The following is a 56,665-nucleotide window of genomic DNA, read 5'->3' as shown; positions in this document are numbered from 1 at the left end:
GGTGTGTTATCGTGCAGGTCGTCGAAACCCTGTGCCACATTTGCGGGTTAGTCGAAGGCCAAGCCCGCAATTTGCAACGAAAAGAGGCAATACACAGATGATTTCGGGCGGATGTATCTGGAGAGTTGGACCATGACACGCGCAATGGTTTTGAACGAGGCCGGCCGCGCGCTGAGACTGGAAGACATCGAACTTCCGACGCCGGGCCCTCATGATATCGAGATCCAGATCGAGGCTTGTGGTGTTTGCCGAACGGATCTTCACATCGTCGATGGTGACCTCGAACATCCTGAACTTCCACTGGTTCCGGGCCACGAAATCGTTGGGCGGATCGTGCGAAAGGGGGATGCCGTTACAGGGCTGGATGCCGGTCAGCGCGTGGGTGTGCCATGGCTTGGATCCACATGTGGGAAATGTCCGTATTGCCATCGCGCACAGGAAAACCTGTGTGACGCGCCGGTGTTCACGGGATACACGCGAAACGGAGGATTTGCCGAAGCCTGCCTTGCGGATGCACGGTATGTTTTTGCCCTGCCAGAGATTGCCGATCCGGTTGCACTGGCGCCGTTGTTATGTGCCGGGCTTATCGGGTTTCGCTGTCTGCGAATGGCCCAGGATGCCAAGGAAATCGGCTTTTATGGCTTCGGAGCTGCCGCGCATATCCTTGCACAACTGGCCGTCTGGCAGGGCCGGAATGTATATGCGCTGTCCCGGCCCGGCGATATCGAGGCACAGGAGTTTGCGCGTGATCTTGGTGCGGTTTGGTCTGGTGGGTCTGACGAGCGACCACCGGTGGAACTGGATGCTGCAATCATATTCGCACCTGTCGGGGCCCTTGTGCCCAAAGCGCTGCAAGCTGTCCGCAAGGGCGGCCGCGTGGTTTGCGGCGGAATTCACATGAGCGACATTCCGTCCTTTCCCTACAGCGATCTTTGGGGGGAACGCCAAATCCTGTCTGTCGCAAACCTGACGCGCCAGGATGGTGAGGCGTTTTTTGCAATGGCCCAAGCCGCTGGCATCCAGACACGGACCCAAAGATATTCACTGAAGGACGCCAACACAGCCCTCGCGGATCTGAGCGCCGGACGATTGCAAGGGGCAGCGGTTTTGGTTCCCTGACCAATGGTCTGTCGCGCCCCGCACCGGCTTGACAAGTCACAGCGGACGTCAGCATCCGAAATTAGGGTGGTGCCTTAGGCAAACGGATCCTGATCGTGGAATGGACGAAACACCGGAACACGAAAGACCGCTCAGCGTACTGGGATGTCGCCCACGCGTGCAGGATATGATCATACCGGCGGACTCGTGGACGATCATGCGCCAACAATCAAACTGGACCGTCAGATGAGCGAAGAGCTTGTTTCCATTCAGTGTGTTGAAAATGCTGGCTTTGTATTGCAAATCGGCTTTTGGTGCCGCAGAGAACGAATATTGGTGTCATCCCTGACAACCGTGTCATTGATATTTACATTTAAATATATGAAAAATGTGTATTTAAATTAAATCAAACAAAAAAGTTTTTCAAACGATCTTGGTTTTCGTCAAGACGTTTACAAAATTTTGTTTCAAATCCAGTAATTTGTTGTGAAATTTTCCACCGCCTTTCCATTATTGAAATGCACATAAGTGCGCTTTCGTCTGCTGGAAGAGGAGCCAGACGACGAGAGAAAGGGAAATGGGAGGAATTAATGACCAATAAATCTGTCACACGCCGCGGCGTGTTGAAGTCTGGTGCCGTTGCAGGCACCGGTCTGGCCCTGCCTACGATCTTCACGGCTTCGTCGGCGGCCGCTTACACCAACGAACCAACCGGAGGGTCCGTGACCCTGGGCTTCAATGTTCCCCAGACCGGGCCGTATGCGGAAGAGGGCAATGACGAGCTGCTGGCGCAACAGCTGGCGGTGGAACACCTGAACGGAGAGGGTGACGGCGGTTGCCTGAACACCTTCACGTCGAAGGCGCTGAAGGGCAATGGCATCCTCGGCAAGAAGGTCGAGTTTGTCACAGGTGACACCCAGACCAAGTCAGACGCCGCACGTGCGTCCGCAAAGTCGATGATCGAAAAAGACGGTGCGATCATGATCAACGGCGGGTCGTCCTCGGGCGTGGCCGTTGCGGTTCAGGGCCTGTGTCAAGAAGCGGGTGTGATCTTTATGGCGGGTCTGACCCACGCCAACGACACGACCGGCAAGGACAAGAAGGCCAATGGTTTCCGCCATTTCTTCAACGCCTACATGTCGGGCGCTGCGCTTGCGCCGGTGCTGGCGGCCGAGATGGGCAACGACCGCCGCGCCTATCACCTGACGGCGGACTACAACTGGGGCTGGACCCAGGAAGAGTCGATCGTCGCCTCGACCGAAGCCCTGGGATGGGAAACGGTCAACACCGTCAAAACGCCGCTCGCGTCAACAGACTTCTCGTCCTACATCACTCCGGTTCTGAACTCGGGCGCGGATGTTCTGGTTCTGAACCACTATGGCGGCAATATGGTGAATTCGCTGACCAACGCGATTCAGTTCGGCCTGCTCGACAAAGTTGCCAACGGCAAGGACTTCAAGATCGTCGTGCCGCTGTATTCGGAGCTGATGGCCGCCGGTGCGGGCGAGAACATCAAGGGCGTGCTGGGTTCAATGAACTGGAACTGGCAGTTGCAGGATGAAGGCACAAAAGCCTTCGTGAAATCCTTCGGCGAGAAATACGGCAAGCCGCCGTCCAACTCGGCCCAGACCTGCTATGCCCAGGTTCTGTTGTACGCGGATGCGTGCGAACGCGCCGGCACCTTCAACCCATGCGGCGTCGTCGAGGCCCTGGAAGGCTTCGAGTTCGACGGGCTGGGTAACGGTCCGACCCTGTACCGCGCCGATGACCACCAGTGCTTCAAAGACGTGCTGGTCGTGCGTGGCAACATGAACCCGACCAACGCCTATGACACGCTGGAGATCGTCGAGATCACCCCACGCGCGCAGGTCGAATACGATCCGGAGCATCCGATGTTCGCCGGTGGCGCACTGGGTGAGTGTAACCCGGGCGCATAAGACCGCGTATCAAAGTCTGGCTGCCAAAAATGGTGGCCAGACATCTACAGCAGGGTTGATCCTGTTGTGCCACTCAATTCACACTGACCAACCCTGAGGTGGGCCAATGGACGCCATCCTATTGCAAATTCTGAACGGTCTGGACAAAGGGTCGGCTTATGCGCTGATTGCGCTGGGGCTGACGCTTATTTTTGGGACGCTCGGCGTTGTGAACTTTGCCCATGGGGCCCTGTTCATGATCGGTGCGTTCTGTGCCGTCACTTTGCAAAAGCTCATGAACCTGAGCTTTGTAACCATCGACGAGAGCCAAACCGACTTTCTTGGCAACCCGCTGAAAGTGGAAACACCCTATGTCGAGGCGTGGTTCGGCCCGGAGTTTGGGGCGACGATTATCGACTGGTCCGTTCCATTGGCCATCCTGTTTGCGATCCCGATCATGCTGGCGGTTGGCTATGTGATGGAACGCGGGCTTATCAAGCATTTCTACAAGCGCCCCCACGCGGACCAGATCCTTGTCACGTTCGGCCTGGCGATCGTGTTGCAGGAAATCGTAAAGTACTTCTTCGGTGCCAACCCCATTCAGACGCCGCCGCCCGACGCGCTGAGTGGCTCTATCGACCTCGGCACGATGATCGGGTTTGATCCCAACGCGATCATCTACCCGATCTGGCGCCTGGTCTATTTTGGCTTTGCGGTTGCCATTATCGGTGCCGTCTTCTCATTCCTGCAATTCACCACCTTCGGCATGGTTGTGCGCGCCGGCATGGCGGATCGCGAAACTGTGGGTTTGCTGGGGATCAATATCGACCGGCGTTTTACGATCATGTTCGGTATCGCTGCCGCGGTGGCCGGTTTGGCGGGCGTCATGTACGGGCCGCTCAACCCACCAAACTATCACATGGGGATGGATTTTCTGGTCCTCAGCTTCGTTGTGGTTGTCGTTGGTGGCATGGGGTCTCTTCCCGGCGCGGTGCTGGCTGGCTTTCTGCTGGGCATTCTCGAAAGCTTCGCCTCTACGACCTGGGCCACAACGACGATCCCGGGCATCAACCAAATCATCATCTACCTTGTTGCCATTATTGTGCTGCTCACACGCCCGCGCGGTTTGATGGGACGCAAAGGCGTGATGGAGGAATAATCGATGTTGGGACTGAACAAAAAAGACACCAGCCTGCTGATCATCGTCGGCATCCTGACGATGCTGGCACCCTTCATCTTGAATCCGTTCCCGGAAGGCAGCGCCATGGCGCAGTTCAACGCGGGCTATCCGGATCTGATGCAGCGTTTTGTGATTTTCGGCATCTTTGCCATCGGCTTCAACATCCTGTTCGGCCTTACCGGATACCTGTCATTCGGACACGCGGCCTTTCTGGGCGTTGGATCCTATTCCGCCGTATGGATGTTTAAGCTGCTGAGTTACAACATCATCCCGGCCATCGCACTCAGCGTTGTGGTCGCCGGGGTATTCTCATTGCTGATCGGATTTGTCAGCCTGCGCCGGTCGGGCATCTATTTTTCGATCCTCACGCTGGCCTTCGCCCAGATGAGCTTTGCGTTGGCTTACTCGGTGTTGTCCAACCCCAAGTTCAACTTGACGAACGGGGAAACGGGATTGCAGGTTTACGCGGATGATCCACAGATTCTGCAAGGGGCGAACTCGCCGGACCTGCCGCATCTGTTCGGGTTGCCGATGCGCGCAACCTACACGCTGGACGTGGGCGCATGGAGTTTTGATTTCAACGCGGGATACTATCTGTGTGCGGTGATCATGATGGTGGTATTCTATCTGTCCATCCGAATTTTTCGTTCACCTTTCGGGATGATGCTGCGGGCCGTCAAATCAAACCAGCAGCGGATGAACTACACTGGCCTGAACTCGAAACCGTACACGCTGGCAGCTTTTGTCATCTCGGGCATGTATGCCGGCCTGGCTGGTGGGCTGATGGCCGCAATGGACCCGCTAGCAGGTGCCGAACGCATGCAGTGGACCGCATCGGGCGAGGTCGTTCTGATGACGATCCTGGGCGGCACCGGCACACTGATCGGGCCGGTGCTGGGTGCAGGCTTCATCAAGTACTTCGAAAATATTTTCTCGAAGATCAACGACAACGTGTTGCACAGCTGGTTTGCATTCCTGCCTGACGGGCTGGAGGACGCTGTGGTTTTCTTGATCCATCCGTTCATCGGCAAGGGATGGCATCTGACGCTGGGCATTCTTTTCATGCTTGTCGTTATCTACTTGCCGGGTGGTCTTGTCGAAGGTGGTCAGCGTTTGCTGAACCGGCTCAAGCGCAAGAAATCAAAATCCGACGACGCGACGTCGGGCAAAACGGAACCGGCGGAATAAGGGGCGAGCCATGGCAATTCTAAGAGTCAAAGACGTCAGCAAGCGCTTCGGCGGCCTCAAGGCGCTCACGGATGTGAATCTCAGCGTCGAGGAGAATTCGGTTCACGCAATCATCGGGCCCAATGGTGCGGGCAAGTCGACCTTGCTGAATTGTCTGGTTGGCAAGCTCATGCCAGATACCGGGTCCGTATTGTTCGACAACGCATCGGTCTTGGGGCTTGAACCCTTCCAGATCAACCAGATGGGCATAAGCCGCGTGTTTCAAACACCAGAGATTTTTGGTGAATTGACGGTGATGGAGAACATGTTGATTCCGATCTTCGCCATGCGGGATGGCGCGTTCCGGATGCATGCATACGAGACCATCGCCAACGAAAAAGCTGTTGTTGAACAGGCCGAAGCCATGCTGGAAGAGATGAACATGGCCGACAAGCGTGAGATGCATGCGGCCTCGCTGTCGCGCGGCGACAAGCGCCGGCTCGAGATTGGCATGTGCCTCAGCCAGAATCCGAGGCTGTTGCTGCTGGACGAACCGACGGCGGGGATGGCGAGGGCGGATACCAACAACACGATCGACCTGCTGAAACAGATCAAGGAAGAACGCGACATCACCATCGCGATCATCGAGCATGACATGCATGTTGTCTTCAGCCTTGCCGAACGCATCACTGTTCTGGCCCAGGGGACACCCCTGGTTGAAGATACTCCTGAAAACATCCGCGGAAACCCAAAGGTTCGCGAAGCCTATCTGGGCGAGGCTGCGTAAGGAAAAGCTATGAACGAGAAACCTGACTTTTCGAAAAACGCCAATCTGGCCAGCACCGCCCCTGCGTTTCTTTCCGTTTGGGATATGCACTCCTATTACGGAGAAAGCTATATCGTGCAGGGTGTCAGCTTCAATGTGCATGAAGGCGAGATTCTTGCTCTTCTTGGGCGAAACGGTGCGGGCAAAACCTCGACACTGCGCTCGATTGCAAGGGTCGCAGAACCCGAAGTAAGACATGGCGAAATCTGGTTGGACCACAAACCGCTGCACAACATGACAAGCTATGAAGCAGCAGCGGCTGGCCTTGGCCTTGTACCGGAAGACAGGCGCATTATTCCCGGCTTGACAGTCGAAGAAAATCTGCAACTTGCACAGATTGCTCCTCCGATCGGATGGTCCCTTGAACGGCTTTACGAGCTGTTTCCGCGTCTCGGTGAGCGCAGGAAGCAGGAAGGGATTACATTGTCAGGTGGCGAACAGCAGATGCTGTCAATCGCCAGAGCGCTTGCCAGGGACATCAAGGTACTGCTTTTGGATGAGCCGTATGAAGGTTTGGCGCCTGTTATCGTCGACGAAATCGAAAAAACCCTCATACATGTCAAGCAGCAGGGTATGACCACGATCATCGTTGAACAGAACGCCGTGCGCGCTTTGGAGTTGGCGGACCGCGCGATCATTCTTGACACCGGTACCATCGTGTTCGACGGAACGGCAAAAGAAGTGCTTGAGGACACCAGTCTTCGTGAGGAGTATCTGGCGATCTGAGCGTTGTTCTGATTGGCAAACAGACCCGATGGGTATCACCAGTTCGTGGCTCACCATGACCCGCGTTCAGGGCAGATACTGCCCATTCGCGCGATCAAAGGTGTTTCACCCCAAAAAATGATGATCGTCGGCTCAAACCCGAATGCGGGTTTGCGGCATTAGGTTCTGTCGGGCCTGCGCTGAATGCGCGCCTCATGCAACGCGCCCCAAAGGACGAGGGGCAAGTTTGCAATGCTTCGCGACATCCGCCACTGCGCCGACCAGAAGATTGCGCCGCGGTGTTCCAGGTCGTTGTGCAATGGATAAGAAAGTCAGGCTCTGCCCCTGGGCTGCCAGTGCCTTCGCCGCAGGGGCCTGCAAGCCGAACCTTCCCCAAATCATTTCGGGCAACCGTTTGATCGTGTGCCCATGGTTTCGATCGATCTGCAAACGCGCCGACGAAATCTGTGCCCGGAGTTGGGCAGTGGGTCTCGCTTTACTTCCGGCTTGTACTATCCGGCTGGCCCATTTCGGCTTCCGGTTCCCAGCACCTTCACTTCCAGCCAGTGGAACATCAGGGCAATAATACCGGCAACGAGAATGTAGAATACGGCCAGCAGGATGAGCGGCTCGTAGATGATGAACGTGTCGGACCGCACCCGCGATGACACGGCATAGATATCAACCACCGTAATCGTGGCGACCAAGGGCGTCGCCTTCAACTGGAGGATGGTTTCACCGCCCAGGGTTGGCAGAACGTTGCGGATTGCCTGCGGCAGCCAGATGCGGCGGAACATTGTCAGCCTGGGCATGCCAAACGCCTTTGCCGCCTCCAGCTGACCTTTGGCGACGCCTTTGAAGGCTCCGCGCATTACCTCACCTTCGTAGCCGGCATAAGAAAGCGTTAGTGCCAGCACCGCATAAGGCCAGGCCTGACGCAGATACGGCCAAAGCTCGGACGATCGTATCCAGGGGAATTGAGGGAACAATGAGCCGAGGCCATAATACAGCAACCAAAGCTGCAAAAGCAGGGGTGTGCCCCGAATGATGGTGCAAAACGCCTTGGCGGGGGCCGCAAGGTACCAGGGTCCAACGGCCTGGGCCAACCCGAGTGGTACGGCCAGCAGAAATCCGAGAACGACGGTGACAACAAGCAGCCAGAGCGTGGTCCAGATTCCCTGCAAGGCAAGCGGGGCGTATTTTGGCAACCAGTCCCATCGCAAAGACATGGCACACCAGATCACGATCCCGGCAAAGATCAGCATCATCACGATGCGATGGGGTTGCATCAAAGACCTGAGATCGATCATCTGCCACCTCCTTTCAGAGAAGGTTGACCGCGACGCGCCCATTTTTCGATCCGCGCGAAGATGGCGCCCGAAAACAGGGTGACCATGAGATAGAGAAAACCCGCCGCCAGAAAGAAGGTGAAATAGGCGCGTGTGCTGCTGGCGGCCTGCCGGGTTTCCAGTGTCAGTTCGTTGAATCCCACGACCGCGAGCAGGGCGGTGTCCTTGGTGGCGATCAGCCACAAGTTGGCCAGGCCGGGTACGGCAAAGCTCATCATGGCGGGGATCGTCACGCGGCGCATGGTCATGAAGGCGGGCATCCCGTAGGATTTGGCGGCCTCGATCTGTCCGGGTGGAACCGCCTGTATGGCTCCGCGCAGGATCTCGGTTGCATATGCGCCCTGTACAACGCCCAGAACCCAAATGCCCGCAGCGACGCCATTGACCTCGACCCGACCTCCACCCATTGCAGCAGAGATTTTGTTGATGATGTCAGATCCCACGTAATACAGGATCAGGATCAGGACCAGTTCCGGCACGGCCCGGATCACGGTCGTGTAGATGGCAAGAAGATCGCGCGTGACCTTCCCGCCATAAAGCTTGCCATAGGCTCCGAACAATCCGATCACGAGGCCGAGCGCATATGCACCAAAAGCGATCTGCAATGAGTGGGACAATCCGCGCAGCAGATTGCCCCCCCAACCCGGTGGCGACAGCGACAGAAGCTCTGCGCTCTGCGCCAATCCAAGCGATTCCAACAGTCCGGTCACGGCAGCCGCTTAGTAGATGCTGGCCGAGAAATAGTTCGAAGTGATCTTCTCGTGCGTTCCATCGGCAAGAATTGCCGCGATGCCCTTGTTCAGCGCTGCAAGCAGGTCATCGTCGCCCTTGCGAACACCCGCACCAACACCCCGGCCCAGGATGGCCGGATCATCTGCGACGGCGCCTTTGATTTCACAGCATACCCCGGCATCCGAGTTCACGAAGTCCGCCATGGCAATACTGTCGGCCTGAGTGGCGTCAATACGACCTGCGAACAGGTCCTGGTTGGCCTCATCCTGAGTTTGATAAACCTTCAGTTCGGAATCCTTGAAATATTCCTGCGCATAAGCCTGGTGGATGGTCGACGCCTGAACGCCGACAACCTTACCGGCCAGCGACTCGGGGGTCGCTTCGATATCCATCGATTTGTCCGCGACGATGACGGCAGGTGTGTTGTAGTAAGGATCGCTGAAATCAATGGTTTTCAGCCGCTCTTCGGTGATCGACATAGATGCCATGATGGCGTCGATCTGCTGTCCGGTCAGCGACGGGATGATACCATCCCAGGCGACCGGCGTGATGACACAGTCAAGTTCCGCAGCGGCGCAGACCGCATTGATGACATCGATTTCCCAGCCGACCCAATTGCCTGAACTGTCCAGCGACGCGAATGGCGGGTAAGGTTCGGCTGCGATGCCGATCTTGACCTCTTCTGCACTGGCGATACCAGCCGAAAGGACAGCGGCGGCAAGGCCGGACGCGAGCAGTTTCTTGACGTTCATTTTGATACTCCCTTTTGGTTCATTTTGTTTTTTAGGTTCAGGCGACCGAGCTGAGGAACTGCTTAAGGCGCTCTGATTTTGGGTTTCCGAAGACTTCGGCAGGTGGGCCCTGCTCTTCGATGCGGCCCTCGAAGAGATAGACAACGTGGTCTGCGACTTCGCGTGCGAATTTCATTTCATGGGTGACAAGCAGCATTGTGCGCCCTTCGGCGGCAAGATCGCGGATCACGGTCAGAACTTCGCCAACAAGCTCGGGATCAAGCGCCGACGTCGGTTCATCGAAAAGCATCACCGAAGGATCGACCGCAAGCGCCCGGGCAATGGCGGCGCGCTGTTGCTGACCACCCGAAAGATAGGCCGGATAGGTGTCAGCCTTGTCGCCAAGGCCCACCCGCGTCAGCAATTCATGCGCCCGTGCGATCGCCTGGGCCTTTGGCACCCTGAGCACATGCACTGGCACTTCGATCACGTTTTCCAGAAGCGTGCGGTGTGTCCACAGATTGAACTGCTGGAAAACCATGGCCAGACGCGTGCGGATACGTTCGATCTGGCGGCGGTTGGAGGGGCTGCCATCGGTGTGCATTTCAACGGGTTCCCCGCCGATGGTTATCTTTCCGGAACTCGGCGTTTCCAGAAAGTTGATGCAGCGCAGCATGGTGGATTTTCCAGAGCCTGACCCCCCGATAATGGCAACAACATCCCCCTTGTTTGCGGTCAGGGATACGCCTTTCAAAACCTCCAGCGTGCCAAAGGATTTGTGCAGATCCTCAACCTTGATCGCTTCGTCGGGCGTGGTTGTTTCGGGTGCGGGTGAAACTGCTTTGGCTGTGTCCATATCCAAGAATCTTCTGATTTCAGCTTGCAGTAAGCCCCGAATCTCGCAATTATGCAAGTGTATAATAACTCCGTGCCATGGATGACACTGACGTGCAGGACGAAAGCCGCAAATTCAAACGTGAGTCTGCCGAGGTTCGCCGCGAGGCGCTGATTCTGGCGACTTTGGACCTGATCGCCGAGATGGGCGTTCGGGGTGCCACGGTGCGCGAGATCGCAGCCCGTGCGAATGTGACCCAAGGTTTGATCCGGCACTATTTCTCATCCAAGGACGAACTGGTTCAGGCGGCATATGAGCACCACATGAATACGCTGACGGACCAGACAGCGGCGTCATCAGGAACCGGAAGCGCGGTTTCTCAGTTGACCAACTTCGTCGACGCGTCACTGCGACAGCCGATCGTCGATCCAAGCGCCGTGGCGTTGTGGGCGGGTTTCCTGAACAAGGTGCAGCATGACCCGAAAATGCAGCGCATTCACCAGCGAACCTATGACTATTTCCGGGATCACCTCGAGAAGCTGATCGTCGCGGCATTGCAGGAAGCCGGGCGTTCGGTTGACGCGTCAGAGGCAATGCAACTGGCCATCGCCTGCAACGCGGTGATCGACGGCCTGTGGCTGGAAGGGGGCGCGCTTCCGGATGCGTTTTCCGAAGGCCAGCTGGCGCGGATCGGTTTGGATTCCGTCAGCGCCATCGTCGGGATTCCATTGACCAAAGGGGTGGAGCAGTCATGAAGACCACATCGGTGACAGAACGGTTGGCGGGCTTGGGTGGCGCCAAATGGGGCGTACATCTGAAAGCCCGCGACCTTATCAAGGCCGGAGCGGACATCGTCGAAATGACGATAGGAGAACCGGACGTTCCGGTGCCGGACGTGCTGGTCGAAGCCACCGTTGCATCATTGCGGGCGCAGCGGACAGGGTACTCCAACGGGCGCGGTGAAGCAGGGCTGCTTGACGCTCTGGCTGCGCGCTATTCTGCCTCTCGCGGGCGGGCTTTCGAGCCCGGGAATTTTCTGTGCTTTCCCGGCACGCAAACCGCCCTTTTCGCAGCCATGGCCGGGGTCGCCGAGGCGGGCGACGAAGTTCTGGTCGGCGATCCGATGTACGCGACCTATGAAGGTGTCATTCGTGCATCCGGGGCCGAGATGGTACCCGTACCGCTGCGGCCCGAGAAAGGGTTTCGCATGCAGGCCGCAGATATCGCGGCCCGCATCACTCCGCGCAGCCGCGCCATTCTTCTGACAACACCGCATAACCCGACTGGCGCGATCCTGACCGCCGCGGACATTGCCGAGATCGGGCAGCTGGCGATTGCGCGTGATTTGTGGATCATCTCGGACGAGGTCTATGAAGAACTGATCTTTGACGGTGCACGATTTGTTTCACCATTGGCAGATCCGGAACTGGCGGATCGTGTCATTGGCGTATCATCCATCTCGAAGTCTCATGCCGCTCCGGGGTTCCGCAGTGGCTGGTGTGTCGGGCCCGCCGCGTTCTGCGAAGCGCTGCTGCCCTATTCCGAGGCCATGCTTTTTGGCAATCAGCCGTTCATCGCGGACATGACCGAAAAAGCGATCCGTGACGGGTCCGAGGTTGCCCCCGGGATGGCCGCCCGCTTTTCTGGCCGCGCCACCCTGTTGGCCGATCGTCTTGAAGCTGAAACGGATCTGATTGTTCACCGGCCCGAAGCGGGAATGTTCGCACTCATCAATGTCTCTGCCACCGGGCTGGATGGCGAAGCCTATGCCTGGGATCTGCTACAGGCCGGGGTGGCCGTCATGCCGGGATCCGCCTTTGGTGACAGCCTGAAGGACTGGGTGCGGGTCGCTTTGACTATCAATGACACGGATTTTGGTACTGCGGTTTCCCGTATCATCGATCACGCCAACAGCAAATCACGCGAGGTCGCATGAGCAGTATGACAGTTGGCGAAGCTCTGGTTGCCGGGCTGCGCCAGCGGGATGTGACCTGCGTCTTCGGAATTCCGGGCGTTCACACGGTGGAACTGTACCGAGGGCTTGCGGCTTCGGGCATACGACATGTGACGCCCAGACACGAACAGGGGGCGGGTTTCATGGCCGATGGCTATGCCCGTGTGTCGGGCAAACCGGGTGTTGCCTTTGTGATCACCGGCCCCGGATTGACCAATACGCTGACGCCGATGGCGCAGGCGCGGGCCGATTCAATACCGATGCTGGTGGTGTCCGGCGTCAACAAAACCGGATCGCTTGGCAAGGGCTTGGGGCATCTGCACGAATTGCCGGACCAAATCGGGCTGGCGAAAACGGTTGCGTTGGTGTCCGAACAGGTCACCGGCCCCAGCGCTCTGGCCCCGGTTTTGGACCGCGTTTTTCACGGCCTCAGCAATGGTCGCCGCGGGCCGACGCATATCGAGGTTCCGTTGGATGTCGCAGCGGCGGACTATCAGGAAACAGCAGTCGAGACGCCTGACCCTGATCCTCCGGTCAGCCCGGCATTGATTAGACAGGCCGCAGGGCAACTGGCTGAGGCAAAGAAAGTCGTCATTCTGGCGGGCGGCGGCGCGAAACGTGCCGAGGCGGGATTGCAAGCACTGGCCGAAGCTCTGGGTGCCCCTGTTGTGCAAACCGTCAACGCGCGCGGCTTGATGCACGGACATGCCCTGACCGTTCCGGCCAGCCCCAGCCTGAACGCGGTGCGCGCATTGCTGGAAAGCGCCGATTGCGTTCTGGCCTTGGGAACCGAGCTGGGGCCAACTGATTATGACATGTATGCCACCGGCCAGTTTGCGAAACTGCCAAAACTGATACGGGTTGATCGGTGCAGCGATCAGCTTTCGCGGCATGATGCAGCGATTGCCATTCAAGGTGACGTAGGCTTGGTTGTGCCAGCGCTGTGTGAGGCCCTGCCGCAGAGGGCACGGCAAAGCGACGGTGCGGACCGTGCCAGAAAAACGCGCGATGCGGCCTGGCAGGAGATTGGTCCGGATTATCGCAAACAGGTGGAGATACTGAATGCGATGCGCTCGGCGTCTCCGGATGCTCTGATGGTCGGGGATTCCACCCAGCCAATTTATGCCGGCAATCTTTACTATGACCACGACCGGGCTGGCGGCTGGTTCAATGCGGCAACGGGCTATGGTGCGCTTGGTTATGGCATACCCGCAGCCATCGGTGCGTCGATTGCCGATCCAACGGCGCGGGTAATATGCATCGTCGGCGATGGCGGGGCGCAGTTTTCTATGCCGGAAGCAATGGCCGCAGTAGACGAAAACCTGCCGGTCACGTTCGTGATCTGGAACAATCACGGGTACCGGGAAATCGCCACATCGATGCAGGATGCAGGCGTGACGGTCATTGGATGTGACCCCACACCCCCCGATTTTGCAGCAACGGCCAGATCCTTTGGCATTCCACACACCAGGGTTCCCGAAAAGCCCCAGTCCATCGCGCAAGCGTTACGCGAAACGGCGTCCATGGGCGGGCCCGCGATGATCGAAGTCACCGCCCGAAAATTCGAACCTCAGAGAGATTGAAGCATGTCAGACCCAACTTTTGAGTTTTCCCGCGCCATCACCCGGCGCCCGGCACCGACCATCGCTGACGGATTGCGCGCAGAAGATATCGGAAACCCGGATTTCGATGGGATGACGGCCGCGCATGGGGCATACGTGGCAGCACTGAAAAGCACCGGGGCCGAGGTGATCGAGCTTGATCCCCTGGATGCGTTCCCTGACGCGCAGTTTGTGGAAGATACGGCCCTGTGCCTGCCGCAGGGTGCTGTGCTGATGCGGCCGGGCGCGCCTTCGCGGATGGGGGAAGTGGCCGAGATCGCCCCGGCACTGCGGACCTGCTATGAAACGGTCACACAGATCAATGGTCCCGGCCATATCGAGGGTGGAGACATCCTTGTAACCGGCCGCGAAATTCTTGTGGGCCGGTCAGACCGCACTGACGCGGAAGGTGTTGAAGAACTGGCGAAAATCACCTCGGAATGGGGTCACAAACTGCGGGAAGTGTTCACACCCGAGGGCGTTTTGCACTTCAAAACGGATTGTTCGCTGATGGATGCCGAGACGATCCTTGCGACCCGGCGATTGGACGCTTCGGGCTGTTTTGAAGGCTACCGGGTGCTGCATGTAGCTGACGGCGAGGAGGCGGCGGCAAACGCGATTAGGTTCAACAATCTGGTGCTGATGGCCGCTGGGTTTCCGCGCACCGCAGAGATGCTGGACCGCGAAGGCTATGAGGTCGTTGAAATTGACAATACCGATTGTGCAAAGCTTGATGGTGGCATGTCCTGTCTTTCATTAAGGTTCTGAGGGGCAGCTGCAGGGTTCAGACCCCAGTGAATTCGGCAGGTCGCGTGTTGATGGTTCGAAAGACAGGCGGTGAGCAAGCTTGATTTCTTACGGTTGACCGGCGGGCAGGTGGCACTGTTTGAACCCTGTTTGCCAAAGCCCAATGGCTAGGCCCCGCGGCAAGGGTCGGCGGGCCCTGAGTGGGATTGTCTTCCTTGTTCGCATCGGATCGTGCACCGCCGCTGCCGTTGCTGCACACTGCGCGCGCACCGGTGTCTGGCCCGCTCTAATGGCCCGAATTCGGAAGCGCCAGAACACTCGTGAGTGTTGCCGTTGTTGCCAGCACCACCAACACCATCAATGCCTCAACCTGGATGGAGCGGGCGAGGCGTTGCGCTGCCTTGACCTCTCCACCTTGCATGGCCGGAACAAATCGGAGCTTGTTTGCGGCGGCAAGAAACAACAGCAGCGCCACAAAAAACACTTTGAGCAACAACGCCTGCCCGTAGCCAGTGAACAGCAGCTCTTGGAGATTGCCGACAAGCAACCAGGCCATCCAAAGGCCCGCCACGATCAACGCCGGCACAAGCCAAGTGGCAGCTTGCCCAAAGACATGACCGAGTTCAGCAGCATCCTTCAGGTGTTCAGGAGCAAGGGCCAGATTCCGCAGCGGGCTGAAGATGCCCACCCAGAAAGCTACACACAACAGGTGCAGCAGGAGCAGGAGCTGGATACCAAAGCTCTCCAGTTCCGGCACGTGCCCGATCTGCGCAAACGACCACAGAGCGATCGTGCCACCCAACAGCGCGATCCACTGACCAAAGCGAGGAACGGACAGCCCCACAAGGATCAACGATGCGCCAGAAAGGCGATAAACAAGTGCGTCGCCCACGGATGTCTGCCACAGCAGGCCAAGCATCTTCGGATCGACCATGCCGTCAACCCCGCCTGTCAAGGCGGCCCCACGAAGCAAGAAGCCAACTGCTGTCGCGACAAGAGCAAGCCATGCCAAGGCCCTGGCATGGCGCGTCATCGCAAGGTTCACCGGCGCGACAAGGCCGGAATAGAGGCATCCAACAATCACAAGCCCGGCGGAGCCCGCAAAGCCGATGTAGAGCACCAGCTTTGCAAGGATCGCGCCAATCGCCCAGATGTCAGGCATGCTCAATCCACGGTAAAGGAAAACGCGCCCTGCATCGCATGGCCGTCTTCACCCAAACCGCGCCATTCGATGACATAGGTGCCCGTTCCATTGCTCGGCAGTGGGATCGTGAACGCCTGACCAAAATTTGTCTGGTCACCCAAATCCAAGCTTACTGCCGAGTGTTCTTCATGGGCCATCTCTATCCGTGTCAGCCGGATGTTTTTTGAGAAGTTGAGGCCAATTTCAGCAGGTACATCCGTTATCCTGGAGCCGTTGGCAGGGGTTGTTTCTTCGACCTTGGAATGCGCCAGTGCGCCGTTGGCAAGCGCAACCATAAGCGCAAATGTCATGATCTTCTTCATTGGGTTACCCTCAGTTTATTCCGTTGGCACGCTGGATTTCGCGAATGTAGGCGATCACCATGGCAACGTCACCTCGTGTCAGCCCCTCCACGGGCGGCATGTCGCCAAATTGCCAATGGTGGCTTCTTACACCTTGTGAAACCGCCCTCTGAAAGGCTTCATCCGCATGGTGACTGGGTTCGTATATTTTGTGGATCAGGGGCGGCCCCGCACCCTCTACACCGACCGCGTTGGCGCCGTGGCATGACGCGCAGGAGACCTCAAAAACACGCTGGCCGATTGCGGCATTGCCTTCGATGGTCGGCATCCGAATTGCGACCATGGCGTCGCCTATGCGTGTTTCATGCGGTGTGGCTTCTTCGATTCCGCCGGGGCGAAGAGTTATGAAAGCGGCGACCGCAGCGACAGTGCATGCGCCGATTAGAAAGTGACTTTTATTCATGGATTGGTCCTGACATTTTGGAAGCTGGTAACGCTGCGGCACATCGCGAACAGCCGCACGTGCTGGTCGCGTACATCCGCAGGGATTCGTGCTGCTTCAAAGGTCAGGGGGCCTGTAGATTGCGCCCGGTTCACTCAGCTTGACTTGGGTTCCAGCATGGAGCTCCGGGTCAGTATCACGCCGACCCTTGGCATCTTCACTGACTTGGAACGGCAATGCAACGGCTTGGCAGATAAAGGGATTGCACTCTCCGGTTTCGGAACTCTCCGGATCATGATGATGACCTGAAGCCAAGACGTCTTCGCTCGTTGCCAATGCAGAGTGTTCGGAAGGTTGCGTATGGTGCTCACAGTGAAGGCCCACGCAGCCCTTCGACAGCGCGTGCGCAACACCGCCAATGCCGGTCAGGATGACCAGAACGCCAACCAATAGAACAAGTGAATATCGCCGGATGACCATGGTGCAGGACGCTAATGCACGGGAGCGCCCGTGACAACGCCATACAGTTCATCCCCCCCGGAACAAGATCGCTTACTGGTGGTCTGAGATGCAAAAAAGCAAACCGTGTCTGCGATGCGGTTTTGTGCGCTGCATTCTCACCTTAGTCTTCATGGCCCAATTCGCAGTATCGAATGGTATCAATCATGCGCTCCCTCTGAGACTCATTGAAAAGGCTGAATTTATCCCACGCGCCTTTGTCCTTGCCAAAGCACTCTTGAGTTCCCGGGCATTATTGTGCGTAGTTCATGCCCGACTGTTATTTGTGCTTTTTGTCTGACGTCAGCGCCAATGGGACAGTTTAGGTCGATTTGATAAGAGAGGGTTTCTGGCACATTGTAACCACCAAGGAGTGGAGATGAGACAGAAACCCGGAACCAAGCAAAGCCACGGTGAGAAGGTCGTCAAAGACATCCGTCGCGCCACACGCAAACAGTATTCAGCGGAGGAGAAGATCAGGATCGTGCTGGACGGCCTGAAGGGCGAGGATAGCATTGCTGAGCTGTGCCGCCGCGAAGGCATTGCCCAGAGCCTGTATTGCAGTTGGTCCAAGGAATTCCTTGAGGCTGGAAAGAAGCGTCTGGCTGGCGACACGGCCCGTGCAGCTACTTCGACCGAAGTCAAAGACCTGCGTCGGGAATCCCGCGATTTGAAAGAGGCCGTCGCTGAGCAGGCCTTGGAACTTCGACTGCTCAAAAAAAGGCATGATTGCGCCCTCTCGGCAGCATACTTTGCATGCGCCTGTCAGGTGACAGATGGGGGCGACGACGAATGAGGTACCCCGCATCTGAGAAACTGGAGATCATCCGCCTCGTCGAAGGCTCGCACCTGCCGACAGGGCGCACGTTGGACAAGCTCAGTATTCCTAGAACGACCTTCTATCGCTGGTACGACCGGTATCTGGCCGGTGGCCCCGAAGCGCTTGAGGATCGCAGTCCCAAGCCATCGCGGGTCTGGAACCGCATTCCCGAGCCGGTTCGTGAGAAGGTCAAGGACCTGGCCCTGAAGGAAAGCGATCTGTCGCCACGTGAGCTGGCCGTGCGCTTCACCGACGTGGAAAAGTATTTTGTGTCAGAGGCTTCGGTCTATCGCATCCTCAAGTCCTACGACCTGATCACCAGCCCAGCCTATGTGGTTCTTTCCGCCGCTGACAAGTTCCACGACAAGACCACACGGACGAACCAGCTCTGGCAGACCGACTTCACCTACCTGAAAGTGATCGGCTGGGGCTGGTTCTACCTATCGACGATCCTCGACGACTACAGCCGTTACATCATCGCGTGGAAGCTCTGCACGACGATGAAGGCCTGCGACGTAACCGACACGTTGGACCTGGCGCTGCAAGCCTCAGGGGCGATCAGGCGACGGTCCTGTACAAACCAAGGCTGCTCAGTGACAACGGGTCCAGTTACATCCCCAGCGAGTTGGCCGATTGGCTGGAAGATCGGCAGATGGATCATGTTCGAGGTGCCCCGTATCACCCGCAAACTCAGGGGTAGATCGAGCGATGGCATCAGACTTTGAAAAACCGCATCCTGCTGGAAAACTACTACCTGCCCGGTGATCTTCGGCAAAAGATCGATGCCTTCGTCGATCACTATACAGTGACCGTTGTGAAAGGCAGCTTTGACGGGCCGCATTGCAGCATTACCCAAGCGAATCCAAAGTATGCTATGGGCCGGCCACAGAACTTTGCGGAGCCCGTTAGACGCCCGGCGGATCGGCGTCGCGAGAGTGAGGTAACGATAAACAGTGATCCCCTGACCACATGTGAAGCCATCCAGATGGCAACCTGTGTCGAATTCAGAATTTCACTGTCGCAATTCACCGGCGCCGGTCGGACAAGGGATGTGACTGTTCAACGCCTTCTCCCGGCCCGGATGATCAGGGCGCGAACAAACACGAGCCTACCAGAGATTCCAATGGCGTCTGGCTTCACTCTCTCGGGTGGAGGTGGGTGGCGAAATCGGTCAGATCGGCATTGCCACGGTGCCCGAGTAGTTGGCTATCGAGAAGGAATTGATTTAACTGATTTCGATCTGCGTCATTCGCTTGCACAATTTGACCGATCGGCGTTGAATTTCACACATTGAGGTGAGTGGATTAAAAGCCTTGTCCTGGTGACTCTTTCGACTCGGGACTGGTCGCATCCGCAGAATACGGCCTCGGTGTTGTCTGGTTCAACGGGAACAGGCCCGATGGATTGTGGGCCGGCGTTTAGTGTGTAGCGATTTGCCACATCGTTAGAGTTCACTAAGCAATCAGGAAACCTTTTCATGAAAACGTCAAGAAGCTGCTCTGGTTCAACTCCGTCGGTTTTGAAATCCGAACAAAACAACAATGCAGTAGGTTTCCCAGACTCCCAGTCGACCGCTACTCCCTCGGAACGCATCAATGCCAACATATCGTTCGCATACGCATAACCGGGCCCGCCTTCTGAAACATCTCGGAATCGTGGATCGTATTGGGGCGGTTCCGATGGAAGAAGCAGTGCAAGTAATCCAGCTACTGAAGACCCCCCATAGAGAAAGAACTTTATAACTTCTTTGACGGCGTCATCTCTAATGTCCTGAAATATTTTGACTATGTACCAAATAAGGCGCTTGAACGGATTGCTCCAACTTGGGGGGGGATCGGGTGCGTGGTCTCCATCCCCGCCACCGTTACCATTGTCGCCACCCCCACCGTCGCCGCCGTGGCTAACTTCGTCTCGATCTCCTGTATCGCCGTTACCGCCTGTTTCACGGTCGGCTAATTTGGGGTTTTGTTCGATCGCATTGGGTTTCGACTTTTTTTCGTCTTCATCAGTCATCGGGAATTCTCTACCGGCAGGAAAAGGATTTCGACTGAACTTCCGCGCTCATTCACAAATACCAGTTGAGGTAGGAATAACTCTTCAACGGTCACATTGCCTTTCAAAAAACTGTTTAAGCTCTCCAAAGCATCCGGGGGAGACGCCACCCACGCACATCGTGCACCGAAAAAAGACAAGTCCGCATCATGGGCGTCTCCAAAGAAGATGGCTTGACCTTCCTTTAACGCAGTCATGCGAATGCAGGCTTCTATACCTTCTTGGGCTTCGCTCGTTAGTAGCTCGTCGTCAGGCGTATCCTCTGGTGATGCGGCAGCCAGCAACAGCGCGATGCTTTTTGCAATGTCTTCGGAGTTCGTTGAACTCCCACTCGAAATAGCGTTTCTAGCTAAATCGAGAGCATTGAATACCTCCGATTGGGGAGGGCTCCCTGCCGTCACACCTTCTACCGAGAAGCGACATATCTTACTGCTGGTATCGACGGCTATAGTCATGGAAAGACTGTCCGGCCATCCGATCCTTGCTTCACTGTCCACAGCATTGCACACGTCTCGGGCGGCATAAGCCTGGTCAAAGAAGATCGTAGAAAAAATAATTGTTAAGAGTCCAAAACAATATCGATACATTTAATCACCTAAAAAACAAAAAATTCTTAATTGCCTGAAATTACCACAAAACTCGGTAATTTGACACTTTCATCAGAGGACACCGTTCGTGACTGGCATCGTTTAAGGTTAACCTTGATAAAAGGAGTCCTGCCGATTCATAACTTGGCACAATAGAGAGGTGCACCCTACAAGATGTAGTGGCGCATTTTACGTTTCAGGGAGGCAGTTATGCACCCGCGCCGGGGAAAGCCCGACAATCCGAAATTCTCAGATTTCCATGGGGACGCGCCTCGGACAGTCCGTGGTCACAGATTCTCCGGGCGCGCAGGTAGAGTGGGCGACGGCCCTAGGTGCCAGAGGGGACGTGAAACAGGTCAGTAGGCACAGGTTGCTGGTTCAAGTCCTGCTCGCCATGGCGGTAGCTTAAGGGGATAGAGCGGTGCTGAATACCTGCCCATGAATTCCACCCCAACTAACTTGTTTGGGGTAGCCCGTCAGCCCTGGTTGGCGGGTTTTACTATTCAAAGCCAACCCTCCGGATTCTTCCCCTAGGTCACTGAGAACTGGCTTTGACTAACACAGTTGCGGGTCGCATGCAGCGCCCGAAAGGTCGCGTTGGCCAGAAAATGGAAGAAACACGCGAGTTAATGGAAGAACTATGGAGAGTTTTTCAAGTGCGGGATGGTGGAGTATACGGGAGCAAATACGAACTCCAACTTCGAGCTCCTTAGGGCACTTGAAGAATGTGAGAACTATCTTCAGAATTTGGATCAAGAACGGGATTAACCAAGGAACGTCCCGAAGAACTTAGTGTGATCGTGGCGAGCGTTAAGTCGCGCATTGTCCTTTTCTCCGGCTATCCAAAAAACTACGCTCCAGAATTTTCGCTTTAAGGAATAGCAGTAGTCTTAGATGGAAAAGCGGATGGTCAACCGCGTCAAAGAATAGGATGCTTTCAGAGCTAAATCTTGCGCGGGCGTCCAAAGAAAAGGAGAGTGACAACTGAACACGCTGCCGCTGCCTACGGTGAAGCGAACGTCGCCTTATGAAAGCCCAGCTCGTCAAGCTTGGAAAACACAGCGGCTGTGTCTGCTTCACGGGCCGCTGCTTTCACTGTCGCCAATACATCTTCGATCAAAGTCGGTTCTGCTCTCATTTACCACCTTGTTCTTCAATCCACGCTTGCGCCTCGGCCATTGTTTTGAACGCACGGTCGAAGTTTCGGTGCGCACGCTCTTCACCGTCTACGTCGAAAACGTCCCAAACCTCGAAGAAGACTGACTCGGCGCCGTCAGGGGCAGTAATGTTCACCATGCGTTTGATGCTGTATTTCTGAGCCATGCTTAATCCTGCATTCTTCCCGGGCGGTCGTATTGCTTCCTAAAGCGCCATTGACGTTCAGACCGGGACCACACCACATCATCGCCTTTTGTGAGATTGTTAAACGCAGCTAAGACAGGCTTGCCAATCGCCAAATTTCCATTGTCATTTTGGTACGTCAATGACTTGTCTTGCCGGGAAAGTTGCCAAGCTGCACGTTCTTGATCAAGCACCTTGAGCTTGGTCAATTCATCCAGCATCCATTGAGCGGCTTCTTGCGGTGTCATTCGTTGTCTTCCGAATACTCTTGAAGAGCTTCTTCGGAGAAGCCGTGCTTGTTGTGCTTTGCTCCAGAAAACCAAGTGCAAAAATAGGTCGTACTATCTCCCAGCAACCCGCTAGAAGCTTTTTCAACCGTCATCTTGGGGCCTCCAGACTTAAGTTGCACTAAATCGCCGGGGCTAAACCGGTCTCCAGACATTCCGCTTCTCCAAATCCATAAATTTTGTGTATCGCGAAAAGCGATTGCGCGAAATATGGTGCCAATACAAAACGATTTCAACATTAGGTTGTGAGGAAAGTTATGAATGATCGTATTCCGTCACCAGTCATAGGCGTCATCAGCGAGGTCTTCGATCAGTTCTACTCACACTCGGATATTGATAGGCATTTCGCCTATGCAGATGCGCCCGGCGAACCACCAGACGCCAATAAGGTCAAAAAGACTATGGAATGGCTTCGCCGAACGAACAAGCAGTCTGAAAGACCACTAGAGGTGCTCGGAAGTCTTCTAGAAGACATAATGGAACGGGAGCTTCCTAAGCACGGGTCGGGGTGGCAAACTGGACCGGAATGGGGCGAAAAACACCACAATTTCAAGGATCGGATTACTGCATCTTTGGGGAAAGCGGGACTTTCTTACTCCCCTGGTGGCCATATCAGCACGGCTTCCGCGACACCAACAGCATCGCTAAGGGAAATAATTGAACGTGGAGGATTGTCTGCGGTTGAGTTGGAAATGGAACGCGCACTGAAACAGGTTGAAGTTGATCCTAACGCTGCCGCACATTGCGCCGGGAATGTTCTGGAGGCCGCTCTTAAGGCTTACCTGACCAAGAAACGGATCACTTTTAATGACCAGAATGATGGTCTGAACAAGCTCTGGCAATTGGTGCGCGACGACTTGGGTATCAACCCCAAGGACCTTGAGGAAAAGGACCTCAAGAAAATCGCTTCTGGTCTGGGAAATGTCGTCGAAGGCACGATGTACCTTCGGAACAAGAAGAGCGGAGCGCATGGACGTACAGATGAACAGTTAAGGGCGTCAGCCTTGCGACCTCGGCACGCTCGCTTAGTAATCCATTCGGCTCATACGCTGGCTGCTTACGTGCTTGAATGCCTTTCAGAGGTCTAGCCGCCAAGGTGTTTTCTTGTAGGTTTGCGCATAGCAGTTCGCACACCCCATAAGTTTGCGTAGTTTAAGCACGGGCATTCAGAGCCCGCGTACAGTGTGGAAAAACCTGAGTTTGATCTGCCCAGCAAACTGCCAAGTTTTGTCTCTAAAGGAGGATGTCCGCAATGACAGAGCGAGTGTTTGAAGTTCTGAACCGGACAATTGAACATCCGAGCTATATGGTTGCCAAAGACCAATTGGTTGAAGCCGTCTCCATCTCTCGCAAGTAACCCGAATACGATGTGTTTAAAGATGCAGTAGCTCACGTGATTGAAAGAGAATTCAATGGCTTCCATCCGGGTCAATTGGCTTCTAATTCATCGAGAGAATGGTTGCCCGCAACCGAAGCCGCGCGGCAACTCGGGATTTCTGCACAGCGTCTCGTTGCGTCAGTCCAGAAAAAAGAGATCGCCGGTAAGATCAGTCAACGTGGATTTGGGCATAGTCAAACAGTCGTTCCAAAATTCGAAGTTATTAACATTGCGGCAGATCGACGGCGCTTCTGGAGCGCGGCAGAAACATGTGACTACCTGGGAGTTGGACGTACGCAATTTCAATTTCTCAAAGAACTTGGTGTGTTTGGTGAAATTTCAGCCTCAGAGCGGCCACCGCTCGTTGATGGCCGGTTTCATTCGAATTCTGTGGAGGATTTTGTCCGAAAGATTAGAGCGACGGCCACCGATAAGACGGGAGAGGCAGTTTTGTTCAAAGAGCTTACGCTTAAACGAACAACCGACAAGATGGCGCTAGGGAAACTCATTCATCTGATCTGTGACGGTACTGTTGCTGCTGCATTGGAAGATCAGGATGTCAAATTCGGTGATTTCAGGTTCCAGAAATCAGACGTCGAAAATATTCTGCGCTCTGAACGGCACTCGTTGGACTGGACTGCAAATGATGTCGCAAAGTTGACGGGCTGGAAGGCCCAGGCTGTAACTCACTGGTGCAAGCTGGGCTTACTCGGATCTCGCACCGTTCCGCATGGTCCAAGCGAGTCTTTCTTGGTCAAGCCGCAGCAGCTTGCGGTCTTTCAAAGCGAGTACATGCCCGTTGCAACACTGGCTAGGTCAAGAGGAACAACGTCCCGAAAGCTCCTGTCTGATTTTGAGAGCAAAGGGATTGAGACCCATGGTGCGCAAATGGAAGGTAAGACGACGCGAGGACATTTGGTGAAATTGAGTGATCTGGCTTCGCTGTTGTCTGAGGCCGCCTAGTGCTCACCTGCACCATCCGAAAAGAACACCACTGAAATGCGCTGTCCAATTGCGGGTTCGTGGTCGCGTGAAACCTGCTCAGCTTCCTCGATGACCCGAACCATCTTTTCATGGATCTCATCGGACGCCTGATGATCGCTTTCGAGCTTTTCCAGGATAACCTGAAGCGCGATGTACCCCTTGGGAAGATTCTCATAGGCGAAGCTGTCACGCACTTCGTGTTTCGCTTGTTCCCAGAAGGGATCAAGCTCACGACTCCACGCCTCGCACACCATTTCCACGGCCGGCAGTGACAGATGGCCAAACCATTCTTGATCACTTAGTTCGACACCACCTTTGCGTCCCATGAACTCGGCGCAGGCTTTCATGAGGCTCTCAACACGCGCCGGGCGCAAGTCCCACTCGGTCAGCTTGCCGATCTGCTCTGAAATCGTCTCCAGCGCTTCAGAGAGATCTTCCAGTGACATGTGGGCGTGTTCCATGCCCAGGCTTCTGGTCCGTTCGTATGCAGTCTCCAGAGTTTGGACACAGGCCAGCTGGTCGCGTTCCAATATCGGGCCTGGCGCAGTATCCTTAAGAAGCAGCAGGCGAGGCGGAAAGAAGCTATTGCTCTTGCTAAATCCTTTGAGATGTAGCGCCGTGAATTTCTCACGGGCCGACAAGAGCGCCAACTCGGCGCCCCAGGTGCCCTGGATTTTGGCCTTGTCGATAAGTTTGTAGCGGTCTTCGGGGATTGTTTGCTTGGTGCGTTCCAGCACGTCGTGAAAGTTGTTGTCGCGGAGCCGCCGCGGGGATCGCAAATATTCAACGACACTCTCGAGGATCAGTTCTGCGTCTTCGGTGCTTTCTTCCAAGACGGCGTCGATTGGCGCCTCCCCAGCCAAAGTTTTGTAGTTTTCTATGCGCTGGGCGATTTTTTCGTCAGATGCAAACTGACCTACTGGCACATCAATAAGGTGGTAATTGACGACCCCGAACTCACTATCGATCCTGTCGATCCTACCCAGACCTTGGATGAGCTCTTTCAAGTTCGAGGTCAGACCAAGCAACACCAGCGTGTCTGACGACTGAAGGTTGATACCTTCAGCCATTTTGTAAGTCAGAAAAACCGATGCAGATCCTTTTGGTTCGTTCTTTCCTCCAGGTCGGAAGTAAGACTCCACGGACTTGCCCTGTTTGATACGTTTGAAACTGTCGGGGCCATCTCCAAAGATCGCCTTCACGGCGCGATCTTCACCCTTGGTTTGGTTTCCCACGACATAGTTGGTGTGGTGGCCTCTGCGCGACAGCGCTTCTGCAAAAATCTCCAGTGTGTCCGTCCGTTCTGCGAGAAAGACGACCCTGTCTTTTTCATTTTGTATTCTCAGGCACGCCTCATACCGCTTCTCATCAAGCTCCTTGAGAACACCGAGACCCAGTTTTTGATTTAGTGCTTCGCATTTCTTTGTGGGTTCAGGCGCTTCTATCCCCAGTGCTGCGAACATGTCGGACTGGTCGCGGTGGGATACCTTTTTCTTCGATTTTCCACCACGCTCGAAGTCGCGAAGCGATTTGCCAATAGCTCCATGAGACATCTCCCAATGGGCTTGGGCGGCACTCACGCGCAGAATGTTCAAAAGGTTTCGGATGTAGAGCTGATCCTGCGTGCTTTGTTGCGTGCTGACGTGTCCGAAGCGGCTTTTCTCGACTGCGGTCACTCTACCGCCAGGCGCAAGTTCTTTGCAGAGAGCAACAATCTCATCCAGGCGCGTTTGCTGAGGCTTTGCCACCTTAAGTTTCTTCGGGCGCCCGTGGTTTTCTAGTCTTGGGTAACTGTGCTTAGTCGGATTTTCGTCCTCGCCAATGCATTTCCGTTGTCGGCGTGTCAAAAACGGCGAAACCAACTGAGAGAGTTCGTTGCGAGCCTCTCGCGTGAGCGTCGTGTCAGGTTCTGACAGGACGGCCAGTTGCGCATCCTGGTTGAAGATATCCTTAGGAACTTGGGTTTCGCGCTCGAACAATTCACCCATGGCCTGAATGAAATGCGGAGTCATGAAAATGGACGCTCGCTTTTCCTGCATATGGGTCAACCAGTCGACATCGCGGTTCCCGAGCAGCGTCGCCGACAGACAGACGTTCCAGCTTGGCGGGGCAAGCTCAATAGCTGAGGCCATTTGAGATGCTTGTTCAAAGCCAGGTGTTACAGTGTGGCTCTCATCGATTATCAGAATGCCAAACTGATCGAGCCTGAGCCCAGATTTTTCTTCGTCGCCAGCGCCGCGGAGGTGTTGTTTGGCAAGTTTGCTATTTGCGACAGGTTGGAGCGAGTTTGTCGAGTACTTGCGCCAACTGGGAATGACTTTGGGTGGGGCAATTACAGCTGCATTTTTTCGCGCAACGCCATGGACCGGGGAGCGAGGCACAACTTCTGAGAATGTTTCTGACAGTGCTTCAGCCAGGTGACAGCCGATCTCTGTCTTTCCTGAACCGGTTGGCGCTTCTACGAAAGCGATCCCATGGTCATAGACGATGGAACACGCCTCATAGGTCAGCTCCTGTTGATACCCAAACAGCGTATGGCTCGTGATATCTCTTCGGTCTCCGGTGAGCCAAGGTTCGAACCCCTTTTGCTCGGAGATCGTACGCGCCATCGCATCTTCAGCGGTCACCGGTTTGATGAGCTTTTCGAGTATCTCCAGCGCTTCGGTATTCCAATCGACAGAAACATCCCAAGCCTGCTCAGCGGCTTCTGTGCGTTCGACCTGAAGTTCATGAGTGCCCGCATCCAGGTCATCGGCATACTCGATGTTTCTGTAGAGCCCTGAGTAGGAAAAGTTTGCGGATCCGGCGACGGCCCCTTTTGGTGAGCTGACGATTTTTGAGTGGAGCCGCCGATCCCCAGATATCCCCAACTTGCGTTTGGCGAGCTCCGGATCGAAGACGCGCAAATCTATTTTCCCGGTTTTAATGGCGTGTTTTGCCAGCACCGCGATAAGATCATGATCCTCTTCCACTTGAAGCCCGGAGCGCTCCAGCCAGTAGAGTTTCATTTCTTCGGTGACTGGTTTGGGGTTGGTCAGCCTTTTGGTATTAGCCGTGTCGATCCCGAACGATATCCGGATCCGGATATCGCTGTCGTTTTCCAGATCCCTCAGCTCAGGCAATTCCTTCATCAATATCGACAGTGAAGACAAGAAGTCCTGATACCCGGTGACAATCAGACAATCCCCAGAGGTGATATGGGGTCGATAAAGATTGATGACCGGCCGGTCGATATTGGTGCCGACCTTCGCAACCGGTTCGGCACCAAGCTCGTCTTCGGGCTTTTGATTTGCTTCGGTGAGCTGCTTTGGCTTGGAACGCAGCCAATCAGGGAGTGAAAACAATGAACAAGACTTGGTTTTAGGACGCTTAGTCTAATAGTGATACTGCGGGCATCGTCCTTCAAGACATCACAGGAAGAAACATTCGTTTTTCTGAAACTGTCGAAAACGCGCACCGGTTTTGTGGCAGAAAGCCAGGATTTCGAGATTTAACATAAGTCGCAATTATACAGCGTTTGCAGCCCTTGCGCCTTTGTCAGCCAACCGCCGGCTAATCCGAACTTCGGACACTCGTGAACATCCCTTCAGCGGTAATCGTGAGAACAAAGTTCAAAGAGCTTCCTCGAACTCAAAGGTCAGCGATGCGCAGAATGCTGACTTTGCAAATTTACGAGAACGGCTCAAATGAAATTGCCTTTAACCAAGCAGCAACAAGTTGGGGGTGTCGTCTGGCAAACTTACCGTTCGCAGTATCCCAACAGAATCTCTGAGCGGAACCCGAAATTGCTTTAAGGTTGCGTAAACAACGTTGGTTCCTCACTTTGAGAAAACGTAATCCATAGCAAGATTGAAAGAGAATTAAATGAAACGCCTGTTTCCATCTCTGCCGGAGAACGCGACACTTGGAAGTGTCTATCAAGCCTTTCCAGATAAACTCTCTCCGCTTTGTGCGTACGAAAGCCTTGTGATGAGGGGCGAGAGCGACCTCTCGGTTGCTGAACGTGAACTAATCGCAGCCTATGTCTCTGGCTTGAATGCTTGTGCGTATTGTCATGGCGCGCACATCGTTTTCGCCAAAGCCTACGGTATTGAAGTCGAGACAATCGAGGCACTGATGGAAGACCGCGATACGGCGCCCGTCGAGGATCACCTCAAACCGTTACTGGCATACATTGAAAAGCTCACCATCTCGCCATCACGAATGACGGAAGCCGACGCAAATGCGGTCTACGCGGCAGGCTGGTCAGAGAGCGCGCTGTTCGATGCTATCCAGGTCTGTGGTGTCTTTAATCTCGTGAATCGCTTCATAGAAGGAACAGGTGTCCAAAGCCCTGGCACCGACCCAAGAGAAGCGGACGAAGCCACTTTAAACCGATGCCGCAGTGACAGCTTCTATACCGATTTCGGAAGAGAGAACGGTCTCGACATCCCTTGAATTGATGTTGTTCTTTCGTTGGAACGACGACAAAAAGATGGTCCGATAAAACGCCAGCTGCGTCCTTCGCTCTCGAGGTTAAATCATTCGTCGGATCAAGTCGGCGCAATCATTTATTGTTGGTGGATCCATGCTCAAGACTCAACGATCCGTCCTGCTTTTCGTAGATAACCCATTTTCTGATAAGGTTTGTAGACTTGTGGTCTTTGTAAGGGGAGCGAGTTGCTTAAGTTTGACGCTGAAACAACGAGATTACTTGAAATCGCCTATCAAGGAGCTGAATTGACGCGGCGAAGACAGGCTTCATTTGATGCGCTGCGCCCTGCTCCCGGTGAGACCATTTTGGACGTCGGTTGTGGCAACGGGATGTTAACAGCAGAGTTGGCGCGCGCAGTTGGCTCGGATGGCTATGTCATCGGGATCGACCCAAGCGAGGATATGACAGCAGCAGCAAGAGAACGGTGCAGTGACTACGCAAACGTGGAGTTTCGTGCTGGTGCCGCAAATAGTTTGCCCATTGAGGATGAGAGTGCTGACAAGGCCGTCTCGGTACAGGTCTTTGAGTACATCGAAGACGTAGACGGTGCACTGTCCGACACGCTGCGGTGCGTCAAACCCGGCGGGCGCCTCGTCATCAGCGATCTACACTTTGGGAGCTTGATTTGGTTCAGCGACGAGCCCGACAGAATGCAAAAGATGCTGACGTCCTGGAACCAGCACTTTGTGAGTGGCTCCGTCCCGGAAAGACTGCCTGCACTAATAAAGGCTCGCGGCGACCATGTGGAAGATGTCTTGTCGTTCACAATGACAGATCACCAGCTAAAGCCTGATGGCCTCGCAATCATGATGATGCACCTCATGAAGCAATACACTGTCGCAAATGACCATGTTGATCCCGCAGTTGCGCAATCGTGGTTTGATGAGCAGCTCAGCCTTGCAAGGACTGGACGCTTCTTCTTTTCGATGACCCAATTTGTCGTCGTGGTGCGCAAAAAGGGGTGATTGAGCTAAGTAAATCGGCCTAGGTTCTTTCGCGGGCTTCATGAAAGTCGCGGTTCAAGAGACCCCCATTGGTGTCACAGGCGCCCCAACAGGTGCTGCAAATCTTTTGTCCATACTTAATTGTCGTCGGTGAAGTCCCAAGGAAGTGCCAGACGTGCAGGCATTGATCAGACGTTCGAACGACCGCAGCGATAGGCGTAATGACAGAAGGTCTCGTATTGGTACTTACTCAATGGCGACAACACAGGTGCGTGGCTGTCACTTCCAGCTTGCAGCTGTATTTGGCGTGATCTAATCGCCCTGTTCGGCCGATTGTCACCAAGTGTTTTCAGAACCTTTCTGGATACAGACTCATCATGTTCTGAACGTCCAACTCACTCGAAAACGCGTCCGGATTATTCCAGATCACCTCATTTATATAGTCGCGTTCCGAGTGAAGATCATTGTCCGTAAGTCGCGATTTCTGGTTTTCAGGGAAGCCTCTCTTGGTCCTACCGAACAGTCCACCAAATACGGTCCAGATGCTGGGTGACATTGTATGAGAAGCCATCTCGTGGTCCTTTCCGAGTTACTTGCGCTGTCGCAACAACGGTAGCTGTTCACTCGTTTTTCTGGTATCCGGCACAAAATTGTGCTGTTCTACAAAAATGAAGAGCGGGTTCCGAAATTGGTCGGATATTCGTGTGTTCCTCTCTGTCTTCAGAGAAGGGTCGACGCTTGCGGCCTCCAGAAAGCTAAAGGTCTCCCAACCAACGGTTGCCCGACGCATTGATGTTCTCGAAAGAGAAACAGGCTTGACGCTTTTTGAGCGCGGTACGCACGGGTTCAAACCGACCCCAGAAGCCCTTCGCCTCGTTCCCCTCGCCGAAGCAATAGAGACTTCAGTCCTTGAATTTGTCGATTGCGCGAAAGAATTGACGTCGACACAACCCATCCGTATCACCGCTTATTCGGCAAATTTCTCCGCACGCATGATCGAAATCGTAAACGAGTTTTCCGCCGTCAATCAGGATGTCGCATTCGAGTTTTTGTCCAGCGTTCGGGCGCTGGACCTGATGGCGGGCGAGGCCGACATTGCTTTGCGCCTTGCAAGAACCGATCCCGATCCTGACCTGATCTGTCGTAAGATCAGCACGGCCCGCTGGTCTTTGTTCGGCAGCAGAAACTACGCGGACAAATTTGGCTTACCGGGGTCAACGAATGATCTGGCCGGGCATCAATTTGTTACCTTTCAGCGGGACGATGTGCCAAATGTATTCCACGAATGGTTGACCAATCACGTGGAGCCGGACCAGATTGTCATGTCTTTCACTGAACTGGAGCTAATGCATGCGGCGATCAGGTCAGGGCAAGGCCTTGGGATCAGCAATGTCAAGCTGGTGGAAACAGACATGTCTTTTATCCGATGTTTCGACGAAATCCCCGAACTTGCGGTGCCGCACCTAATGCTCATTTCGCCGGAAGCCTATCGTCGGCCAGAGGTTAGAGCCTTCGTTAAGTTCTTCGCACCTCGCTATGCGGCAATCTACAAGTAGTTATTTGGGCAAAAAAGGATTGAGAACACGCGAACAAGCTAGTTTGCATGTACGCCACGACCGCAATTGCGAATAGAAGCCTTATGTGGCGAGCCCAAGGATACTCTTGAAGATGACAAAGGGAGGTCGAATTGATCGCCGCGCCCAAGTCGCTGCAAACCGTCTTAACTCCGACATGCCATCACGTGGTGCATCACCAGGTTAAGAACTTCAACATTGTTCTGGTTAAATGTCTGGTATCGGAATTTGACCGTTCCCCGGTCTGGCTTCGAACGTGATGGTGCAATTGCCTCAACCGTGACGCGCACGCTGATCGTGTCACCGGAATACACCGGAGCCAGCCACCGTACCTCGTCCATACCATGTCCACCCAGATTGGTGCCGGTAAGTACACCAGTGTCGCGGAACAACCTGAAAGTAAGCGCTATTGTTTGAAATCCACTGGCTATGAGACCGCCGAAAATCGACTCTGCGGCAGCCACTTTGTTAACGTGGAAGGGCTGCGGGTCATGAACCAGTGCGAAGTTAATAATCGCTCCCTCGGTCAGCGTAACGCCGCCGGTTTCGAAGGTTTCGCCAACCGACAAATCGTCGATGTATTTTCCGCTGGCCATGGCAAAAGTATAGTTTGATGTCCACTCAACCGTCAACGCGGAGCCACGCTTGGCAGCTAATGCCGCATTGGCATTCGACCATGGTAAAGATCGTATTAGAGAACTGAGCCAGTGGTCGTTGACCTATACCGCGGCGACAAAAAGGTGCGCTTCTTGCGGTACGTGCAATACGCCTTTTTTGTCATATCTAGACAAAGCGTCTGCAACCTCTTCCACGACCTTGTTGGTGACGTCAGCACCTGCATCCCTAAGATCAGTTTCGATTGGCAGCGCCATGATTTGCGCACGAAGGTCAATAAATCTTCGCTCTAGTACCAATGGCTCGTGACGAGCTATCTTGAAGCCTGCATCGACCAACAACTTAGAAATGAGGTTCCCATCTCGAAACGAAAAAGGCGCTCTGGCCTTGATTGCGGCATTTTTTCCAACATGCCGCTCGAGAGCTTTTGCAAGTGCTCCATTGAAGGGCGACACTGCACGCCAACATGTCAAAAATAGCTGACCGTCATTGCGCAAGATCCGATGAACTTCCTGCAAAGCCGAGGATTTGTCGGGGAAGAACTGAAGCCCCTGTTGTATGAAGGCATAGTCAAACGTAGCATTTTCGAAAGGTAACTCGGTTACATCTGCTGCATACCACTCGAGCACATGACGACAATCCGGCTGATTGGATTGCGCGACCTCAATCATGGTTTCGTTCAGATCTACGCCAACAACCCGGCCTTCGCCCGTCAGTTTCCTTGCAATCTCTCGCGTCAAAGCCCCGGTGCCGCATGCAATGTCGATAACGCAAGTGCCACTTCGAAACTGAACCTTCTGCATTGTTGCTTCAGCCAATGGGCCGAACATCGCAGGCACACTATGGTTGTTGTACTTCTGCGCAGCTTCTTTGGTCAGCCGGAAATTGTCCGTCATCGAAAATATCCTCCTAGCAACGGTCAATAATTGGACCACCCAAAGTGACCCAAAATCGTAGTCTCACGAGGTTTCAACCGGAAGGCCCTCATCGGCGCTCCACTCAGCCCATGAACCATCGTACAGGCGGGACTTTTCGAACCCCATTTGGCGCAACGCAAGGAGCCCACAAGAAGCAGCTATGCCACGGCCGCAGTAGGCGATGACCTCATCGTCAGTTTGAATTCCCTTGTCCTGATAGTGCTTGAGGAGCTTGGAATGATCCGCCAACTTGAATGAACCACGTTCCTTTAGTTTAGCTGCGCGTTCGGCAATGGGTATGTGTGCCAAATCCGGATCGATGTTCGATATCGCCGGTATGTTGACGGCACTGGGAATATGTCCCGAGCGACCTCCCCATGTGTGAACTCCGTCGCCTCGGAAGAGGTCGTTTGGAAGAAAGTCCACAATTCTGACTCCGGGCTTACCAATCGCATCCAAGACATCAGCTTTGCGGGCAATCCAATTGCTCTGCACTATTGGTTCAAAGTCACCATGCTGAACGGTTAGATCGCCAGTTTCAGTGGGCCGACCTTCGAGTTTCCATTGCTGCAAGCCGCCGTCCAAGACCTGCACGTTTTTATGGCCATAGTGCGAAAGTGCCCACCAAAGACGCGCAGACGCCAATGGAAGCCCGGAGTCATCGTAGACCACGACATGACTGTCGTTAGAAACACCCAACTCGCGCATCTTATTCCCAAAATCCTCTGGCCCGAGCATCATGTCGGGAGTGTTCTGAGTGCTGTCTGCAAGCTCCGTCGACATGCCAACATACACTGCGCCAGGAATGTGCTCGGCCTGGAACTCACTCCTATCGTCATAGGCTACGCCCTTGCCGTTTTCCTCCCTAAACTTCCAGCGAACATCAATGACGCGTAGTTTCGGGTTAGTCAGGTTATCTGCCAACCAAGCCGTATCAATGAGCGGGCGAGTTTGGGTTGTCATACCTACGTTCTCCTCTAACCGGACGCGGGTCGAGCCGTATGGAATAATCCCCAAAATTGCTTTCGGAGTCCAATTTTTGAAAATCTGGATTTAATAAAGCAAATATGGTTCAAACGGCTTTTTGATGATTTCATGAGACTTCTGAAAGAAACGGATGCTGAAATCATGGCGCCTCGTAACGTCAATTTCCTTTGACTCGTTAATGGGTAGGCATGCTCATATAGCTCACTGACGGACAGGTTTGGTACAGATAGTGGAAGGTTTGGATGCTTGAAGATCGGTACGGAAGCCCGCTAACGACCATATCACAAACTGCGCGAGACGCCTATGTTGAAGGCATCGACCGTTTTCTGGGTGCTTTTGATGATGTTGAAGAAGCTTACCGTTCTGCAATGCGGGCAGATGATGGTTTTGCTATGCCGCATGTTGGGCTTGCGCGCTACCTTGTTACTGTCGGGCGTGGACAAGATGCAAAGCGTGAAATAGCCGTCGCAAAGGAACTGTCGCATGGCGTCAGCCCGCGCGAAGCCGCCCAGATCGACATTATCAGCGATCTCATTGAGGGGCGTGCACCGCAGGCCTACAGGCGCATCCGAGATCACGTCGCAGACCATCCGCGAGATATTTTGCTTGCTCAGACATGTACCAGCGTATTTGGCTTAATAGGGTTTTCAGGTCGGGCTGGTCGCGAGGCGGAGCAGCTTGCTTACACAACCATGTTGAAGCCGCACTATGGCGACGACTGGTGGTTTCTCTGCCAGCATGCATTTGCCCAGATGGAGGCCGGACAGATCGGCCCGGCCGCGGAAAACATTGAGCGCGCACTTGAGTTGAAGCCAGACAGCGCACACAGTGCACATGTCAGGGCCCATCTCTACTATGAGAACGGGGAGACGGACGCTGGCTACGCTTATCTTCGCGAGTTCTGGCAAGACTATCCCTTCACAGCGTATCTGCACTACCATCTCAGCTGGCACGTCGCTCTGTGGGCGCTTGAGAGCGGCGATGTGGCAGGTATGTGGAAGCTGTTCGATGATTATGTTTCCCCCGACCGACCTCCTGCGCCGCCACTTAACGTTTTGACTGATAGTGTAGCAATTGTTCACCGCGCCTTTTTGGCTGGCGAGCAAATTCCTCAGGAGCGTTGGCAACAACTCAGCGACTATGCTGTTCAGTTCTTTCCTTCGCCTGGCTTGGCTTTTGCGGATGTTCACGCTGCTCTTGCGCATGCGATGGCGGGACAAAGAGAGCATCTGGAAGCAACCATTGACGGCGCAAAGGGACCCGCAGGCCCCACCGTTGCTTCGGTAGCAGGCGCATTCCGTGCGTTGGCGGATGGAAATGCGGACGAAGCGATTGAGAAATTCGTAAGTGTCATGTCTGAGCACGAACGCCTTGGTGGTAGCCGGGCGCAACGCGACATTATTGAGTTTTCATTGGCGCATGCGCTGGCAATATCGGGACAATCGAATGAAGCTCGACGTATCCTCAACATGCATCGACCGCATACCTCTCACGACCATGCAGTTGCCACGCTAGAAGGGTAGGGTGCCCGTATTTTTGACGCCCGCAATGAGCCCAAATTACACGTTTTCAACGCCAGTTAGAACAGAAGCTGTCGCACGACCTTACCAGGCCCCAAAAGTGTTGGTTGGCGGAAAAGACCAACCTGACTGCCGACATCAGCTTTCTCAAAAGACCATCTTAGGTGTGCGAGCGGTGTTTGTGGTCTTGTCGGTGGGCTACTGTGGATGGATTGGACGGTGCGTCACGCACGTAGCCGATAAGTTGATCAGTCGCCAAGAAGAGTGCTTCGATCAAATGGGGCTCATATAAGTCGGGTCTATGCCTTGGGTCGGCTTTGATGTCGCCAGTATCGAGAAGCAGCCCATTGTGGTAACCTCCTACCTTTAATTAGGGGGTTATTGTGATGGAATACTATGATCTCGGTAGCTACAGCCGAAAGATCACAACCTCGTCGGACGAAGCCCAGCTTTGGTTTGATCGTGGTTTGGCTTGGACTTACGCGTACAACCACGAAGAAGCGATTGTATGCTTTCAGAATGCCGTGGCTGCGGATCCAAATTGCGCAATGGCGCATTGGGGCATCGCGTATTGCATTGGGCCGAACTACAACAAGCCCTGGGAAACATTCGAAGAAGACGAGAAGCCTGACTGTATCGCCTTGGCAAAAGCGTCAATCGAGGCTGCTGCGTCGTTAAAGGACAAACTGACGCCTGTTGAACGCGCGCTCATCGAAGCCATTCCGGCTCGTTATCCATCCTCATCGGATATTGAGGATTTCAGCCCGTGGAATGATGCCTTCGCTGACGCGATGCGAAAGCTGCATGCTGAATTCAAACAGGATCTCGACGTTTGCGCCCTCCTGGCCGAGGCACTCATGAATCGGACCCCTTGGCAGCTTTGGGACTTGCCGACTGGGAAACCAGCGGATGGAGCCGATACACTTGAAGCCATAGCAGTCCTCGAAACTGCATTTGATACACTCCCCGGAGCATGGGAGCACGCAGGGCTCCTTCACATGTACATTCACCTGATGGAAATGTCGCCAAATCCTGAGCGAGCCCTTCGCCATGGTGATGTGCTCAGCACGTTGGTGCCTGAAGCCGGGCACTTGCTTCACATGCCCACCCATATTGACGTCTTGTGTGGAGATTACATGAACGTTGTGTTGCGTAATCACAAAGCCATCTTGTCAGATCGAAAGTTCCTGGAACGCGAAGGTCCTGACAACTTCTATTCCGTTTACAGGTGTCACAACTACCACTTCAAAATCTACGGAGCGATGTTTTTAGGGCAGCCAACGGCGGCACTGGAAGCTGCCGATGAGCTTGTCGAAACTTTACCTTCAGAGACACTTCGACCAATGGCTGATTGGTTCGAGGCGTTCATTCCTATGAAACAACATGTATTGATCAGGTTTGGACGCTGGCAGGCTATCCTTGATCAGGATTTACCTGAAGATTCGGAGCTCTACAGCGTCACTATCGCCATGATGCGGTATGCAAGGACGGTTGCCTTGGCCAACCTACACAGGGTCGCTGAAGCCGAGAGTGAAAAAGCCAAGTTCTATGATGCTCTGGCCAGAGTTCCTGAGACCCGAATGCTGTTCAACAACACATGTCGGGACATTCTGAAGGTCGCTGAGCAAATGATGCTGGGTGAGTTGGCCTATCACACAGGAGAGCACGAAACGGCCTTTGATCACCTGCGAAAGTCAGTGGAGATCGACGATAACTTGCCATACGACGAGCCCTGGGGCTGGATGCAACCCACCCGTCATGCGCTGGGTGCTCTTCTTCTTGAACAGGGCCAGATGGAGGAAGCCGAAGCTGTTTACCGTGCAGACCTTGGCCTGGATGCAACGCTTAGCCGGGCCTGTCAGCATCCGGGCAACGTCTGGAGCCTGCATGGTTTGCACGAATGTCTCACCCGGCGCGGTGAAACGGTCGAAGCCGCCCACATTAAGCTACAATTGGACAAGGCCGCTGCCCGCGCCGAGGTGCCGATAAAGGCGTCGTGTTATTGCAGGCAGAAGGCGTTGGCCGCCGAGTAATCTCGGATCAACAGCAATGGCTGGGGCATTTGCGAGGCCCGCTTCTGCCGTTGATCGGGAATTGTTTAACTTCGTTGATGGCAACCGTCTGGGCGACCACAAGACCGGCAATCATCGCTTGGAGGCCGTTTTGCGGTAAATCAGCCGCATGGTAGCATCGCGTAGGATTTGCAGTCGGGGGGCAACATGGTCTTAACATTCGCACAAATGGAAGCTCAGGAAATATCCAAAGCAAATCCAATTTCAGCAACTGACGCGCTGGCAGTACTGATCGAAGACCCCAACGCACTTGTGGTGGACGTGAGGGATAGTGCTGAAATGGCGGCCACGGGTATCAGCCCGAGAGCAATTCCGGCTCCTGGTCGCGCCGTCGCTTGGATGGCAGACCTTGAAAGTGAATACAGATCTCAAGAGTTACAGGATCGTGGAAGGCGAATTTTCACCACCTGTGGCGGCGCTCCTAGTTACCGAGGCGCGGCAGCGGCAAATGTATTGACTGCGATGGGTTTTCAAAACGTGCAGTTCATCGATGGAGGGATGGCGGCTCTGATCGCAGCTGGCTCCTCCACAAAGCAGCCTTAAGAAACGGCGAAACCAACGGTCTTGAGCAAACAGAGCAGAGGGGTAAATAGATACGTCTCAGCTTCCAGAGTTGTGTCTCGATACGACTTGCGACTGAGATTTAAGCCAGTTGACGAACACCTTAGCCTCGGGGCGCTGAAATTCTGCCTGCGTCTGGATGTAATAGACGCCGAAGAGAGGCTCAGAGAACAATTCAATCATCCGACCAGATGATAGATCGTCCTCGAAAAAAGCTCTGGCGGTATACGTGATACCGTCACCCCGGCGAACCGCAGTCATGATCAGGTTCCCCGGCATGTGATTTATGGTCAATGGTTCGGCAGGAACAACCCCGTGATAGGTGAACCAGTCAGCCGCCTCGTTGGTGCCCAGTTCCTGCAACCAGGGCAGCTTCGTCAGAGAAGCCGGGTCACGCAGATCTTGGCCTCCCACCAGTGAAGGTGCCCCGATCACGACCATGTCGGAAACAAGGACAGTATCCTCTTCTTTTCTCGGCATGCGTCTGTCGTGATACCGAATGGCGACATCGATGCCGCCTGGTCTTATCTGAACCAGTTCAGAAGTTGGGTTCAGCATCAAAGTGATCTCTGGATGTTGTTGTTGAAACTCTGCCATTCTCGGCAATAGCCACTCCACCGCGAATGCTGGTGACATTGTCACTTGAACGGGACGCTGCGCTGTGTGTTCTGCCAGTCGTTCGACACCCCTTCCAATGATTTCAAAGCCGATACCCAGTTCACGCGCAAGAATGATGCCTGGCTCTGTCAATTCAATGCTGCGCCCACGTCTAACAACGAGAGCTACACCCAAATGCCTTTCCAACGATTTGACCTGCTGGCTGACAGCCGCTTGGGTCACGTTCAAGCGTTCAGCAGCCACGGTGTAACTCCCAGCTTCCGCAACCGCTGAGAAGGCGCGCAAAGCGTTCATTGGGGGAAGGTGCAGCCAGTCCATGCTGTAGATTTTCTAATGTTTGATTAGACTATTTGAGTCGCATAATATCGGCATTCTTGACATTATTCACAGTGAAATCTGCGCTTCTATTATAAAATATTGGAGCGGATGCTTTAGTGCTGATGTCAACCTAGCCGCATGCCAGGAGATCTTGATACGATGGAAAAACTTCAAGGTGGATGTTACTGTGGTGCTGTTCGATACCAGATCGCGACACCACCTGTCTGGTCGGGACATTGCCATTGTCGTTCATGCCAAATGGCCCTTGGTGGCGCCTTTGCAACTTGGGCTAAAGTGGCCGCCGAAGACTTCGCCGTTATCAAAGGCGAAATCCAACACATTGAGAAAACTCCGGGTATTCGCCGCGGGTTTTGTCGGGACTGTGGAACGACGTTGACCTATGCCGCCCTAAATGAAGTTGAGGGCCAAGACTGGAGCGCTGACGCTTGGTTTTCTTCTGTAACGTTGGACGACCCATCGATTGCGCAACCCAAGGCCCACATCTTCGTGTCACATCAGCAGCCATGGATAAAACTCGACGACGGGCTGCCGACGTTTCCTGAGTTCTAAGCAACTTTTCGAGCGAACGGAGGAGAAAGCGATGAACACTGTTTATTCATATGCCTGCAAGGATTGCGAGGGCATGGAGGCCTGCCCGGGCAAAGTAGTTGCTGCGACCAAGGACGAAGTCTGGAAGCTCATGGAACTGCACGCGGTGGTCGCCCATGGAGAGGACCCCAGCTCGTGGGACGCCGACACTCGAGAATATCTGGAAACACTGATAAAGCCCGCGTGATCAAATAAATTAAGCTTCAAGTTCCTGCGGATAATCGGCCAAAATTTTGGCTTGGTTTGTTTAACCGCGAAGGGCAGCTTTCCTCCGCAACCGGGAAATTGCTAGGCCCATTTGTGATTATCCGGTTTGGACTGCGGCCCACCGCCAAGGCACCTAGAAGCGCAAGGCCATCGCGAACCCAAATCGGAAACGTGTGAGATCGGTTTCCATCACAAACCAACCTGCTACTGCGAAACCCTGCTCTTATTCAGGCAAACCGGCTAGTCGCAAAGACGCACAGTCTTTCTCCAGCCTTTCTCTGTCAGAGAAAAGTTGAGTTTTCGCCCAGTCCGATATGGAAAACTGAGGGCGGTATTTCATCACATTCCGTGCTTCATCGCGAGCGGCCTCAAGGTTCTCCGTCTCTACATGGACGATTACGAGGTCGAGGTGACCAAAGCCTTCAACCCTTTGACCATATTCGGTGAATGCTTTCTTGGCTTCCTCGTATTGACCGTCGAGTCGAAGGGCTAAACCCAGAACGCCTGCATACCAACCTGGATAGTGAGGGTTCAGGGTAATGGCTTGTTGTGCGACTTGGATCGCTTCATTTGCCTGGCCATTGAAAGCTAGGGTGATTGACAGTCTGGCAGCCACGTCAGCGTGGTTTGGATTCAGCGCTAGTGCCTCGTTGAACTTCTCGATAGCCGAAACCAGCTTGCCATCGATTGCATCCGCAAAACCCGCAATAGCGTGAGCCTCTGGGTTGTAGCTGTCTATTTCCAGAGCTCGCTGAGCGCAGTCACGAGCCTCCGCTAGCGCGGCACGCCGGTCAGCAACAAATCCATGTCGTGCTTCGACAGTGCAAATGAATCCCAAAGTACAATACGGAGCCGAGTAACCCGGGTCGAGTGCAATTGCCTGTTGTGCAAATCGGCGAGCGTCGGCCTGAGCTTCCCTGGTAATTCTGCGCGAAGCCTCAACGGCCTTTAGTTGAGCAGTCCACGCGCCTAGGTTATTTGTGCCGGATCCTCTGAAACGAGCCATTTCTCCCGCCAACAGTTCGACTTGAAGCTCGGTTGCAATCCTAAGTGCGATTTCATCCTGAACTTCGAATACATCTTCAATGAGGCGATCATAGCGGTCTGCCCAAATATGCATGCCGGACTTTGCATCGATTAGCTGTGCTGTGATTCTCACCCGGTTACCGCTTTGACGGACACTTCCCTCAAGAACAAGATCGACACCCTGCTCCAGACCGACCTGTTTCACGTCAACGGAGCGACCTTTGTAGACGAATGTAGAGTTACGCGCGACGACCAGTAAATTCGGGAGTTTTGATAAAGTGGTGATGATCTCTTCGGTAATTCCATCTGCAAAAAACTCCTGATCGGGGTCAGAAGAGAGATTATCGAAAGGTAAGACGCCGATTAGCAGAGACTTTGTATGGCTAGCCGGAGTTACTCGCGGTGGGGCAGAACCTGGCGGCGACCATTGGAAAACTTCTATTGGTGACGGCGCGTTCTTAAACTGTCGCTCTCCAGCGCGATAAAATTGCTCAGCGAGGCGCTCGTCAAGGCTGCGATGGACGACATCTGAAATTAACACAGCCCCTTCGTTGGAAGCCTCTTGTAGACGTGCAGATAGATTGATGCCATCGCCGAAAATGTCATCTTCGTCGAATACGACATCTCCAAGATGCACACCCACTCGTAGTTTCAATGAGGACTGAGTTGACACCTGGCTTTGAAGATCAAGGGCGCATCGTACTGCATCAGATACCGAGTTAAACTCGACTATCCATCCATCACCCATCCTCTTAACGACATTACCTCGATGATCGCTAACCAAAGGATCAAATAACTCTCGACGTAGAACACGAAGTTCGCTGAGAGTCCTATTTTCATCTGCCTTAATCTGGCCTGAGTAGTTTACTACATCGGCCGAGAGTACTGCGGAAAGTCTGCGGTCTCCATTCATGTCTATTGGTAGCGCAAATTACGCTGCTTGGAAAAGACAACATGATTTTCTGAACGTCGCGCATGTCCTAGTGAATGGCTTAGTGCAAAACTGAAAAGCGTGACTGTGAATGTCTGCTTCGGGCTGCCATCGGTCCATCCGCACACCGCAGAGAATGATTAATTCGAGCCCAGTGCGGACGCAAAGTTAGATGGGCAGACGGGCGTGGATCTCAATCGGGGCTATCAATCCGCCTTCTATGTTTCGCACCATGTTTTGGACCTTTAGCGCTGTGTCGTCGCCCATGATCAGATGCAGGCCAAGATGTGGAGGACCATCCGCACGGCTTTGCGCAGCCGCCAAATCTTCAAAGAATTGTTTGGCAAACACGGTGCGGTCGATCCTACCGGTCAATTCGAAACCAACGGACTTCAAAGCCGCCTCATATGTCTCTGGTGGTGCAAGCGCACACTGATCCGAAGTCGAAGCCCAAGGCGCTGGATAATCCATATTGCCCTCGCCGACTTGCATCACATCGTAAATCGCAAAAATACCCCCTGGTTTAAGCACACGCATTGCCTCCCGCGCGATGCCAACTTTGTCCGCAATGTTCATGCCGACGTGGATCATGTAAGCAGCGTCCATCGAGTCAGATTCCAACGGCAGATCAAGCACGCTGCCTTCGATGAGTTGAACCCGATCCGACATGCCCGTCCATTCTGTAAGGGCGCGTCCTGTTTCCACAAACTCGGCAGTTAAATCGATGCCGGTCACATGAGCACCAGTGGCCGCTGCGACATAGCGGGCAGGACCACCGAGGCCACATCCAAAATCGACAACCCGACTTTGGGGCGAAGGGTCTAAAGCCTGCACAAAAGGTTCGGTGGCAAGGCGTCCACCAATGTGAAACTCGTCAACCGGCGCCAAAGCGTCGCGAGAAATCGGTGGGGTCAAGTCTAGTGCTGCGCAACCATCAGAAATTCGCTTTAGCAAGTGACCGGAGTGGTAATGGTGCGCGACTTCATTGGGATCAGTCATGTTGAAGCCTCCCCAACTTATGCCGCTATGGTAGACTCGGTGATCTCGAATGTCAGCTCCGTCCGCTTATTCGGATTTGTAAAGTCCAGTTGCGAACGTTTGCCTAGGGCTGATTATCTACGGCAGGCATCTTTCGCCAAAATCATCGCTCATCTCCTTCCTGTGAGGCCTTCGCTGCTTGGTAGCATGTCCACAACCGCTCCACCTCATCTAGCGGATCGTCAGTGGTTCGCTTGTGTGAATTCAGCAGCTGTTTCATCGTTCGACGAGATGCATCATCCTGCATGATCTGGTCCGCACGCAGCACATCGACTTTTTGAACGTATTCAACCTCTGCTTCTGCCAGCAAGCGCTCCAGTAGTCCTGACGTTGAAGAAGAATCTGAATAGATCCAACCCGCCGGGCATTGGTCGATGATGCCCGAAACCTGGCTTGCAACATCCACGGCAGGTGGAGCCGTCGAAAGGTTGATTGGAGATGCGGCCAAAACCTGATGTGACCAGTTCAGGGCAGGGTAGATGCGAGATGACCAAGTGTATGGCTCGTCATCGATCACTCTCAAGACCGCGATTTCAACTGGGTAGAACTGTCCTCTTACGGCTACGATCCTCAGGTCGCAGAACAGCACACTGACAACCGGTTCCGGCAGGCCAATATCCTTATAGACGCTACCAGATCCTTCTGTGATTTTGTCTTTTTCAGTCACTTTGGCCACTTATTCTCTTTAATCCAGATGTCTGTCCATTCTGCTAGTCCGTCAGCTGGAGCAGCGTCCACGATGTGCTCTCGTACAGTCCTCAGAAGTGCCGGCCATGCATCTGAACCCTCTTTCGGTCGTGCTTTCAGCTCATAAATCAGGTCATCCAGAGGGATCGACTCCAACGGACGTCCAAAGATCTCTTCATCGGAAAACTCATTACTCATCGAAGGGATTCCAATCGCCTTGCTCCTGACAGTGCGCGCACAGGGCAGTTGCCTTGTTCTTCTTCCGTACAATATCCCCCACATGGCCACATCGTGCACATGTGCGTTTGCTGTCCAGTACGAGACGCTTGAGCGGGAGATCCAGGCATTGATCATACCGACGGAAGTTGATCTGGATCGAACAGTCTGAGCCCGTCGTAACATCCAAGATCTGCACTTGAATCGGTGTCTCACAGTTCTCTCGAACCAGATGCTCCGCCTCCGCAAGAAACCTTCCCAGCAGGACGAGCCGACCCGGCCCAATGCTTGGCCACAGTGAGGCAGTATCAGCGCTCACCAGGTCTGGGAAGCGATCTGCCACATTGAGCTCAAGATCTGTTGGCCAAATCATCTCAGCGCCTTCAAACCGACTTTGAAGGTAGTCGTTGTAGCACCAGCAGCAAAGCGTCGTTAGGTAGCCTCGAATGCTCTGCACCTGCGCGGTGTTTCCACAGGATTCACACGTCTTCTCGATCTCGTCGACACGAGTATCGAGTTCATCGAGGATATTTCGATTACACTTTCGTGTGTAGACACGAAGGCCTCCCAATTTTTGCTTGATCTGTACGATCACCGGCAACTCATCCCCAAAGATATCGGTGTGTTGAGCAACACTGCGCTTCACATCTTCCAACACTAGTGCGAGCTGATCAGCCCAGCCAGCGCGATGCTCACCAAGTGCTTTTAGAACGCTTGTTTGGATGTCATTCCAGTCGACAACAGGTTTCACATTACCCACCCTTCAGCCGCGCCAGTGCGTCAGCTTTGTTAATCGCTACACGCATGATTTCTTCGTCCGTCAGATCTTCGATACGTTCGAAATCGGCGGTGGAAATTGGGGCCACAACACTGCTTTCACTGTCGTGAACCGCAAATGTCATCTTCAGGAATCGAAGATCTTCGGTATCTGTGAAAATTGGCTCAATTGTCCGGGTCATGATCGTTTCCCAATCGACGTTTGTGCGCTTTGATGTGTTCGGCTAGGTCTCCAACGAGGTTGCCAGCAGCGATGTCTTTCTCCAAAAGCTCAAGGAAAGCTTCGATGGCTGGATCTATATGCTCGTCCTCGCCCTGGTCCTCGCCATTCACTTCACTAGCGATGCGGTCATCCAGCTCGCGAATGCTCGCCCGAATCTGTGACAGCAATTCGTTGCCTTCTTCATCTACCTTGCGCGCTCTGATTTCATCTGCGGAAATCGGACCAGACAGCTTTGCCTGGCCCAATGCCAACGCCGCTTCTTGCAGTGCCAAAAGAGCTCGGGTCAATGGATCAATCTCCACGTCAGCAATGAGCGCGTCGAACTCCTCCGCGCTGCTGATCGGATCAGACAGCGGTGCTTGTCCGGTCAAAAACTCGGCCTTCTTTAGCCTCAGGAATGCGCGCGTCACCTCATCAGCCTTAGTGCGGGGCTCTCGCGCACCGGTCTTCTCCAGCCATATGGCGGCGATCTTCTCAACCAGTGCCCACACCGTCTGCCTGCGATCATGCTGCGAGATCTCGAAGCGTACTGCTTTTTCTTCGATGCCGAGAGGCTTGGACATTCGTTCGTTTACGCGAACTTCGTAGTCGCAGAGGCCACTAAGATCGTCGCTGACATTCCCAGCATGGGCCCGGGCGACTTCGCTCTCATTCACGTAGACAACGATTTTAAGCATCGTTCAGCAGCCTTTCGCCACGCACGCAGGGCAACGTCCGCGGTCATCAGATCGGTCGATCTGACCGAAATATCCACAAATTGAGCAGGTCAACCTGTCCCGAAGGGGATTTTTCCGAACGCCAAAGAATCTCTTCCTTTCAGGGTGGCGCTTGCTCGCGACATCATGCGCGCACCAGCAACAAAGTGTCTTGTACCAGCCGTCCAGAAGTTGGGTCTCGGCAGCGTTTGAGCATCGCTCACAGGTACGATTTGCTCGTGCAATGGTGGCGGTGATCATCGACTGGATGTGTCGATCATCACACCTGTGGTAGATGCGGAGCTCTCCCAGCTTCTCCTTGATCTGGAGGATGAAGGGGTAGGTGGCATCCTTCGGATCACAGTGTTCTTTGATCTCTGTGAAGAGCGTCGTGACCAAGCCTGACCAGCCTTCGGGTGTGCGTCCGAGGCACTCCTCGACCGATTGCTTGATGTCGTTGAAATCAATTGCGTTCGTAACTTTGTCCGCCATGTCGGACACCTCCTGAGGATGGTAGGAGGCGTCGGAATCGAACCGACTCGTGCACTCTAATCTGGAGCAATTACAAGGATATAAGCCTCGCCCGCATACCAATGCTGCCTCCCGCGGATTTCGCGTGGGTTATCGACCTCAGGCCGATATTCGATGGCAGTGGATGCGTGTGAACGTCATGACCGCAAGCTGAACCAGTTCGCATAACCATGTCAAGACGGAGCGTGCTGCACTTCGAAATTCACCGCGTAGTTCTGGGAACCTTCTAGCTTAGCGTGTGCCAAAAAGAATGAAGCATCCTATTTTGCGGGTCAGTACAGCGTAGAGTAGCTCTCAGACAGCGAAGCGATTCGATGCCCTGCGATCCGGATTCGAACTTAGAAACTCAATCGATAGTTCGCTCTGAATCGACGCGCGCATTTTGATCTGCGTCTGATGCGCTCTGTTCTGGAGAAATACAAATGTCTTGATCCGGCGAAACCTCAGCGGCAGCATTGACCTGAATGTTTCGAAAAATGGAGATACCGGTTGCAAAACCTTGCAAGTTTCAATCCATTTAGCGTCTCGAGTCATTTGTGATGATACGTTCCTCACCTGAATTGCTGGCAGTTTCGAGGCGTTGGTATGAAATACTCAGAACCAAGAAGAATACTGACGAGTTGCAGGATTTTCTGTCGAAGGCAGATGAACTAAGGTTCGTTGGCACAGGCGAAGGTGAGTTTTGGAGCGGGCAAGCAGTTCGCGATGGGGTTAGCGGATTTTTTGCGGAGATCCCGGCACCCGTCGTTTTCGAAGAAGTTGAAGCTGAGGCCTTCGAAAACGGAGAAACGGGATGGTCATCCTTCGTCCACAAGATTCAGTTTGTCGGCTTTGATGAAGCCGTCTTTTATCGCACCGTCCTGATTTTTGTCCTGGAGGGAGCGGCCTGGAAGATCATCAATCGCCACGCTTCAGTGCCCACTCCAAATATTGAACTCGTGGGTAAGGAACAGCTGGCCATCCAAAAACTGGTTGATGCTGCGCGTGAAGATGGACCCGATCTGGTCCAAACGGAAGGTTTGGCTTCGGTACTTTTCACTGATGTGGAGGGCAGCACAACATTGGCGGAGGCGTTGGGCGATCAGCGTTGGTCGGTGCTGATCGAAAACCACTTCCAAGTGTTGGCGGCGATCATTGAAAAGTACCATGGCCAGTTCGTGAAATCCCTTGGAGACGGAACGTTGTCCGTCTTTCCGTCCGCGAAAGAAGCACTGACGGCCGCTATCAAGATCCAGGGGGCCATTGCATCGGCTTCCGAGGAGCCATCTTTCGGTGTCCGGATTGGGATTCATACTGGTGATGTCGTGCAATCTCGTGGAGATTTTTTCGGTACGGTGGTCAATAAAGCGTCACGCATAACGACCGTTGGTGCGGCGGGCGAGATACTCGTTTCAGATGCGACTCGCGCCATGGTCGGAGGACGAACCGATTTCTCTTTTTCTGAAATAGAACCCAGACTCCTGAAAGGTCTACGCGGTCACCACGTCTTGTATCGGTTGGATTGGCAAGATTAAGTCTTGGGGGCGCCGTAACTCCGGCAAATCGCCTAGTCTTCTAGGGGAGCAGCACCGCCAGTTGTTTTGAGGTTCGCAGCACACCTTACATCGCCAGTAATTCCCGATGAATTGCGACCATCGCCCAGGTGTCGCGCATGCAGCACGCAACAAGATCAGCATATACCTTAGGGCTGCAAGCGCAGTGGGAGAATTGAATTTGATGTGTCCTTGAAGTGAATTAGACTACGAGCCAACTGTTCAGATAGCTCACTAAGAGGACATCATGGCAGCTCCTTTAGTCCAAAACTGGGAACTGACTGCCGCCATCCAGGACATAGCAGATTGGCTGGTTCAACAGGGCTTAGAGAATGCGCCTGTGGAGCTCTGGCTTGAAGCATTCTGCAACCGTCTTGTTTCGGCAGGAATTCCGCTTCAAAGAGCAAACATCACTGTTCGCGCTCATCATCCCGAGATTGGGACTGTCGCTTTTCGCTGGCACAGGGATGGCGGTCATGAGCGAGAGAACTTTGTCCGAAGAACGGATGCGCCTGAGGAATACGTTCTAAGTCCAATTTATTATCTTTTGGCAAACAACGTTGAAGAGATCAGACAAGATCTTACAGTCGAAGAACCCGCGCTCAACTTTCCGATCTTCGACGAACTTCGCGAGCGCGGTGCAACTGACTACTTTGCTGTCAAACGGTTATTCCTTGTTCAGGACAATGCTACTCCTGTTAACCCGATGCAGGCCGAAGAAGGTGCTATTATTTCGTTGGCAACCGACGCGAGCGGGGGCTTCACAAGCCAGCAACTTGACGGTTTGCGTCAACTGATATCTCCACTTTGCCTGACGCTGAAATGTGGGGCAAACCGGCTGATGGCTGAAGACATAACCGCCGCGTACTTGGGAAAAGACGCCAGTAGGCGCGTTCTTTCCGGGGACATCACCCGAGGTTCATCGGAAACTATCTCAGCGGTGATTTGGTATTTTGACCTGCAAGGATTTACCAAATTGTCAGAGGCGCTTCCGGGGGACTCAATCATAGAATTGCTAAACGACTACTTCGCCGAAGCTGTTGACGTAGTCGAACGCAATGGCGGTAATGTTCTAAAATTCATGGGGGATGGAATGCTTGCCATCTTCGATATTAATCAAGTCCCGAACGCTCGCCGCGTCGCAATTCACGCGGCAACGGAGTTGCGAGATACTTTTGAGGAACTCAACCAACGACGGCAAGCTGATGGTTTGCCAACGACCGGCTTCACTCTCTCGTTGCACGCAGGCGATGTTCTTTACGGCAATATTGGCGGTAGGTCTCGCTTGGATTTCACAGTGGTCGGCCCAGCGGTAAATACAACTTCGCGCATTTTAGGCATGTGCAGCGCTCTTGATCAGAACATTGTGGTTTCCGATAAGGTGGCGGGCGACTTGGTGGGCTCCATTCCAAGTCTTGTTTCCCTAGGGCAATACAGATTGCGCGGTGTTGCTGAAAGACAGGAGCTGTTCACGATAGACTAACTGCCGCTATTTGGAAGCCGCCGCAATGGGGTGTTGACCTGCGTCAAAGCAAAGGTAGCCGGATTGCTACTAGGTTGGTTTGCACATGGAACAGAACTGTTGGATCAAGCACCCGCGCAGAGCGGCATTCTTGGTCATAGTGATTGCATTGTCAGGCTGCACGGGCAGGCACCACCAAGGCAATTGGCATGGCCACGGCTTAGAAGGTTGCTATGGACCTCACCACGACGTTGATCGCGAGGTCCATTGCCGAACGCTCGAGTGAACTTGAGCCATACGCGATGCAACCCACAAAACGTTTGGCGACCAGTGTTATTTGGATTGAGATTCAGATCTTGTATCGAAACTGCCCGTTTGATGCTCAGTCCGGTAACATTGAAAAGTTTGGCCTTGGCACAATATCTTTGTAGTCCCATGAGGAAGCGGAGAAGAGACCAATGAAACGACGCGAATTTCTATTAGCGGGTACAGCAGCAGTGTTGGCTACTCCTTCCGTCGGACAAGAAGCCCCATTCATTAAAGTCTACAAGACGCCAACCTGCGGCTGTTGTTCCGCGTGGGTAGATCACCTGATCTCCGCAGGATTTCGCGCCGATACGCTAGACATGGAACAGGAGCAGCTGTGGTCGCTTAAAGAACAAATGAAAATCTCAGATGAGCTTTCCAGTTGCCACACTGCAATTATTGGGGACTATTTTGTCGAAGGTCATGTCCCGGCAGTAGATATCTATCGACTTTTGTCCGAACATCCTGAAGGCCTCGGCCTAACAGTTCCAGGCATGCCGATGGGTTCACCCGGCATGGATTTTTCAGACGAACGAGAACCTTATGAAACCTTGCTCGTTGGTCTGGATGGAACAACGAGTGTGTTTGCTCGACATAGCTGAGAGATTGGATGAAGGGCAATCAGATTTCCCAGCTCCATGTCCAACATTAGTTTGCGCTGATTTCAAAAGGATTCAGCTGCAACCGTTGTGTTTTTTCCACATGGTTGGGTCGTGGCCTTCGGGCACATTGGAGCACGGGTCGTTCTCATACCCTCTTAGAATGCTGTATTGCTGGATTTGATCTGCGCTCAACAGCGGTGTTGTTTGCAGGTGCCGGGACAGATGAACCAGTCGTAATTCGGCCCTGGCCGTTTCTGCCGCTTTAACAAGTTTGTTTAACTCGGCTAAGTCAAGCTGGTCACCGGCAAACGCTTCACTTAACGCCGCTTCGGCCTCAATAAACCGCTCGCCTGCGACGATTGCCTGTTTGCGCATTTCAGAATGGATCGTGCCAATTCTTTCCACCTGATCCTTCGAAAGTCCAAGTTCATCTTGCAATTCGAGCAAGTGTGCTGGGCCTGGTTTGCCATTCAGCTCCGCTGGTAAAGCAAAACCCCAACCTCCGCCGCGCCGCAGCTCTTCTAGATCGGTCTCAGATAAGCTTTTGATGGTCCTGGATTGCAGACCGGCGTATGGCGTGATTTCAGCGTCGTGAGTGAGACTTTGCGCGAGTGCTAATTGAGAATATTGGATCGTACAAAGCGCCGTTACAATCAGAAACTTAGGCATAAACTTAATCATGAAGTCTCCTTTCTGGCTCACCCAAATGCCTTCTTCCATACAGTACTTCTGCCCGGCGCAGCGACATTCCTGCTCCTTTTTGACCAGTAGGTCGTTCCGGATTTACGTGTATTCTAGGCCGTTGAGACAATAACCTCTGCTTCGATTTCAATTGGGAAGTTGATTGGTAGGCCTGCCACCCCGACCGCCGTACGTGAATGGCGGCCAATCTCTTCTCCAAAGACGTCAATGATCAAATCCGTGAAACCGTTGAGAACCGCAGGCGTATCGCTGAAGCCAGATTTGCAATTTATCATCCCATGAACTCGGCACCACCCCGTTATTCGGTTTAGACTGCCAAGTTCGCGCTTTAGACTGCCGAGAATAGAAAGCCCGACTTTGCGTGCTGAGGCGTAGCCCTCTTCCACAGACACATTTTCTCCGACTGCTCCAAATGGCGCGGCCGGAGTACCGTCTATTTCTTGTGGTCCATGACCAGATACGAACGCCCGGTCGCCCCGAACGTTAATCCACGGAAATGGCAACACCATACCAACAGGCAATTTTAGCGGCGCAGGTAAAATGATGTTGTGGTCTAACAATCGCTGTTCAGCGTCGATCATGGTACTCTCCCTCGCAGCACTTGCATGGATCTTACCATAAACCATGCCCAAAGTCGGTCTCGACCACCAAACTTTGCAAGGTCCGCTTCGTCCACATTTGAGTCATCTGGCGAAACCGCGGCGAACGGCTGTTGTTGGTTAGGGCAAACCCTGGCCGCGTTCGCGGGCATGAATGACCGCTCATCGTGGTTACGGGTCATCCGGCAAAAAGTCTCAGATGGCCGAGACGGTCCCGAAGCGGCAATCTTTACTAAGAAAGTGAGGTCCTAAGCAGGAAGCTCTCCGCCAGACTGAAGCCATCGCGCGTCGGCTTCCGGAAGCAACTCTGCAAGACGTTTGTGAAACGCAAGAAGGTCTTCGTCTGAAAGCTTGCCCTCCCACTTGCGACTGCTTGCGCTATCGAAGAAGGCTGACGGGTCTTTAAAGGTTGTGGACCGTTGTGTTTCTTCCTTAGCACTCGCGCGTGCATTGGCTTGCATGTTCTCGAACTGCATACTTTCCGCAATTGCGGCCAGCATTTCATCGCCAATTTTCAAACCAAGTACGGAAGCGAGCTTTCTAGTATGAGAGAGCAAATCGCGCCGCATATCGGCGTAATGGAAAATGTGTATGATGGGATGTTGGATGTTTGACTTGAAGGACTTGAAGTGATGAACGATGGCCTCAAGGGTGATCCCATCAGCCATCTCCTCTCGAACGGTCTCACCAAGAAAAAGGGCGAATGAAGCTGTCGGCTCATCCGGGAACCTGTCTTGGATCAGGTCTTCCTTCAGGTTTGCCACATGTCGGCGCATCGAAAAATGTGCGTCGATTGGGTGTCTGAACACCGCGATGTAGGTGCAATCTGGACCGAAAGGAATGCCGTCAAAAGGCGTATGGGTCTTGATGCATCTTCTGTGGCTTTGAGCTTCGAACATTCGAGCTATGGGGAGTTGATCTCGAAACGCAGGGTCGAGCCAAACCGACAGGTCATCCATGACCTTGTCCATACCTGGCTTTTCAAACAAGAGCGACAGCACAAGGGCTTGCGTCCATGTTGTTCCGCACTTTGGCGGTGTTGCAACAATCACATCTCCTTGGCGCAGCGCGAACATGTCCCAAATCCGATTGTCGGTGAGACGTGTTCTGTACTCGAATGCCTTCCTTGAAGACGCCCGTATCGTCATTCTGATTTCCGCCAATGGACCCTTAATGAAACGATAGCAAGCATGCGGCGCTGAACCTAGAATTTTGATGGCACCCGAGTAGGAAGGCCTTTCAAAGTGCCAAGCGAAAACCTTGCATTCGCGGCTAGAAGCTCGTTTTGCCCTCAAGGCAGTCATACGCGGCACCTTGCTCCAGTGCCTGTGCTGCGGTGTAAAGTCGAAATTACAAAGTTCGGTTTTTCGAGGTCCGCTTCTGCCTAATTTACCCAAAAGCAAAAAGCTTGCGTGTCGTTATTCGGTCACTGATGTTCATTGAATATTGATCGCGATTTATGCGCGAAACCCCTAATATCCCTTTGACACTCCTTCACAATGGATACGCGGGAGGATTTTGTTTGGAGCGGTACTTGGCTGCCATACTCGTGGCTGATGTTGTTGGCTATAGCGCGCTTGTCAGTGCTAACGAGGAAGCCGCATTGCACACATATAGGGGCCACTTTAGGGCGCTGGAGCCGCATGTCGGCCTGAATGGCGGACGCCTATTCAAAAGAACCGGTGACGGTTTTCTTGCAGAGTTTTCCTCGGTTGTAGATGCGCTGGCATGTGCGGAAACGATGCAACGTCAGATGGCTGAGCGGAACGGGGCGCGCGGGCAAAGTCCGGAAATGCAATTCCGTATGGGAATTCACGCGGGCGATGTTTTTGATGACGACGGTGATGTTCTTGGTGACGGCGTCAACATCGCGGCCCGGCTGGAAAGTCTTGCTCCTCCAGGAGGGATCATCGTTTCAGGTCGGGTTTACGAAGACCTTGTGGGTAAGGTGGATGTATCGTTCACCGAATTGGGGCCGCAATATCTGAAGAATATCACACGCCCTGTAACTGCTTACTCGGTACAAACAGCATTTGCTACTGAATCCCCGATAATTCAATCTCGCCCAGACAAGCCTTCGGTGGCCGTATTGGCGTTTGACAATCTGTCGCCTGACGCTGAACAGGATTACTTTGCAGAAGGTATAGCCGAAGATATAATCACCAGCTTGTCCAGAGTGCCCTGGATATTCGTGGTCGCCCGAAACTCCTCTTTTTCTTACAAAGGGCTTTCGGTTGATGTGCGTCGTATCGGCCGAGAGCTTGGTGTCCGCTATATATTGGAAGGGTCCGTTCGCGGCGCTGGTGACCGGTTGCGTGTCACGGGTCAGCTGATTGATGCGGAAACCGGGTCTCATGTTTGGGCGGATCGATACGATGGCAAGCTCGATGATGTTTTTGAGCTTCAGGACCAGATTACCGAGGCTGTCGTTGCTTCGATTGCGCCAGGTATCCGACAAGCTGAAATAGACCGTGCTGCTCACAAGCGCCCTGACACCCTTGGAGCCTATGATCACTTCCTACGTGCGCAGTCCTTGATCTACAGGTTCAATTTCACTGAAGCAGACGACCATTTGTCAAAAGCTCTTTCACTCTCAAGTGAGTACCCATTGGCAAGCGCTCTTCGAGGCTGGATCCGCACTTTGCTATGGAACCCGGATACGCGTCCAAACGAGGCCCGATTTGATTGCGCAATTCAGCTGGCACATGAGGCTCTGGCGGCATCACATCTTGACCTAGAGGCGCAAGCATATGCCGGTTACGTACTCGCGTTTCTGTCGGAGGATACAGAGTACGGTTTGTCACTTGTGGATCAAGTCGTCGAGAGAAGCCCAAATTGCGTTTCAGCCTGGGGATCCAGTTGCGTACTGCATGGCCTGATGGGTGAAGCGCAGGTGGCACAAGCTCATGCCAGGGAGGCGCTCCGACTTAACCCGAATGACCCACTAAACTACCGGGTCCACATGGGTATCAGCCTGTCGCAAATCGCGGAAGGGAACTGGCGCGATCTAAGAGAAACTGCCCAAAAAATGCGTGCATTTCATAATACTGTGACTGTCTTTCGCCTGAACGAACTTGTGGCGGAAATGGCTCTCGGCAATGGGAGCCGAGCTAGAGAGCTCGCAGGTATTCACATGTCGCGGGAACCCGATTTTAGCGTTTCAATGTTCCGGCATATGCGCGCTCGTATCTCTATCGCAAAACCAGAAATCTATGACGCCTACTATAAAATGCTGGCAGCCGCAGGCATTCCTGATTGACGACAACAGTTGTAGACCAGCGGCAAGTCATAGCAAGTGTGCAACATGTGGAAACATATTTTTTGCCGCTGGAAGAATGCCCAATTTGGTCTGCGAACAGTCGTTGAAGTGAATAGCGGCGAGCGGCAATCGAACCTTCGCGGCGCTCGGCGTGAACGATTGCTCTGCGGACAAAGCTACCATTGCCACGTTAGGTCAGATTAATAGGTTTGCAGTTTCATGCTCTAATCAGAACAGATGCCCATTTACCTTCAAGGAAAGTTTCGAGATGGAGGTGCTGTCGCATATTAGAACTGTTGACCGCCGCGACATGGCTTCAATGGAAGTCAAGCCGATCAGTAGATCGTGAGCCGGGGACACTGGAAATCTAGAAAAAACGACCGACCGATCTGGTCTACGAGCGTTCGGTCGTTGTGCAGCCGCACTAACGTCGAATGGGCGCCCGCATTGGGCTCGATGTTGTCATTTTCTCAAACGCTAGGAATGCTCTCTTTGCGGATAAAGCAGAAATCGCTCGATCACTAAAAAACATCAGGCGGCTTAGCCAAAGGTCCCCAAGTTTCAGGGTCTGGTAAACCGACACTTGACCATGCTTCTTGCAAAACTCTGGAGTCTGAAGATCTTGTCCGCGGCAAATCATCCAAAATATCAAACCAAGGCATTTTGCTTTCTATTCCGGAGTGGACTGAAGGAGCAAAGTTTTCCGGTTGGTCGAGGCTCGAAGTATGCAGGACCAGATAGGCCGTTTCTCGTGGCTTTACGAGCTTATAAGTTAGGCTTGCCCCGCATCTGGCACAAAAGCCACGATTTGCTATCGGCGTAGTTGCGAAGTATCGAGGTTCCTCGGTGAGAAATCGAACAGCAGAAGCGGGAAAAGCCGCCCATGCATTAACTGCTGAACCAGAAAATTTTCTGCAACAACTACAATGGCAATACCCGGTGCTTATGGCAGGCGCGTTTATTTCATACCGTACTAACCCACAGATGCAGCCACCAGTTATTAAGGTTTTGGCCAATTCATCTTCATCAAAATCCAGAAAACCTCCCTCTTCTCCGGGTTCTGAAACGGTCATGTAGACATGTATTGGACTATCAGTTCTCTTGAGTCTTTTGTGACCGCAATCCGCCAGCGGAAGATCTATCTTGCCCGCTATTTGCGCCATTACTTCTCCTGAAACCGCGATTCCACCTGGTTCCGCTATTGCTTCAAGCCGTGCCGCAGTATTTACGCCGTCTCCGAGAATATCGTCGCCGTGTACAACGACATCACCGAGAGAAACGCCGACGCGTAAGATGAGAGGGTCGTCACTGTTCGACCGGCGTGCTTCGCGTGCGCAGGCTCTTTGAATGTTAATTGCACAATTGACCGCCTCAAAGACACTCGAGAACTCAGCCAAAAACCCATCGCCAGTAGACTTAAAAACACGACCCCGGTTTGCTTCCACCTGCATGCCGATGATTTCACGTTCTAGTCGAACCAACTTAGCTAATGTTCCGCTTTCATCGCGTGATACCAATCCCGCGAAACCGACTATATCGGTGGCCAGAATGGCCGCTAACTTGCGTTCCATCTCCGTTGCTCCGAGCCAACAATCTCCAATTGATGCCTGCTTACTTTAACATAAAATCGGTCGCAGCGAGCCACGGTGGCTGAGGTGTTAATTTCCAGCTTTCAAAGACCGTTCGGGGCTGCGAGCGGTCAATCATGCTCATCGCAGAAAATGGCAGCGCTGAGCCCCAAGCCGAAAGTTTCCTACTTTTGCCGAGCTCGTACCTCGGCGGCCCGACGAACTGCGAGTACCGCTGTTGCGTAATCTCCCAAAGAAATCCCTCTGAAAGCGAATGCAGCCGGTTTCTCTGAGCCTCCCCAACTGAACTGGTCCACCGTTATGTTTAGGAAACGGAGGACCAAGAATGGCAAACAAGAGACCGAAGCCCGAAGAGATTG

The 56,665-nt window shown here is 53.7% G+C and carries 52 protein-coding genes, 1 tRNA gene and 1 pseudogene; 25 read left to right on the top strand and 29 right to left on the bottom strand.

The window, feature by feature from the left end:
* Positions 1-132 precede the first annotated feature (132 nt).
* The 6 genes from ACR0FB_RS19660 (at position 133) to ACR0FB_RS19635 (ending at position 6,913) form a co-directional block, all read left to right on the top strand.
* Positions 133-1,119: a zinc-dependent alcohol dehydrogenase family protein gene (locus tag ACR0FB_RS19660; protein WP_480621646.1), complete on the top strand. Its 987-nt coding sequence runs from the start codon at positions 133-135 to the stop codon at positions 1,117-1,119.
* A 569-nt stretch (positions 1,120-1,688) separates the two neighbouring features.
* Positions 1,689-3,035 (top strand): substrate-binding protein, encoded by a 1,347-nt coding sequence (locus tag ACR0FB_RS19655; RefSeq protein ID WP_171634601.1) that lies wholly within the window; start codon positions 1,689-1,691, stop codon positions 3,033-3,035.
* Between the two features lie 106 nt (positions 3,036-3,141).
* Positions 3,142-4,173, top strand: coding sequence for a branched-chain amino acid ABC transporter permease (locus ACR0FB_RS19650; RefSeq protein ID WP_171118891.1), 1,032 nt, complete (start codon positions 3,142-3,144; stop codon positions 4,171-4,173).
* Between the two features lie 3 nt (positions 4,174-4,176).
* Positions 4,177-5,382 (top strand): branched-chain amino acid ABC transporter permease, encoded by a 1,206-nt coding sequence (locus ACR0FB_RS19645; protein WP_171118889.1) that lies wholly within the window; start codon positions 4,177-4,179, stop codon positions 5,380-5,382.
* A gap of 10 nt (positions 5,383-5,392) precedes the next feature.
* Positions 5,393-6,148: an ABC transporter ATP-binding protein gene (locus ACR0FB_RS19640; RefSeq protein ID WP_152459074.1), complete on the top strand. Its 756-nt coding sequence runs from the start codon at positions 5,393-5,395 to the stop codon at positions 6,146-6,148.
* A gap of 9 nt (positions 6,149-6,157) precedes the next feature.
* Positions 6,158-6,913 carry an ABC transporter ATP-binding protein gene (locus ACR0FB_RS19635; protein WP_171634599.1) on the top strand — a complete coding sequence of 252 codons (756 nt, stop codon included), beginning with the start codon at positions 6,158-6,160 and terminating at the stop codon, positions 6,911-6,913.
* Positions 6,914-7,404: 491 nt separating this feature from the next.
* On the opposite strand, the gene ACR0FB_RS19630 is transcribed toward ACR0FB_RS19635, so the two are convergent.
* From ACR0FB_RS19630 to ACR0FB_RS19615, 4 genes are read right to left on the bottom strand one after another with little or no spacing between them, the layout of a single operon-like run.
* The gene (locus ACR0FB_RS19630) at positions 7,405-8,202 is read right to left on the bottom strand and encodes an ABC transporter permease (protein WP_209832236.1); all 798 of its coding nucleotides are present in this window, start codon (positions 8,200-8,202) and stop codon (positions 7,405-7,407) included.
* On the bottom strand, positions 8,199-8,951 hold the full coding sequence (locus tag ACR0FB_RS19625) for an ABC transporter permease (protein WP_152459071.1): 753 nt from the start codon (positions 8,949-8,951) through the stop codon (positions 8,199-8,201). Before ACR0FB_RS19625 ends, ACR0FB_RS19630 begins: the two co-directional genes overlap by 4 nt.
* A gap of 9 nt (positions 8,952-8,960) precedes the next feature.
* Complete coding sequence (locus ACR0FB_RS19620) at positions 8,961-9,725, bottom strand: transporter substrate-binding domain-containing protein (protein WP_171722710.1); 765 nt, start codon at positions 9,723-9,725, stop codon at positions 8,961-8,963.
* A gap of 37 nt (positions 9,726-9,762) precedes the next feature.
* Entirely contained in the window at positions 9,763-10,560 is a 798-nt protein-coding gene (locus ACR0FB_RS19615) for an ABC transporter ATP-binding protein (RefSeq protein WP_171634592.1), read from the bottom strand.
* A gap of 77 nt (positions 10,561-10,637) precedes the next feature.
* On the opposite strand from ACR0FB_RS19615, the gene ACR0FB_RS19610 reads away from it, so the two are divergent.
* The 4 genes from ACR0FB_RS19610 to ACR0FB_RS19595 are packed head-to-tail and all read left to right on the top strand — an operon-like array spanning position 10,638 to position 14,862.
* On the top strand, positions 10,638-11,294 hold the full coding sequence (locus ACR0FB_RS19610; RefSeq protein ID WP_216598219.1) for a TetR/AcrR family transcriptional regulator: 657 nt from the start codon (positions 10,638-10,640) through the stop codon (positions 11,292-11,294).
* A complete protein-coding gene (locus ACR0FB_RS19605; RefSeq protein WP_480621647.1) occupies positions 11,291-12,475 on the top strand; it encodes a pyridoxal phosphate-dependent aminotransferase in 1,185 nt (394 codons plus the stop codon). The genes ACR0FB_RS19610 and ACR0FB_RS19605 overlap by 4 nt, the downstream gene beginning before the upstream one ends.
* Positions 12,472-14,076: a 5-guanidino-2-oxopentanoate decarboxylase gene (locus ACR0FB_RS19600; RefSeq protein ID WP_480621648.1), complete on the top strand. Its 1,605-nt coding sequence runs from the start codon at positions 12,472-12,474 to the stop codon at positions 14,074-14,076. Before ACR0FB_RS19605 ends, ACR0FB_RS19600 begins: the two co-directional genes overlap by 4 nt.
* Positions 14,077-14,079: 3 nt before the next feature.
* The gene (locus ACR0FB_RS19595) at positions 14,080-14,862 is read left to right on the top strand and encodes a dimethylarginine dimethylaminohydrolase family protein (protein WP_171722713.1); all 783 of its coding nucleotides are present in this window, start codon (positions 14,080-14,082) and stop codon (positions 14,860-14,862) included.
* 265 nt (positions 14,863-15,127) lie between these two features.
* Here ACR0FB_RS19595 and ACR0FB_RS19590 read toward each other — a convergent pair whose 3' ends face one another.
* The 3 genes from ACR0FB_RS19590 to ACR0FB_RS19580 are packed head-to-tail and all read right to left on the bottom strand — an operon-like array spanning position 15,128 to position 16,789.
* The gene (locus ACR0FB_RS19590; RefSeq protein WP_371807715.1) at positions 15,128-15,961 is read right to left on the bottom strand and encodes a copper resistance D family protein; all 834 of its coding nucleotides are present in this window, start codon (positions 15,959-15,961) and stop codon (positions 15,128-15,130) included.
* Between the two features lie 44 nt (positions 15,962-16,005).
* Entirely contained in the window at positions 16,006-16,347 is a 342-nt protein-coding gene (locus tag ACR0FB_RS19585; protein ID WP_171634580.1) for a copper resistance CopC family protein, read from the bottom strand.
* A 10-nt stretch (positions 16,348-16,357) separates the two neighbouring features.
* Entirely contained in the window at positions 16,358-16,789 is a 432-nt protein-coding gene (locus ACR0FB_RS19580) for a c-type cytochrome (RefSeq protein WP_171634577.1), read from the bottom strand.
* Between the two features lie 856 nt (positions 16,790-17,645).
* Between ACR0FB_RS19580 and ACR0FB_RS19575 the strand changes: the two are divergent.
* Positions 17,646-18,888: pseudogene (locus tag ACR0FB_RS19575) on the top strand (IS3 family transposase); the annotation flags it as partial.
* Between the two features lie 443 nt (positions 18,889-19,331).
* Here ACR0FB_RS19575 and ACR0FB_RS19570 read toward each other — a convergent pair.
* From ACR0FB_RS19570 to ACR0FB_RS19550, 5 genes are all read right to left on the bottom strand, one after another.
* Positions 19,332-20,099, bottom strand: a complete 768-nt coding sequence (locus tag ACR0FB_RS19570) for a hypothetical protein (RefSeq protein WP_480621649.1) — start codon at positions 20,097-20,099, stop codon at positions 19,332-19,334.
* Positions 20,096-20,725: a hypothetical protein gene (locus ACR0FB_RS19565; RefSeq protein ID WP_171722717.1), complete on the bottom strand. Its 630-nt coding sequence runs from the start codon at positions 20,723-20,725 to the stop codon at positions 20,096-20,098. Before ACR0FB_RS19565 ends, ACR0FB_RS19570 begins: the two co-directional genes overlap by 4 nt.
* Positions 20,726-21,859: 1,134 nt before the next feature.
* Complete coding sequence (locus tag ACR0FB_RS19560) at positions 21,860-22,048, bottom strand: hypothetical protein (RefSeq protein ID WP_480621650.1); 189 nt, start codon at positions 22,046-22,048, stop codon at positions 21,860-21,862.
* 2 nt (positions 22,049-22,050) lie between these two features.
* Positions 22,051-22,314 carry a DUF6953 family protein gene (locus ACR0FB_RS19555; RefSeq protein ID WP_480621651.1) on the bottom strand — a complete coding sequence of 88 codons (264 nt, stop codon included), beginning with the start codon at positions 22,312-22,314 and terminating at the stop codon, positions 22,051-22,053.
* Positions 22,311-22,508, bottom strand: coding sequence for a YodC family protein (locus ACR0FB_RS19550; RefSeq protein WP_480621652.1), 198 nt, complete (start codon positions 22,506-22,508; stop codon positions 22,311-22,313). The genes ACR0FB_RS19555 and ACR0FB_RS19550 overlap by 4 nt, the downstream gene beginning before the upstream one ends.
* 102 nt (positions 22,509-22,610) lie before the next feature.
* Here ACR0FB_RS19550 and ACR0FB_RS19545 point away from each other — a divergent pair, with 102 nt between their 5' ends.
* A complete protein-coding gene (locus ACR0FB_RS19545; protein WP_480621653.1) occupies positions 22,611-23,441 on the top strand; it encodes an abortive infection family protein in 831 nt (276 codons plus the stop codon).
* Positions 23,442-23,722: 281 nt separating this feature from the next.
* Positions 23,723-24,694 (top strand): hypothetical protein, encoded by a 972-nt coding sequence (locus tag ACR0FB_RS19540; protein ID WP_480621654.1) that lies wholly within the window; start codon positions 23,723-23,725, stop codon positions 24,692-24,694.
* Here the strand turns inward: ACR0FB_RS19540 and ACR0FB_RS19535 are convergent.
* Positions 24,691-28,059, bottom strand: a complete 3,369-nt coding sequence (locus tag ACR0FB_RS19535; protein WP_480621655.1) for a DEAD/DEAH box helicase family protein — start codon at positions 28,057-28,059, stop codon at positions 24,691-24,693. The genes ACR0FB_RS19540 and ACR0FB_RS19535 overlap by 4 nt on opposite strands.
* Before the next feature lie 520 nt (positions 28,060-28,579).
* On the opposite strand from ACR0FB_RS19535, the gene ACR0FB_RS19530 reads away from it, so the two are divergent.
* The 3 genes from ACR0FB_RS19530 to ACR0FB_RS19520 all read left to right on the top strand — a co-directional run bounded on the left by ACR0FB_RS19530 (position 28,580) and on the right by ACR0FB_RS19520 (position 31,689).
* Positions 28,580-29,152: a carboxymuconolactone decarboxylase family protein gene (locus tag ACR0FB_RS19530; RefSeq protein WP_113789118.1), complete on the top strand. Its 573-nt coding sequence runs from the start codon at positions 28,580-28,582 to the stop codon at positions 29,150-29,152.
* Between the two features lie 222 nt (positions 29,153-29,374).
* Positions 29,375-30,154: a methyltransferase domain-containing protein gene (locus ACR0FB_RS19525; protein WP_480492657.1), complete on the top strand. Its 780-nt coding sequence runs from the start codon at positions 29,375-29,377 to the stop codon at positions 30,152-30,154.
* Between the two features lie 683 nt (positions 30,155-30,837).
* Positions 30,838-31,689 carry a LysR family transcriptional regulator gene (locus tag ACR0FB_RS19520; RefSeq protein WP_170703739.1) on the top strand — a complete coding sequence of 284 codons (852 nt, stop codon included), beginning with the start codon at positions 30,838-30,840 and terminating at the stop codon, positions 31,687-31,689.
* Between the two features lie 164 nt (positions 31,690-31,853).
* Here the strand turns inward: ACR0FB_RS19520 and ACR0FB_RS19515 are convergent, their stop codons facing one another.
* From ACR0FB_RS19515 to ACR0FB_RS19505, 3 genes are all read right to left on the bottom strand, one after another.
* Entirely contained in the window at positions 31,854-32,339 is a 486-nt protein-coding gene (locus ACR0FB_RS19515) for a MaoC family dehydratase (protein WP_480492655.1), read from the bottom strand.
* Positions 32,340-32,426: 87 nt separating this feature from the next.
* Positions 32,427-33,218, bottom strand: coding sequence for a class I SAM-dependent methyltransferase (locus tag ACR0FB_RS19510; protein WP_480492654.1), 792 nt, complete (start codon positions 33,216-33,218; stop codon positions 32,427-32,429).
* Positions 33,219-33,281: 63 nt separating this feature from the next.
* On the bottom strand, positions 33,282-34,202 hold the full coding sequence (locus ACR0FB_RS19505) for a sulfurtransferase (protein ID WP_480621656.1): 921 nt from the start codon (positions 34,200-34,202) through the stop codon (positions 33,282-33,284).
* 266 nt (positions 34,203-34,468) lie between these two features.
* On the opposite strand from ACR0FB_RS19505, the gene ACR0FB_RS19500 reads away from it, so the two are divergent.
* The 3 genes from ACR0FB_RS19500 to ACR0FB_RS19490 all read left to right on the top strand — a co-directional run bounded on the left by ACR0FB_RS19500 (position 34,469) and on the right by ACR0FB_RS19490 (position 38,361).
* The gene (locus ACR0FB_RS19500) at positions 34,469-35,749 is read left to right on the top strand and encodes a tetratricopeptide repeat protein (protein WP_480621657.1); all 1,281 of its coding nucleotides are present in this window, start codon (positions 34,469-34,471) and stop codon (positions 35,747-35,749) included.
* Between the two features lie 383 nt (positions 35,750-36,132).
* Positions 36,133-37,779, top strand: a complete 1,647-nt coding sequence (locus tag ACR0FB_RS19495; RefSeq protein ID WP_475191963.1) for a hypothetical protein — start codon at positions 36,133-36,135, stop codon at positions 37,777-37,779.
* Between the two features lie 186 nt (positions 37,780-37,965).
* Positions 37,966-38,361 carry a rhodanese-like domain-containing protein gene (locus ACR0FB_RS19490; RefSeq protein WP_170594474.1) on the top strand — a complete coding sequence of 132 codons (396 nt, stop codon included), beginning with the start codon at positions 37,966-37,968 and terminating at the stop codon, positions 38,359-38,361.
* A gap of 57 nt (positions 38,362-38,418) precedes the next feature.
* Here the strand turns inward: ACR0FB_RS19490 and ACR0FB_RS19485 are convergent, their stop codons facing one another.
* Positions 38,419-39,315, bottom strand: coding sequence for a LysR family transcriptional regulator (locus tag ACR0FB_RS19485; RefSeq protein WP_480621658.1), 897 nt, complete (start codon positions 39,313-39,315; stop codon positions 38,419-38,421).
* A gap of 159 nt (positions 39,316-39,474) precedes the next feature.
* Here ACR0FB_RS19485 and ACR0FB_RS19480 point away from each other — a divergent pair, with 159 nt between their 5' ends.
* Positions 39,475-39,885, top strand: coding sequence for a GFA family protein (locus ACR0FB_RS19480; protein WP_170787368.1), 411 nt, complete (start codon positions 39,475-39,477; stop codon positions 39,883-39,885).
* A gap of 31 nt (positions 39,886-39,916) precedes the next feature.
* Positions 39,917-40,111, top strand: a complete 195-nt coding sequence (locus ACR0FB_RS19475) for a DUF1059 domain-containing protein (protein WP_170415288.1) — start codon at positions 39,917-39,919, stop codon at positions 40,109-40,111.
* A gap of 243 nt (positions 40,112-40,354) precedes the next feature.
* Here the strand turns inward: ACR0FB_RS19475 and ACR0FB_RS19470 are convergent, their stop codons facing one another.
* The 8 genes from ACR0FB_RS19470 to ACR0FB_RS19435 all read right to left on the bottom strand — a co-directional run bounded on the left by ACR0FB_RS19470 (position 40,355) and on the right by ACR0FB_RS19435 (position 46,329).
* On the bottom strand, positions 40,355-42,070 hold the full coding sequence (locus tag ACR0FB_RS19470) for an adenylate/guanylate cyclase domain-containing protein (RefSeq protein WP_480492649.1): 1,716 nt from the start codon (positions 42,068-42,070) through the stop codon (positions 40,355-40,357).
* Positions 42,071-42,256: 186 nt separating this feature from the next.
* On the bottom strand, positions 42,257-43,087 hold the full coding sequence (locus ACR0FB_RS19465; protein WP_480621659.1) for a class I SAM-dependent methyltransferase: 831 nt from the start codon (positions 43,085-43,087) through the stop codon (positions 42,257-42,259).
* Positions 43,088-43,229: 142 nt separating this feature from the next.
* Entirely contained in the window at positions 43,230-43,802 is a 573-nt protein-coding gene (locus ACR0FB_RS19460; protein WP_480492647.1) for a hypothetical protein, read from the bottom strand.
* 201 nt (positions 43,803-44,003) lie between these two features.
* On the bottom strand, positions 44,004-44,780 hold the full coding sequence (locus ACR0FB_RS19455; RefSeq protein ID WP_480621660.1) for a hypothetical protein: 777 nt from the start codon (positions 44,778-44,780) through the stop codon (positions 44,004-44,006).
* Position 44,781: 1 nt separating this feature from the next.
* A complete protein-coding gene (locus tag ACR0FB_RS19450; protein WP_480621661.1) occupies positions 44,782-44,988 on the bottom strand; it encodes a hypothetical protein in 207 nt (68 codons plus the stop codon).
* Positions 44,972-45,706: a hypothetical protein gene (locus tag ACR0FB_RS19445; protein ID WP_480621662.1), complete on the bottom strand. Its 735-nt coding sequence runs from the start codon at positions 45,704-45,706 to the stop codon at positions 44,972-44,974. The genes ACR0FB_RS19450 and ACR0FB_RS19445 overlap by 17 nt, the downstream gene beginning before the upstream one ends.
* Before the next feature lie 3 nt (positions 45,707-45,709).
* Positions 45,710-46,216 (bottom strand): hypothetical protein, encoded by a 507-nt coding sequence (locus ACR0FB_RS19440; protein WP_480621663.1) that lies wholly within the window; start codon positions 46,214-46,216, stop codon positions 45,710-45,712.
* Between the two features lie 19 nt (positions 46,217-46,235).
* A tRNA-OTHER gene (locus ACR0FB_RS19435) sits at positions 46,236-46,329 on the bottom strand.
* Between the two features lie 465 nt (positions 46,330-46,794).
* On the opposite strand from ACR0FB_RS19435, the gene ACR0FB_RS19430 reads away from it, so the two are divergent.
* From ACR0FB_RS19430 to ACR0FB_RS19420, 3 genes are all read left to right on the top strand, one after another.
* Positions 46,795-47,769, top strand: coding sequence for an adenylate/guanylate cyclase domain-containing protein (locus ACR0FB_RS19430; RefSeq protein WP_480492642.1), 975 nt, complete (start codon positions 46,795-46,797; stop codon positions 47,767-47,769).
* 265 nt (positions 47,770-48,034) lie between these two features.
* A complete protein-coding gene (locus ACR0FB_RS19425; protein ID WP_480621664.1) occupies positions 48,035-49,270 on the top strand; it encodes an adenylate/guanylate cyclase domain-containing protein in 1,236 nt (411 codons plus the stop codon).
* A 437-nt stretch (positions 49,271-49,707) separates the two neighbouring features.
* Positions 49,708-50,157, top strand: coding sequence for a DUF411 domain-containing protein (locus tag ACR0FB_RS19420; RefSeq protein ID WP_480492640.1), 450 nt, complete (start codon positions 49,708-49,710; stop codon positions 50,155-50,157).
* 72 nt (positions 50,158-50,229) lie between these two features.
* On the opposite strand, the gene ACR0FB_RS19415 is transcribed toward ACR0FB_RS19420, so the two are convergent.
* The 3 genes from ACR0FB_RS19415 to ACR0FB_RS19405 form a co-directional block, all read right to left on the bottom strand.
* Positions 50,230-50,877 carry a Spy/CpxP family protein refolding chaperone gene (locus tag ACR0FB_RS19415; protein WP_480621665.1) on the bottom strand — a complete coding sequence of 216 codons (648 nt, stop codon included), beginning with the start codon at positions 50,875-50,877 and terminating at the stop codon, positions 50,230-50,232.
* 74 nt (positions 50,878-50,951) lie between these two features.
* Positions 50,952-51,440, bottom strand: coding sequence for a RidA family protein (locus tag ACR0FB_RS19410; RefSeq protein WP_480456286.1), 489 nt, complete (start codon positions 51,438-51,440; stop codon positions 50,952-50,954).
* 266 nt (positions 51,441-51,706) lie between these two features.
* The gene (locus ACR0FB_RS19405) at positions 51,707-52,534 is read right to left on the bottom strand and encodes a sulfotransferase domain-containing protein (RefSeq protein WP_480621666.1); all 828 of its coding nucleotides are present in this window, start codon (positions 52,532-52,534) and stop codon (positions 51,707-51,709) included.
* 458 nt (positions 52,535-52,992) lie between these two features.
* On the opposite strand from ACR0FB_RS19405, the gene ACR0FB_RS19400 reads away from it, so the two are divergent.
* Positions 52,993-54,717, top strand: coding sequence for an adenylate/guanylate cyclase domain-containing protein (locus ACR0FB_RS19400; RefSeq protein ID WP_480621667.1), 1,725 nt, complete (start codon positions 52,993-52,995; stop codon positions 54,715-54,717).
* A 521-nt stretch (positions 54,718-55,238) separates the two neighbouring features.
* Here the strand turns inward: ACR0FB_RS19400 and ACR0FB_RS19395 are convergent.
* Positions 55,239-56,288, bottom strand: coding sequence for a GFA family protein (locus ACR0FB_RS19395; protein WP_170546192.1), 1,050 nt, complete (start codon positions 56,286-56,288; stop codon positions 55,239-55,241).
* Positions 56,289-56,665: the final 377 nt, after the last annotated feature.

It is taken from the genome of Ruegeria sp. P10 (genome assembly GCF_056534925.1).
Note: the sequence above shows the minus strand (reverse complement) of the source record. Positions and strands in the feature narration are given on the sequence as shown.

What these genes read in the sequence shown, in the direction of transcription:
- ACR0FB_RS19660 (WP_480621646.1), top strand. Translation starts at nt 133, where the DNA reads ATGACACGCGCAATGGTTTTGAACGAGGCCGGCCGCGCGCTGAGACTG.
- ACR0FB_RS19655 (WP_171634601.1), top strand. Translation starts at nt 1,689, where the DNA reads ATGACCAATAAATCTGTCACACGCCGCGGCGTGTTGAAGTCTGGTGCC.
- ACR0FB_RS19650 (WP_171118891.1), top strand. Translation starts at nt 3,142, where the DNA reads ATGGACGCCATCCTATTGCAAATTCTGAACGGTCTGGACAAAGGGTCG.
- ACR0FB_RS19645 (WP_171118889.1), top strand. Translation starts at nt 4,177, where the DNA reads ATGTTGGGACTGAACAAAAAAGACACCAGCCTGCTGATCATCGTCGGC.
- ACR0FB_RS19640 (WP_152459074.1), top strand. Translation starts at nt 5,393, where the DNA reads ATGGCAATTCTAAGAGTCAAAGACGTCAGCAAGCGCTTCGGCGGCCTC.
- ACR0FB_RS19635 (WP_171634599.1), top strand. Translation starts at nt 6,158, where the DNA reads ATGAACGAGAAACCTGACTTTTCGAAAAACGCCAATCTGGCCAGCACC.
- ACR0FB_RS19630 (WP_209832236.1), bottom strand. Translation starts at nt 8,202, where the DNA reads ATGATCGATCTCAGGTCTTTGATGCAACCCCATCGCATCGTGATGATG.
- ACR0FB_RS19620 (WP_171722710.1), bottom strand. Translation starts at nt 9,725, where the DNA reads ATGAACGTCAAGAAACTGCTCGCGTCCGGCCTTGCCGCCGCTGTCCTT.
- ACR0FB_RS19615 (WP_171634592.1), bottom strand. Translation starts at nt 10,560, where the DNA reads ATGGACACAGCCAAAGCAGTTTCACCCGCACCCGAAACAACCACGCCC.
- ACR0FB_RS19610 (WP_216598219.1), top strand. Translation starts at nt 10,638, where the DNA reads ATGGATGACACTGACGTGCAGGACGAAAGCCGCAAATTCAAACGTGAG.
- ACR0FB_RS19605 (WP_480621647.1), top strand. Translation starts at nt 11,291, where the DNA reads ATGAAGACCACATCGGTGACAGAACGGTTGGCGGGCTTGGGTGGCGCC.
- ACR0FB_RS19600 (WP_480621648.1), top strand. Translation starts at nt 12,472, where the DNA reads ATGAGCAGTATGACAGTTGGCGAAGCTCTGGTTGCCGGGCTGCGCCAG.
- ACR0FB_RS19595 (WP_171722713.1), top strand. Translation starts at nt 14,080, where the DNA reads ATGTCAGACCCAACTTTTGAGTTTTCCCGCGCCATCACCCGGCGCCCG.
- ACR0FB_RS19585 (WP_171634580.1), bottom strand. Translation starts at nt 16,347, where the DNA reads ATGAAGAAGATCATGACATTTGCGCTTATGGTTGCGCTTGCCAACGGC.
- ACR0FB_RS19580 (WP_171634577.1), bottom strand. Translation starts at nt 16,789, where the DNA reads ATGAATAAAAGTCACTTTCTAATCGGCGCATGCACTGTCGCTGCGGTC.
- ACR0FB_RS19570 (WP_480621649.1), bottom strand. Translation starts at nt 20,099, where the DNA reads ATGACTGATGAAGACGAAAAAAAGTCGAAACCCAATGCGATCGAACAA.
- ACR0FB_RS19565 (WP_171722717.1), bottom strand. Translation starts at nt 20,725, where the DNA reads ATGTATCGATATTGTTTTGGACTCTTAACAATTATTTTTTCTACGATC.
- ACR0FB_RS19560 (WP_480621650.1), bottom strand. Translation starts at nt 22,048, where the DNA reads ATGGCTCAGAAATACAGCATCAAACGCATGGTGAACATTACTGCCCCT.
- ACR0FB_RS19555 (WP_480621651.1), bottom strand. Translation starts at nt 22,314, where the DNA reads ATGACACCGCAAGAAGCCGCTCAATGGATGCTGGATGAATTGACCAAG.
- ACR0FB_RS19550 (WP_480621652.1), bottom strand. Translation starts at nt 22,508, where the DNA reads ATGTCTGGAGACCGGTTTAGCCCCGGCGATTTAGTGCAACTTAAGTCT.
- ACR0FB_RS19545 (WP_480621653.1), top strand. Translation starts at nt 22,611, where the DNA reads ATGAATGATCGTATTCCGTCACCAGTCATAGGCGTCATCAGCGAGGTC.
- ACR0FB_RS19530 (WP_113789118.1), top strand. Translation starts at nt 28,580, where the DNA reads ATGAAACGCCTGTTTCCATCTCTGCCGGAGAACGCGACACTTGGAAGT.
- ACR0FB_RS19510 (WP_480492654.1), bottom strand. Translation starts at nt 33,218, where the DNA reads ATGACGGACAATTTCCGGCTGACCAAAGAAGCTGCGCAGAAGTACAAC.
- ACR0FB_RS19505 (WP_480621656.1), bottom strand. Translation starts at nt 34,202, where the DNA reads ATGACAACCCAAACTCGCCCGCTCATTGATACGGCTTGGTTGGCAGAT.
- ACR0FB_RS19500 (WP_480621657.1), top strand. Translation starts at nt 34,469, where the DNA reads ATGCTTGAAGATCGGTACGGAAGCCCGCTAACGACCATATCACAAACT.
- ACR0FB_RS19495 (WP_475191963.1), top strand. Translation starts at nt 36,133, where the DNA reads ATGGAATACTATGATCTCGGTAGCTACAGCCGAAAGATCACAACCTCG.
- ACR0FB_RS19490 (WP_170594474.1), top strand. Translation starts at nt 37,966, where the DNA reads ATGGTCTTAACATTCGCACAAATGGAAGCTCAGGAAATATCCAAAGCA.
- ACR0FB_RS19485 (WP_480621658.1), bottom strand. Translation starts at nt 39,315, where the DNA reads ATGGACTGGCTGCACCTTCCCCCAATGAACGCTTTGCGCGCCTTCTCA.
- ACR0FB_RS19480 (WP_170787368.1), top strand. Translation starts at nt 39,475, where the DNA reads ATGGAAAAACTTCAAGGTGGATGTTACTGTGGTGCTGTTCGATACCAG.
- ACR0FB_RS19475 (WP_170415288.1), top strand. Translation starts at nt 39,917, where the DNA reads ATGAACACTGTTTATTCATATGCCTGCAAGGATTGCGAGGGCATGGAG.
- ACR0FB_RS19470 (WP_480492649.1), bottom strand. Translation starts at nt 42,070, where the DNA reads ATGAATGGAGACCGCAGACTTTCCGCAGTACTCTCGGCCGATGTAGTA.
- ACR0FB_RS19465 (WP_480621659.1), bottom strand. Translation starts at nt 43,087, where the DNA reads ATGACTGATCCCAATGAAGTCGCGCACCATTACCACTCCGGTCACTTG.
- ACR0FB_RS19450 (WP_480621661.1), bottom strand. Translation starts at nt 44,988, where the DNA reads ATGACCCGGACAATTGAGCCAATTTTCACAGATACCGAAGATCTTCGA.
- ACR0FB_RS19445 (WP_480621662.1), bottom strand. Translation starts at nt 45,706, where the DNA reads ATGCTTAAAATCGTTGTCTACGTGAATGAGAGCGAAGTCGCCCGGGCC.
- ACR0FB_RS19440 (WP_480621663.1), bottom strand. Translation starts at nt 46,216, where the DNA reads ATGGCGGACAAAGTTACGAACGCAATTGATTTCAACGACATCAAGCAA.
- ACR0FB_RS19430 (WP_480492642.1), top strand. Translation starts at nt 46,795, where the DNA reads ATGATACGTTCCTCACCTGAATTGCTGGCAGTTTCGAGGCGTTGGTAT.
- ACR0FB_RS19425 (WP_480621664.1), top strand. Translation starts at nt 48,035, where the DNA reads ATGGCAGCTCCTTTAGTCCAAAACTGGGAACTGACTGCCGCCATCCAG.
- ACR0FB_RS19420 (WP_480492640.1), top strand. Translation starts at nt 49,708, where the DNA reads ATGAAACGACGCGAATTTCTATTAGCGGGTACAGCAGCAGTGTTGGCT.
- ACR0FB_RS19415 (WP_480621665.1), bottom strand. Translation starts at nt 50,877, where the DNA reads ATGGAAGAAGGCATTTGGGTGAGCCAGAAAGGAGACTTCATGATTAAG.
- ACR0FB_RS19410 (WP_480456286.1), bottom strand. Translation starts at nt 51,440, where the DNA reads ATGATCGACGCTGAACAGCGATTGTTAGACCACAACATCATTTTACCT.
- ACR0FB_RS19405 (WP_480621666.1), bottom strand. Translation starts at nt 52,534, where the DNA reads ATGTTCGCGCTGCGCCAAGGAGATGTGATTGTTGCAACACCGCCAAAG.
- ACR0FB_RS19395 (WP_170546192.1), bottom strand. Translation starts at nt 56,288, where the DNA reads ATGGAACGCAAGTTAGCGGCCATTCTGGCCACCGATATAGTCGGTTTC.